The organism is Ruegeria sp. CE9, assembly GCF_056537425.1.
The window spans coordinates 225129-280801 of record NZ_JBQFRO010000003.1 but is presented as its reverse complement, the minus strand read 5'-3'; the positions used below and the strand labels follow the sequence as shown (position 1 = coordinate 280801).

Here is a 55673-nt window from a genome sequence, read left to right as displayed (position 1 = left end):
GGCGCCTTGTTCTTTGTTAGTGCGAGGTTGGAAGTGTACCCAGAAAAAGGGGAGAGAATGCTCACACGTTCACATGATGCGAACCATAATTATGCCCTTGGCCGAGTAAGACGGGTTTATTTACATTTCGCTGCCGTCTGAGGCCGCCTAGTGCTCGCCTGCACCATCCGAAAAGAACACCACTGAAATGCGCTGTCCGATTGCGGGTTCGTGGTCGCGTGAAACATGTTCTGCTTCCTCGATGACCCGGACCATCTTTTCATGGATCTTAGCGGGCGCCTGATGATCGCTTTCGAGCTTTTCCAGGATAACCTGAAGCGCGATGTACCCCTTGGGAAGATCCTCATAGGCGAAGCTGTCACGCACTTCGTGTTTTGCTTGTTCCCAGAAGGGATCAAGCTCACGGCTCCACGCCTCGCACACCATTTCCACGGCCGGTAGTGAAAGATGGCCAAACCACTCTTGGTCACTGAGTTCGATACCGTCTTTGCGTCCCATGGCCTCAAGTTCCAGTCAGTGTTGGTGAACCTCGAAGAAGTCGCGAAAAAACTTGGCGTGAAGGCCGGCCAACCGGGACTAACAATCTCGGAGGCGTCACATGAGATTCTTGTCCCTACAAAAACCGTTCAGTTTCTGTTGCGGGCAAGTGATCCAGATGGTCACTCAGCACTCAAGTCGTGCGGCCAAGTACGTCACATGGGGAAATTGCACGATCTGGTCGATCAAGAAAGCTTGCGCGTTTTCAAAGCCCGATATCGCAAACTGTCTCAGATCGATGGTTTCTGGGTTCGTAATCCAAACCGTCTACGCAATGAGTTGGCCTCCAGAGGTCTTAGACCGATGTGGGATCCTGAGGTTGCTGGTGCCGAGCTCTACCGGGTCTCCGACCTCTAACGACAAATCCTACAGGTTTTCGACCTAGATCGCTCTATTGAGCGGTCTTTTTTTGTTGCAAGTGATCTTTTCTGTGGGCGGGAATGACCTTGTGGTATGGGCCATCTGGCAGCCGATTACAAAGTTTCCATTGTTTTTTCACTAATATCGAACGGTCACTCGTCTATGTGTGGTTCTAATGGGTTGGTGCTTCAGGTGCGAGACCAACGCAAATGTACTGGTAATGTCAGGCACAACAAAGAAAAGGCTTCGCAATAAAGTCAGACAGATATCGGGGTTGCGATTGCACGGGTTCGTCAAAACGATGTTGAATTCAAAAAAATTGCCGCCAAGGATGCTGCTTTTCTGGCCCAGCATTTCTGAAGGTTATGATTGTTTCCGTATGCGCCTATTGTTGATCTCGGCAGCAAGATAACGGCATTCCGCAATAACAAAGGCATTTTTTGATGGTTCGCATCACCATCTATTTTAAAAAAAGGCCAATTGGCTTTGCAAGCTCTAAAGCGATGAAATTACAGTTCGGATCCCAAGTTTGTGAACCGGGGTTCAGCAAGGCACATGAATAAAGTATCAATTTGGGGCTGTTCTTTAGCAACATTTACGTGATTGCTGCATTTCAGTCTCTTTTCCGCCCATTTTTTCGTTGATACACAATCAAAGTTACTTGTTAGATGAGTAAAAGTGCGGGCGGATAAATGAGAACCGGTAATAACGGTCACGTAGCAGTATTTTGGTCTCAGACTGAAGTCGACGGGCTTGAGGCAGCGCCTCTGGCCCATTTGGTTGTTGGAAGCTCTTGGTCCTGGCGGGGGCGCGCGATTCAGTTGGCTGCGAATGCTGAGTGTTTATCTCAGCGTGCTGATGGCGGCGGGCTTGTGTCTATGCTAGCGGCTAGAGCATGTGTCGTGGCCCTGAACTCAATCAACGAATGTGCGAGGATAGAGCTGTCAAACGGTGCCCAGACCTTTGGTGCGGAACTGGTGCGCGCAGATGGTGAAGCGTCGCTGGTGCTGGTGTTCGACGATGGGTGCCCCGAGCCGGGACAGGAGTTCTGGGTCAGCGCAGCCGCCTCACAGATTGAACCGGTCGAGATTGACAGCGGTTACGACAGCAACGTTGTCGCCTTCCCTGCGGCAAGTGCGGGTGTAAATACTGTGCCGGTAAGCATGACAAGTGCCGCCGGTTGGGCTGCTGAATAAAGGCACTTATCAGAATTCTTCCAAGCCAGGACAGAAATGTCATAGCTCAGCACTGTGACGTGTTGACTCTGGGCAATGCACAGATATAAGCGCGGCTTCATTGGTGTTGGTGGCCCCCGCAAGGGGATGCCTGTCATGAGGGAAACCTCAAGAGGACAACGCCCTTCATAGTGGCCCGTAGGGCCTCGATCAAACGAAGGAGATCAGCCGTGACCAAACGCACGTCTGCCAAGTACAAAATCGACCGCCGGATGGGCGAAAACATCTGGGGTCGTCCGAAATCCCCGGTCAACCGTCGCGAATACGGCCCCGGCCAGCACGGCCAGCGCCGCAAGGGCAAACTGTCTGACTTCGGTCTGCAGCTGCGTGCCAAGCAGAAGCTGAAAGGTTACTACGGCGACCTGACCGAGAAGCAGTTCCGCCGCATTTATGCCGAAGCCGAGCGTGTCAAAGGCGACACCGGTGAAAACCTGATCGGTCTGCTTGAGCGCCGTCTGGACGCCGTTGTCTACCGCGCCAAGTTCGTTCCGACCGTGTTTGCCGCACGTCAGTTCGTGAACCACGGCCACGTCAAAGTGAACGGCAAGCGGGTCAACATCCCCAGCTACCGCGTCAAAGAAGGCGATGTGATCGAAGTGCGCGACAAGTCCAAGCAACTGGCCATTGTTCTGGAAGCCGCTGCATTGGCTGAACGTGACGTGCCTGATTACATCGACGCCGATCATTCGAAAATGACCGCAACCTTCGTCCGCGCACCGGGCCTGAGCGATGTGCCTTATCCGGTCATGATGGAACCGAACCTGGTTGTTGAATTCTACGCGAAGAACTAATCTTCGCCGATGTACCGAATTCGAAAGGCCGCGCGTTCAGCGCGGTCTTTTTTTGTTTAAGGGGGCTCTGCCCCCGGCGCTGCGCGCCGCCCCCCGAGATATTTTTGGCCAGATGAAGGCGCGGATCAGAGGGGTAAAGGGCGGCCTTCGGCGATGGCCTCCATCGCGAAGTAAGATGTGACGCTGTCCAACTCAACTTTCTCGATGAGGCGCTGGTACACCTTGTCATAAGATGTCATATCTTGGGTGACGACTTTCAACTGATAGTCGTAGTCACCACCAATTCTGTGAAAGTCGACCACTTCGGGTATGGTCAGGACATGTCTGCGGAACGCCTGCAGCCATTCGGTCGAATGGTGGCGCGTACGCAGCATGACGAAGACCACCATATTCAATCCCAGTTTTTCCCTCGCGATCCGCGCAGTTGAACCTTGCAGGACACCTTCGTCGTTCAGGGCTTTCAATCGGCGCCAGCAGGCGTTTTGGGACAGGCCGGCTCGGTCCGCCAATTCCCGCTGTGATAGTGTGGCGTCCTTTTGCAGCTCTTTCAGCAGACGAGTGTCGATCTGATCTAATTTTTTCTCCATATTGAAGCATATGACACAAAATTTGGTTTCAGAAGGAAAAAATAGGGGAAGTTTCTCCGTCGCTGAGCAATCACATTGAGTTTAGCAATATGGAGCTTGTGTTATGATCTTGTCCAACTTTCGCGCAGAAATACAAACTGCCGCTCACGGAAATACTCTGCGTGATGGGCTGATCGGTGAGGGAGTACTCATCCCGGGTCTGCACAAGGACGTACCGCTTGTTTATGCGGATTACGTCGCCTCGGGCCGCGCGTTGCGGCAGGTCGAGGATTTTGTGGCTGCGCATGTGTTGCCGTTTTATGCCAACAGCCATACCGAAGCCTCCTATTGCGGATCCTACATGACCCGTCTGCGCCGCGAGGCGCGGGCCGAGATCGCTCGGATCGTTGGCGCCGGGGAAGGGGACGCGGTGATATTTGCCGGGTCTGGCGCCACTGCGGGTCTTAACCGGCTGGTCAGTCTGCTGGGAGTGCAAGAGGCTGATCAGCCGGTCGTTTTGATCGGGCCATATGAGCATCATTCGAACATTCTGCCGTGGCGGGAGAGCAAGGCAAAGGTGATTGAAATTCCCGAAGCTGCTGAGGGTGGGCCCGACATGCGGATGCTTGAGGCTGCGTTGGTCGAGCATGTGAGCTCAGACCTGTTGATTGGATCATTTTCAGCGGCGTCAAACGTCACTGGTATTATCACCGATCCAGATCCGGTCACTCGGTTGCTGAAAGAGCATGGTGCTTTGGCGGTTTGGGATTACGCAGGCGCCGGTCCTTATCTGCCGATGGATATGGGGCCGGAGGATGCCCGCAAGGATGCAATTGTCGTTTCTCCGCACAAATTTCCGGGAGGGCCGGGGGCATCCGGCGTTCTGGTGGTGAATCAGGACGCCGTTCAGCGGACCTGCCCCAGTTGGCCGGGTGGTGGAACGGTCAGCTTTGTTTCACCCTGGCGGCACGACTACAGTGCTGATCTGGCAACGCGGGAGGAGGCGGGAACCCCGAATGTTATCGGAGACATTCGCGCAGCCCTTGCCTTCATCGTGAAAGACGCCGTTGGTACAGATGAGATCGCAAAGCGCGAGGCGCTTTACAACAAGATGGCTTTGGACGGTTGGTCAGGCAATCCTCATCTGACATTGCTGGGCACCGAGAACACTCACCGCCTGCCGATCTATTCGTTCCTTGTGCGTGATCGGCAGGGGAAGCCGGTGCATCAACAGCTGTTTACGCGAATGCTCAGCGACATCTATGGCATTCAGGCGCGTGGAGGCTGTGCCTGCGCCGGACCGTATGCGCATCGCCTGCTTGGGATCGGCCGCGCAACTTCGGAAGAGCTGCACGCATCCTTGTCAGCAGGCGAAGAGATGAAGAAACCCGGTTGGGTACGGCTGAATTTCTCGTACCTGATGAGCGAGGAGACCGTTCGCTTCATCATCGACAGCGTCAACGAACTGTCCGATCGCACCGAGGAATTCGCGCCATTCTACAACGCTGACCCGGCGACGGCGCGCTTCAAGGCGGCGTGACGGAATTGCTGCTTTTCTCAACGCTATGAGACGGGTATGAGGGGCTCCAGAATACGGAGCCTCTTATGAACAAGATCACCCCACAACCCGGCATTATGGACATCGCGCTGTATCAGGGCGGTCAGTCGCATGTGGCAGGGGTGTTGCGTGTGATCAAATTAAGTTCCAACGAAAATCCGTTTGGCCCTAGTCCCAAGGCGATTGAAGCTGTCCGCGACAGCGCTGCGACCCTGCATCGTTATCCCAGCACTGACCACGCCAGCCTGCGCGCGGCCATTGGCACGCGTCACCAGTTGGACCCTGCGCGGATTATCTGTGGAGTTGGCAGTGACGAGGTGTTGCAGTTCATCGCTCAGGCTTATGCAGGGCCGGGGGATGAAGTAATCTATACCGAGCACGGGTTTTCCATGTACCCGATCATTGCCCGGATGGCAGGTGCGACACCCGTCATGGTGCCGGAAAAGGACCGGTGCGTCGATGTGGACAACATTCTTGCAGCGGTCAACGACAAGACGCGGATTGTGTTCGTGACCAATCCGGGTAACCCAACTTCGACCATGATCGGCCAAGCGGAACTGACGCGTCTGGCCGAGGCGTTGCCGCAGACCTGCCTAATGGTGATTGACGGCGCTTACGCGGAATTTGTCGCAGATTTTGATGGTGGTGCATCTTTGGTGGACCGGTTTGAGAATGTGATCATGACGCGCACATTCTCGAAAATTTACGGGCTGGGCGGGATGCGTGTCGGCTGGGGATATGCGCCGCAGCCGATCATCGATGTGCTCAACCGTGTGCGCCAGCCGTTCAACCTGTCATTGACGGCATTGGCCGCTGCTGAGGCTGCAATCAACGATGAGGAATATCTGACATTCTGCCACTCTGAAAACGCGCGATTGCGCAGGTGGCTGGCGGATGAGCTGTCGAAAATCGGTGTGCCTTCTGATCCATCCTATACCAACTTCATCCTCGCGCGTTTTGGCGATCAGGCCGAAGCTGAGGCCTGCGACGACTATCTGAAATCCGAAGGACTGATCGTGCGTCGAGTTGCAGGTTACAACCTACCAAATGCGCTGCGGATCACTGTTGGAGACGAGGAGGCATGCCGCCTTGTCGTCAAAGCGATCACAGAATTCAAAGAGGGCGCAGCATGAGCCAGATTTATGACCGCGTCTCGCTGATCGGGCTTGGCCTGATCGCATCATCCATGTTCTGGGCGATCAAACGTGCGGGCCTAGCGGCTGAAGTGACCGGCTATGCGAGGTCTGAGGCAACACGGGACACCGCGCGCAAGATCGGTCTTTGCGACAAAGTCTGCGACAGCGCGCGCGAGGCAGTCGAAGGTGCCGATCTGGTTGTTCTCTGTGTGCCCGTTGGGGCGATGGGGGCTGTGGCCGCTGATATCGCGCCTGTGCTGAAACCCGGAGCTACGGTCAGCGATGTGGGTTCGGTCAAGCGCCATGTGATACAGGCGGTCTTGCCCCATATACCCGAAGGTGTGCATTTCATCCCGGCCCACCCTTTGGCAGGGACCGAACATTCGGGCCCGGAATCCGGGTTTGCCGAACTATTTGACAATCGCTGGAACCTGATCGTGCCTGTTGAAGGGTCAGACCCGGATGCGGTGGCCCGTCTGCGTGATTTCTGGGAGGGTATGGGTGCAAATGTTGATGAGATGGACGCCGATCACCACGATCTGGTGCTGGCGGTCACATCGCATGCGCCGCACTTGATTGCCTACACGATGGTTGGGGTCGCGGATGATCTTCGGCGGGTCACGGATACCGAGGTGATCAAATACTCTGCTGCGGGTTTTCGAGACTTTACAAGGATTGCAGCCTCGGACCCGACCATGTGGCGTGATGTGTTCTTGACCAACAAAGACGCCACTCTGGAGATTCTCGGACGATTCACAGAAGAACTCTTTGCACTTCAACGCGCTATCCGGACAGGTGACGGAGAGCAATTGTTCGACTATTTTACGCGCACACGGGCAATCCGCCGAGGCATTATCGATGCTGGGCAGGACACGGATGCGCCAGATTTTGGGCGGGGAAAGACATAGACATGAGAGGCTTGGGCAGCTGCATTTTGGTGGGTTTCGCCGTATTGGTGGCGACGACTGCAAACGCTGCTGCGCCCGAATCTTCGCTGGTGCCGTTGACACGCCCTGTAAATACCGAAGTGGTCGCAGCGGTTGTCACACCCAATATCCGTCCAGTCTTAAGGCCCGCGTCACCGCAAGTAACAGCGGCCGCAGCTCGCCCTGCTGCTCTTCCATTGCTAGGGCCTGAGAATTCAATCAGGCCGTTTGTGCGCCCGGAAGAGTTGGAGCAGCGTGTCTTTCTCAAGAAACGAAAGCTTCGCAAGGGCTCGGTCTGTGGTGACATTGACATTCAGGGCAAAGCCGTCGGGCGCGTAAAGGGCAATATCAAAGCCTGTGGGATCAAGGAAGCGGTTCAGATCACTTCGGTCTCGGGTGTCAAGCTAAGCCGCCCGTCAACGATGGATTGCGGCACGGCGCAGGCGTTGAACAAATGGGTCGATAAAACTGTCAAACCCGCGTTCAAACGACGCGGCCCGTTGGTTGAGCTGCAGGTCGCAGCACATTACGCCTGTCGGACACGGAACAATCGTAAAGGGGCGCGGATTTCCGAACATGGCAAGGGGCGTGCCATTGATATCTCAGGCTTCAAGATGGCCGATGGCGAGGTCGTGACCGTCTTGAATGGCTGGCGCAAGAATCCGTCCAAGAAGCAATTGACCAAAGTCTGGCGCGGTGCGTGTGGGCCGTTTGGTACGGTGCTCGGTCCAAATTCAGATCGCTATCATCGGGATCATTTCCACCTTGATACGGCGCGCTATCGCAGCGGTACCTATTGTCGTTAGCGCAGAACCAGACGGGGCGCAGGCCCTAGCGGCAGCGGCCCCAAGGCGACGAACCCGTCGCGGAAATTCAGTTGTAGATCCAACGCATTTGGGTTGCCGCCCAATCCCGCCATGAACCCCAAAGCGCGGGTCACCGGATCAACCGCCTGATCGGGCAGCGCACCTGCGGCGTTGGCCATTGCGATCATGTCGCGCCAGTTTTCGGCCTTCATGGCGATTTCACCGGTTGGAATGCCCTGTTCGTCAACATCCAGTTTTCCGGTGGCGAACAGGCGCAACTCGCCCCATTTCACCTCCGCCAACCGCAGATCGATCTCGACGGGCTGTGGGCGGCGCTGTTCAAGCGCGGTGCGATCCCAAGGTTTGTCGAAGGTGACAAACATATCCATTTCCAGCGTTTGGAAGGACTGCGGCAGAGTTGAGGCTGAGCGCATCAGGCGTCGCAGGTCATCTCCGGGTGTGAACCCGTCGATCTTGGCAGCGATCCCATAGCTTTCAGGGGCGCCAGATTGCTCCATCACGAGGCTTAGCGTTTGGCCGCCAGCTTGAGGGTCGCCTTCGGTGGTCAGCAGCCAACGTTCAGAGGTCAACGCCATTTTCTCAAGAACCAGGGCGACGCCGGGTTGCAAATGCAGTTCGGCTTGCAATTCTTCGGCCTGAACAGTCGTGGTCTGGTCGAAATAAGACAGCCGCTGCGGTGTGCTGGCAAATCGCAGCATCTGGCGACCGGGCCAGATTGCGGGGCTTTGGAACTCGATCCAGTCTGCGCTCCAAGCTGTTCCGTTAACGGGATCGGCCAAGGCCGGGTTGTTCAGGCGCGTAATGTGCTGAAGCGGATAACCGGCGGTCGTGACATCCGAGAATTCGGCCTGCCAGCCCAATTCCTGCTGCCGATCAAACCAACCGGTTAGGGCGTTACGCAGCCCGTAACCGGCGACAAACCAATAGGCGCTCCAAGCAAGGGCGACAAATACAAGTACGCGTGTCAGACGGCGCATGATGAATGGCCCTTTTTCCTGCCTCAGATTTGATGTTTATAGGGCCAAACAGGCAAGGACCAGTGCAATGACGATGTGGGTATTCGGATATGGATCGCTTCTGTGGAACCCCGGCTTTCCGGTGGCTCGCAGCGAACGTGCCACGCTGCATGGATATGCGCGGTCCTTTTGCATGCGCTCGATTCACCATCGCGGAACCGAAGAGGCGCCTGGTCTGGTTCTGGCACTGGACGAACAGCCCGACGCGCGCTGCACCGGATTGGCTTTGGCCGTCGAAGCGGGGCACGAAGACCGCACGCTGGCCGAGCTGCGTGAGCGCGAACTAATCTCATCCGCCTATCTTGAACGGATGCTGGATGTACATCTGGATTGCGGGACGACTGTGAACGCAGTGACATACGTGATTGATGCGCACCACGTTCAGTACTGTGGTGGGTTACCATTGGAAGAGCAGGCTCAGATCATCGCAAACGCAGTTGGCGGGCGCGGGCCAAACACCGAATATCTCTATAACACGGCGTCGCATTTGACCGAGATTGGGTTGCACGACCCAGACCTTGAGTGGTTGTCGCAACGGGTGCGCACAATCAGCGCATAAACTCTTGGCGTCTAGGGTGGAACTTCGATAGGTTCAGCCCAGAGCAGACAATACCAGGAGCCACGCGCATGGCGCAGGCACAACAGGTCGTGAGACCACATTTCTCACAACCGATCCGTCAAATCTTGATGATGCTGATCGCAATAGGGCTTTCAGGGCTTGGCGTGTTTATGGCGTTGCCATACGTGCTGCCGGTTATTCAGGCTAACCTGTACCTGAACGGGTTTATCCTGCTGGTCTTTGTCATCGGCGTTGCGGCCTGTTTCCTGCAGGTCACGCAGTTGATTGGTTCAGTACGCTGGATCGAAGCTTTCATCGGCGGGGTCGAGCGGGACGATGCGCGCCCTCCGCAACTGCTGGCACCGCTCGCCTCATTGTTACGGGAACGTGGCGCGCGATCGCAGATAAGCTCCAGCTCCACACGGTCCATTCTGGATTCAGTCGCCGAACGGGTTGAAGAAGAACGTGAAATCACGCGCTACATCACCAATGTTCTGATTTACCTTGGTCTTTTGGGAACGTTCTTTGGCTTGGCCACCACCGTTCCTGCCATTGTCGACACAATTCGCAGCCTGAACCCGCAAGAGGGGGAGGAAGGCCTCGCGGTCTTTAACCGCTTGATGACAGGGCTGGAATCTCAGCTGCAGGGCATGGGCGTTGCGTTTGGGTCGTCTTTGCTGGGGCTGGCCGGTTCGCTGATCGTCGGCTTGCTGGAACTGTTCGCGGGCCATGGCCAGAACCGGTTCTACCGTGAGCTAGAGGAATGGCTGTCCTCGATCACACGAGTCGGCTTTGCTGCAGGCGATGAAGGCGGTGCGGAACTGGCCGTGCTGACGCCGGTTCTGGACGCGATGTCTGAACAAATGGATGCGCTTCAAGATATGTTCGCGGCGCAAGAGGTTGATCGGATCAACGTCTCAACCAAGCTGGGTCAACTGGTCGATGTGATAGGGGAAATGAATCAACGGCAGGCCCAAACCGAAGGTGTGACTGCTGCGTTGGAGCGCGTCGCGCTGGGGCAGGATGCTTTGTTGGATCACATGCGCGAACATGGTGCGGGCGAAGGGATCGATGCGGAAAGCCGAATGCGCCTGCGATCTATGGACGTTCAGTTGCTGCGTATCCTTGAAGAGATTTCGGCAGGCCGTCAGGACAGCATGAATGAGCTGCGCAAAGATTTTGAACTGCTGGTCAAAGCGCTGACCCTTCCGCGGGGCGCAGTGCGAACGCCTCCGGAAGGAGAGTAAAAGATGGCTCTCTCTCGTCGCACTGGTCAACGGTTCTCGGGCTCGGTCTGGCCCGGTTTCGTGGATGCGATGACGGGTTTGCTGATGGTGCTGACCTTTGTGCTGACCATCTTCATGATCGTCCAGTTTGTGCTGCGCGAGACCATCTCGGGCCAGGAAGATGAACTGACCGCGCTGTCCGATGAAATCGCAGCCCTGGCAGGGGCTTTGGGGCTGGAAGAACGAGAGAACAGCCGACTCCAAGCGCGTCTGGGAAACCTGAATGCGACCCTGAACGAGGTCGAGGGTGATCTTGCGCAGGCGCAGACCCGCATCACCGATTTTGAAGCACAAGTTGCAGCACTGTTGGCGGATCAGGAACGCGCGCAAGGGGATATTGCTGCGCTTGAGACGCAGCGCGATGAGTTGCTGAACGAACAAGATGCATTAAATCTGGCCCTTGCCCAAAGCCGACAGGAAATCGACGCCCAGGCCGAGGCCGCGCGTCTCGCCGCTGCGCGGCGTGAGGCGCTTGAGGCTTTGGTTGCTGACCTTGAGGCGACCGAAGGTGCTCAGGCTGCTCAAATCTCCGAATTAGAGCAGCAACTGACCGACGAAGAAGCCGCCCGCTTGGCTGAAGCAGCGGCCGCTGAAGCGTTGCGAAATCGTTTGCAGGACGCGGATGCTGAACTGACCGCGATGACCTTGGCGTTAGAAGCGCAGCGGCAAGAGGCAGAAGAAACTCTGACCTTGCTGGCCGCAGCGCAGGCTGCAAAGGCCGAGCTTGAGCGACAGTTTGGTGAGATCAACGCAGACGAGTTGCGGGCTCAATTGCAGGCCGCTCTCGAGGCGCAAACACAAGCGCAAGCAAATGCTGACGAACAAAGATCGCTTGCCGAAGAGCGCGCGGCGCTGCTGGCTATTGCCGAGAATGCGCTTGCGTCCGAACAGGAGGTCTCGACCGAAGCGCAACGCCAGACTGCGCTGCTCAATCAGCAGATGGCCGCCCTGCGAAACCAGCTTGGATCGCTTCAGGCGCTTTTGGATGATTATGAAGAACGGAATGCGTCTGCCGAGATTCAGATTCAGACATTGGGTCAGGATCTGAACGCAGCACTGGCCCGGGCCGCCTCGGAAGAGCGCCGCCGCCGACTGCTGGAAGAGGCTGAGCGTATTCGGCTGGAAGCCGAGGCCGAGGCATTGGCGGGCCAAAATCAGGAGCTGGCTGCACAGGCTGAAGATTTACAGCGCTATCGCTCGGAATTCTTCGGACGGCTTCGGGATGTTCTGGGCGATCAGGATGGTGTGCGTATTGAAGGCGATCGTTTCGTGTTCTCATCGGAGGTATTGTTTGCAACGGGGTCCGCGAACCTCTCAGCCGAGGGTCGTCAGGAAGTTGCGAAAGTGGCAAATATCCTGCGCAGCGTTGCCGCCGAAATTCCCGAAGGCTTGAACTGGGTTATCCGTGTGGATGGGCATACCGACAACGTGCCCCTTGGCGGTGCTGGACGCTATCGCGACAATTGGGAGCTAAGCCAAGGCCGCGCCCTTTCAGTGGTGCGCTACATGGTCGATGCGCTAGGCATTCCGCCAGATCGGCTGGCCGCCAACGGGTTTGGTGAGTTCCAGCCCGTCAATCCGGAAGACACGCCTGAGGCGCGCGCCCAAAACCGTCGGATCGAGTTGAAATTGACAGAGCGATAAAGCTCAACGAACGTTAACTGACACTGTCTTTTGGCTTATCTCGTTTCCGTCGCGGATCAACGTTACCGCGCCTCGATATTCACCGGGAGTCCAACGTGCGCCCGATAATCGCCGCCCGGTCGCACGAAAGAGTTGCGCCTGCGTTTTCTCCAACTCCACATCTTGAGAAAGGAACTCTCCCTCTGGCCCGAAAACTTCAAGCCGCATGACATCCCCAGCGCGGCCACCGTAGGCGTGGCCGAATAACACAATCGCGCCGGCGGATTTAGGCAGATTGGTCACCGCAGCGGTTCCAGCCAGCACCGCCTCATATGATGGAATGTCTTGCGAGAACCCAACCGAGAGAAGGCCAGATGAAACATACTCAAGCGGATTCGCCCAAAGAGTAGGGCCTGACGTTTCGCAACCATCACTGCCGTTTGGAACAAATGGATCGACAGTACGGCCATCTTTACGGACCGACAGATGCAGATGCGGAAACTGAGTTTTCCCGCTTAACCCGATCTTGCCCAGAACCGTGCCTGAGCTTACAAAGTCATCAGGTGCAACCTCGACAGTACCGCGCATCAAGTGGCAGTACTGTGTTTCCCAGCCATCGTCATGCGCTATTACGACCCCATTGCCACATTCGCGGTTCTCAATATTGTTTGGGGCATTCGGGTCGAATTTCTTATCGAGAACCCCATCTCGAACCGCGCGGACGACGCCTGGCGCCGCGGCAAGAACATCAACCCTGTTCTCCATTTCCGCAAGCGTAGGCAGACCGAAATCCGTACCCTTGTGACCGTCATAAGTTAGCGGACCGCAGCTAAAATCACGGTACTCGCCGGCCGGAGTGTGATCGACGTAGTTTTGGATGTGGCAGATTTCACCCAGTTTGCAGTCTACGGGCAATTCAAGAAGAAATTCGCTCGCTGCCGGAGAGGCAGCGAGCAATAGCATTCCGAAATATACCGACCGCATCAATCCGCAGTTAGCAACGGTGGTTTGTCGCCCGGTATGCGCGGCTGATCGGGCCCCAGGATTTCCAGGTTCAACTCGCCCTTTTTGACCGAGACGCGGACCACGCCGCCTTTGGCCAGTTTTCCGAACAGAAGTTCCTCGGCCAACGGCTTTTTGATGTGCTCCTGAATGACACGGCCCAGTGGGCGCGCACCCATTTTGTCGTCATACCCTTTGTCAGCCAGCCATTCGGCAGCGCGGGGTGTCAGATCGATGGTCACGCCACGATCCAGCAACTGCGCTTCCAACTGCAGAACGAACTTTTCGACGACCTGTAGAATGACCTCTTTCGGCAGCGGCGCAAATGAGATCACGGCGTCCAGACGATTGCGGAATTCCGGCGTGAACATGCGTTCGATGGCAGCGGTGTCTTCACCCTCGCGGCGGTCGCGGGCAAAGCCGATCGCGGCTTTGGCTTGTTCCTGAGCCCCAGCGTTCGAGGTCATTATCAGCACCACGTTGCGGAAGTTCACAGTGCGCCCGTTATGGTCGGTCAACTCACCATGGTCCATCACTTGCAATAGGATGTTGAACACATCCGGGTGCGCCTTTTCGATCTCATCAAGCAGCAGCACACAATGCGGATGCTGGTCGACGCCATCGGTCAGCAGACCGCCCTGATCAAACCCGACATAGCCTGGGGGGGCACCAATCAGGCGGCTGACCGCGTGTTTCTCCATGTATTCCGACATGTCAAAGCGCAGCAGTTCCACACCCAGCGTATCCGCCAGCTGTTTCGCCACCTCGGTTTTACCCACACCGGTCGGGCCAGCGAACAGATAGTTGCCGATGGGTTTTTCGGGCTCTCGCAGACCTGCGCGGGCGAGTTTGATCGCACTGGACAGCGCCTCGATGGCTTCGTCCTGACCAAACACCACCCGTTTCAGAGATGTTTCGAGATCTTTCAGAACCTCGGCATCATCCTTGGTGACGTTTTTGGGCGGGATGCGTGCGATCTTGGCGACCACGGCTTCGATCTCTTTCACGCCGATAGTTTTGCGGCGTTTGCTTTCGGCCAACAAATGCTGCGCCGCGCCAGCTTCATCGATCACGTCGATGGCCTTGTCGGGCAGTTTGCGGTCGTTGATATAGCGCGCCGACAACTCGACCGCGGTCTTGATGGCGTCTGCGGTGTATTTGATCGAGTGATGCTCTTCGAAATAAGGTTTCAGCCCGCGCAGGATTTTGACGCTGTCCTCGACCGAAGGCTCGTTCACGTCGATTTTCTGGAACCGGCGGCTCAGCGCGCGGTCTTTCTCGAAATGCTGACGGAATTCTTTATATGTGGTCGAACCCATGGTCCGCAGCTTGCCGCCCTGCAACGCAGGCTTCAGCAGGTTAGACGCATCCATTGCACCGCCTGACGTCGCCCCCGCACCGATCACCGTGTGAATTTCGTCGATGAAGAGAACCGCATCGGGATGCTCTTCCAACTCGGTGACGACGGCTTTCAGACGCTCTTCGAAATCGCCGCGATAGCGGGTTCCTGCAAGGAGCGCACCCATATCCAGCGAGTAGATGGTGGTTTCCGACAACACATCCGGGGCCTCACCGGCCACAATCTTATGAGCAAGGCCTTCAGCGATGGCGGTTTTGCCAACACCGGGGTCACCCACCAGCAATGGATTGTTTTTGCGCCTGCGGCACAGCACCTGAATGCAGCGTTCAACCTCGTCCGAGCGTCCGATCAAGGGATCAACATCCCCGGCCCGCGATTTGGCGTTCAGGTCTACGCAATATTTACCAAGTGCGCTTTCTTTCTGCTCTGCATCACCGGATGTGGTCTGCGCCTCTTCTTCGGCTTCATCTGCACCTGTCACAGGCCGGTTTTCACCATAGGCTGGGTCTTTTGCGACACCATGTGCGATGAAGTTCACCGCGTCATAGCGCGTCATATCTTGTTCCTGCAGGAAGTAGGCTGCGTTACTTTCGCGTTCTGCAAAGATCGCGACCAGAACATTGGCCCCGGTCACTTCGGTGCGGCCGGAACTTTGAACATGGATCGCGGCGCGCTGAATGACACGTTGGAAGGCGGCTGTGGGCACAGCTTCGGACCCATCGATATCGGTGACCAGATTAGAAAGGTCTTCGTCGATGAATTCGACCAGCGTGCTGCGCAGCTCATCAAGATCTACGCTGCACGCTTTCATGACGCGCACCGCATCGGGTTCTTCCAGCAGCGCCAGAAGCAGATGCTCTAGCGTTGCAAATTCATGTCGCCGTTCATTCGCCGCCGCAAGGGCCGCGTGGATGGCTTGTTCCAGTGTGCTCGAGAATGAAGGCACGCGGGTGCTCCTCTGTATTGGGCCGGAAGGGGGCAGGCTGCAGGCCGGATCCCCATCCCAACCATGTCCTCATACTATTAGAGTTTGGTTGATCGTGGCCCGGCTTCAAGGGTTTTCTTTCACTTGACAGTCACATTTGTTGTGACCGTGGCCGTGAAATGGGGTCGAAACCGGTCAAAAGCTGTCTTTTCGGGCACGGATTTCGGCAAAAACTGACGCTGGGTCAGAATTTTCCATACCCAATCTGGCCTGAATCGCCGGATCAGTGGCCCGCAGAAATGGGTTTGTCGCCTTTTCCAGCCCCAAAAGTGAAGGCACAGTGGGTTCGCCGGCAGCGCGGGCGCGGTTGATATCGGCCACGCGATCCTGCAAGTCAGGGTTGTCGGGGTCGATTGTCAGCGCGAATTTGGCGTTAGATTGTGTATATTCGTGACCTGAGCATACAATTGTTTCGTCTGGCAAGGCAGCCAATTTGCTGAGAGAGGCCCACATTTGGGCCGGTTCGCCCTCGAAAAGCCGCCCACATCCAAGCGCCATCAGGCTGTCTGCCGTGAAGACAGCGTTTGATTGCGGCATATAAAATGCGATGTGACCGATGGTATGGCCTGGGACATCCAGCACCTCGACCGGCTCGCTGCCTATATAAAAGGTGTCCCCCTCGACCACTGCTTGATCGAGCTTTGGCAGGCGGTGTTCATCCGCTTTTGCACCGATAACCCGCGCGGGATGCGCCTCCAAAATGTCCGCCAAGCCATCAACATGGTCCCAATGATGGTGGGTCAGCAGAACGTGGCTTAGATTCCAGCCGTGTGCTTTTAGCGCGGCCAGAATCGGAGCTGCCTCTGGTGCATCGACCAATGCGGTTTCACCACTGGACGGATCATGGGCGAGAAAGGCGTAATTATCACTGAGGCAGGGGATGGTTACGATCTCAAGAGGCATGGCCTTTTGCCCTTTCATTGCTAGACTGCGCCCAGCTAAGCCGATTGACCGGGTGTCCGCAATGCATCTTGATGTGCAGGATCTGAGGAATTTTTATTATCGCAGCACTTTGGGCCGTGCGGCCCAGGCGGCGATCCGTGGACGGTTGGTGGAACTCTGGCCAGAAGCCAAGGGGCAGACCGTGGTCGGTTTTGGTTTCGCCGTACCGTTGTTGCGCCCTTATCTTAAGGACGCCCGCCGTGTGATCGGCTTGATGCCGGGCCCCCAAGGGGTCATGCCTTGGCCCGCGGGAATGCCCAATGTCTCGGTTTTGACCGAAGAGACAAAATGGCCAATCGAAACCGGCCATGTAGACAAGCTGGTGGTCATGCATGGTTTGGAAACCTCAAGCCGCCCCAGTCAACTACTGGAAGAATGCTGGCGTGTGTTGGGACCGGGGGGGCGCGCGCTCTTTATCGTCCCGAACCGGGCGGGGCTTTGGTCACGATCGGATCGCACGCCATTTGGGTTTGGTCAGCCATATTCTACGACACAGTTAGAGAAGCAGTTGCGCGCCCATCACTTCGTTCCGGAAAACCACTGTTCAGCGCTTTACCTGCCACCCTCATTCCGACGGTTCTGGCTGAAATCGGGCAGCCTGATCGAAAAAACTGGACAGCGTATTCCGACTGTCATGGCAGGGGGCGTGCTGATGGTGGAGGCCAGCAAACTCATTCGCCCGCCCAGCGGAAGCGTGACCAAGGACGCTGCGAAACGCCCGATTAAGGCATTGGATGGCTTGTTGAAGCCTGCGTGACAATCCAGTGCATTTCGAACGGAAAAAATGCGCGAAAAAAGTCACAGGAATCGCTAAAACCTGCATATTCGTAACATTTTTCAACTGCCCCGACCGGTCCAAACAGTCGCACTTGGGTTAAGTGTATGAAAAATAAAGATTTGTGGATAAATCTAATACCGCTATAGCGTATTGCTTGGTTGGAACACCTCTGCTACATCCCCGGTGATTTTGATCCCCGCCCTTCAAGGACGGGGTTTCTTCACGCCCCCGGGGTGCTGCCGCACGCGAAATTCGGGGCCTCAAATATCGGAAGGGTGGACGTGTCCGAACCAGCTTCGATTTCCACAGGCATTGCCGAGCGCTATGCCACAGCGATCTTCGAGATCGCGAAAGAGAATAATGACCTCGTAGGTCTGGAAACCGGAATCAACGATTTGGCAGCAGCATTGGGCGAAAGCGCCGAACTGCGCGACCTGATCGCTTCGCCTCTGGTTTCGCGCGCCGAACAAGAGGGTGCAATCACCGCGGTTGCCGACAAGATGGGCCTGCACGCCATCCTGCGCAACACGCTGGGTCTGATGGCGCAGAAGCGGCGCCTGTTTGTTGTACCTCAATTGGTACAGGTCTTGCGCGACATGCTGGCTGACGAACGTGGCGAAGTGACCGCCGATGTCGCTTCGGCCAAAGCGCTGACCAAGACCCAAATGGATAAACTGTCCAAGACGCTGTCCGAGCGTGTGGGCAAGACCGTGACAATCAATGCGACCGTTGATGAAAGCCTCATCGGCGGTCTTGTCGTTAAAGTGGGCTCGAAAATGATCGATAGCTCGATCCGTTCGAAGCTGAACTCCCTACAGAATGCAATGAAAGAGGTCGGATAAATGGGAATCCAAGCTGCAGAGATTTCTGCAATCCTGAAGGACCAGATCAAGAATTTTGGTCAGGAAGCCGAAGTGGCCGAGATCGGCCGCGTGCTGAGCGTCGGTGACGGGATTGCCCGTGTATACGGCCTGGACAACGTGCAAGCGGGTGAAATGGTCGAATTCCCCGGTGGCATCATGGGCATGGCCCTGAACTTGGAAAGCGACAACGTTGGTGTCGTTATCTTCGGTTCTGACCGTGACATCAAAGAAGGTGACACTGTTAAGCGCACCAACTCGATCGTGGACGTTCCGATCGGTGACGAACTGCTGGGCCGTGTTGTTGACGGTCTGGGCAACCCGCTGGACGGCAAAGGCCCGATCAACGCGTCAAAGCGCGGCGTTGCAGACGTTAAGGCACCGGGCATCATCCCACGTAAATCGGTGCACGAGCCGATGGCAACCGGCCTGAAATCGGTTGACGCGATGATCCCGATTGGCCGTGGCCAGCGGGAACTGATCATTGGTGACCGTCAGACCGGCAAAACCGCCGTTGCTCTGGACACCATCCTGAACCAGAAAGTTTACAACGACGCAGCTGGCGACGACGAGTCGAAGAAACTGTACTGCGTGTACGTTGCGGTTGGTCAGAAGCGCTCGACCGTTGCGCAGCTGGTGAAGAAACTGGAAGAGTCCGGCGCGATTGAATACTCGATCGTTGTGGCTGCGACCGCATCCGACCCGGCGCCGATGCAGTTCCTGGCGCCTTACGCCGCGACCGCGATGGCTGAATACTTCCGTGACAACGGCCGCCACGCGCTGATCATCTATGATGACCTGTCGAAGCAGGCTGTGTCCTATCGCCAGATGTCGCTGCTGCTGCGTCGTCCGCCCGGACGTGAAGCCTATCCTGGCGACGTTTTCTACCTCCACTCCCGTCTGCTGGAGCGTTCGGCGAAGCTGAACGAAGACTTCGGTGCAGGCTCGCTGACGGCTCTGCCGGTTATCGAAACTCAGGGTGGTGACGTTTCGGCGTTTATTCCGACCAACGTGATTTCGATCACCGACGGTCAGATCTTCCTGGAAACCGAACTGTTTTACCAAGGTATCCGTCCTGCTGTGAACACCGGTCTGTCGGTTTCGCGAGTGGGCTCCTCGGCTCAGACCGATGCGATGAAATCGGTTGCTGGTCCGGTTAAACTGGAACTGGCGCAGTACCGCGAAATGGCGGCCTTTGCGCAGTTTGGTTCGGACCTCGACGCCGCAACTCAGCAGCTGCTGAACCGTGGTGCGCGTCTGACCGAGCTGATGAAACAGCCGCAGTACTCGCCGCTGACCAACGCGGAAATCGTCTGCGTCATCTTCGCAGGCACCAACGGTTACCTCGACAAAATCGAAGTTTCTGACGTTGGCCGCTATGAGGCCGGTCTGCTGTCACACCTGCGCGGTAAGCACGCTGACCTGCTGAAGTGGATCACCGACGAAGATCCGAAGATCAAAGGTGAAGCCGCAGACAAACTTAAGGCAGCGATCGACGAATACGCCGCGACCTTCGCTTGATAGGGGGTTCCGATGCCTAGTCTGAAGGACCTTAAAAACAGGATCGAGTCGGTCAAATCGACCCGCAAGATCACCAAGGCCATGCAGATGGTCGCGGCTGCAAAACTGCGCCGCGCCCAGGAATCTGCCGAAGCCTCGCGCCCCTATGCTGAACGGTTCAATGCCGTGATGGCGGGGCTGGCGGCGTCGGTCGGGGGCAGCGATAGCGCCCCCAAGCTGCTCCGTGGTACGGGCAGTGATGATGTCCATCTGCTGGTTGTCATGACAGCTGAACGCGGCCTGTGTGGTGGCTTCAACGCGAACATCGCCAAGCTGGCCCGCGCCAAAGCGGACGAGCTGCGCGGCAAAGGCAAGACGGTCAAGGTTTTGACCGTTGGTAAAAAGGGTCGCGACGCACTCAAGCGCGACTTTGCCGATCTGTTCGTTGGACATATCGACCTGAGCGAGGTCAAGCGTCTGGGCTATTCCAACGCGCAAGACATCGCCAAGGACGTCCTGTCTCGTTTCGACGGGGGTGAGTTCGATGTTGCCACGATCTTCTACTCGAAGTTCGTCAACGTTGTGACCCAGATCCCGACGGCACAGCAGGTCATCCCCGCATCGTTCGAAGACGAAGCGACGGGTGACGATAGCGGTGCGGTATTCGACTACGAGCCCAGCGAAGAGGCCATCCTGGCCGACCTGCTGCCCAAGGGGGTTGCGACTGCGATCTTCTCGGCTCTGCTCGAAAACGGAGCGTCTGAACAGGGTGCACGGATGTCCGCAATGGACAACGCGACACGCAATGCGGGTGAGATGATCGACAAGCTGACGATCCAGTTCAACCGCTCGCGTCAGGCCGTGATCACCAACGAGCTGATTGAAATTATTTCCGGCGCCGAAGCGCTGTAGAGACATACCGGAGACGAAACATGGCGAATGCAAAAGGCAAAGTCACACAGATCATCGGGGCCGTCGTCGACGTGCACTTCGAAGATCAACTGCCTGAAATTCTGAACGCGCTGGAAACCACCAACAACGGCAAGCGCCTGGTGTTGGAAGTTGCTCAGCACCTGGGTGAAAACACCGTCCGTACCATCGCGATGGACGCGACCGAAGGTCTGGTCCGCGGCGAAGCCGTGACCGACACCGGCGCACCGATCTCGGTTCCGGTTGGTAACGCCACCCTGGGTCGCATCCTGAACGTGGTTGGTGAGCCGATCGACGAAAAAGGCCCGGTTGAAGCATCTGAGGCCCGCGCGATCCACCAGCCTGCACCGACCTTCGACGAACAGTCGACCGAGTCGGAAGTTCTGGTGACCGGCATCAAGGTTGTTGACCTGCTGGCCCCCTACGCCAAAGGCGGTAAAATTGGTCTCTTCGGCGGTGCCGGCGTTGGTAAAACCGTTCTGATCATGGAACTGATCAACAACATCGCAAAAGTGCACTCGGGTTTCTCGGTGTTCGCGGGTGTTGGTGAACGGACCCGTGAGGGGAACGACCTGTACCACGAGATGATCGAATCGAACGTTATTAAGCCGGACAACCTGTCGGAATCGCAGGTGGCCCTGGTTTACGGTCAGATGAACGAACCTCCCGGAGCGCGTGCACGCGTTGCCCTGACCGGCCTGACTCTGGCCGAGCAGTTCCGCGACCAGTCCGGTACTGACGTTCTGTTCTTCGTCGACAACATCTTCCGCTTTACGCAGGCGGGTTCCGAGGTTTCGGCTCTGCTGGGTCGTATTCCTTCGGCGGTGGGCTACCAGCCGACCCTGGCCACCGACATGGGTGCCCTGCAGGAACGCATCACCTCGACCAAGTCGGGCTCGATCACCTCGGTTCAGGCGATCTACGTGCCTGCGGACGACCTTACCGACCCTGCGCCGGCAACCTCGTTTGCGCACTTGGACGCGACCACCGTTCTTAACCGTGCGATCTCGGAAAAGGGTATCTACCCTGCGGTTGACCCGCTCGACTCGACCTCGCGTCTGCTCGACCCGGCCATCGTGGGTGAAGAGCACTACAAAGTTGCGACCGACGTTCAGCAGATCCTTCAGCGCTACAAGTCGCTGCAGGACATCATCGCCATCCTCGGCATGGACGAACTGTCGGAAGAGGACAAACTGACCGTGGCCCGTGCCCGTAAGATCGAACGCTTCCTGTCGCAGCCGTTCGACGTGGCCGAAGTCTTCACCGGCTCGCCGGGCGTTCAGGTTCCTCTGGAAGTCACCATCTCGTCGTTCAAGGCCGTAGTGGCTGGCGAATACGATCACCTGCCCGAAGCGGCCTTCCTGATGGTTGGCGGCATCGAAGAAGTGATCGCCAAAGCCGAGAAGATGGCAGCAGAAGCCGCCTAAGGAGTATCCCTGATGGCTAACACGATGCAATTCGACCTCGTCAGCCCCGAGCGGAGCCTTGCTTCGCTCGCGGCGACGGCGGTCCAGATTCCCGGTGCGGACGGGGACATGACGGCAATGCCCGATCATGCCCCCACTATCACCACGCTGCGCCCGGGCATCCTCAAGGTCGAGTCACCCGAAGGGGCCAGTGAATACCTGGTCACCGGCGGGTTTGCTCAGATCAATGGCGATGGCCTGTCGGTTCTGGCCGAAAAGGCAATTCCGGTTGCCGAGGTAACACGGTCGCATCTGGACGATATGATCGCTGACGCCCGCGCCTCACACGAGGCAGCCAAGGCAGGTGATGATCAGACTGTCGTTGATGATGCCGCCAAGCTGCTGGCTGATATGGAAGCCCTTGGAACACACATGAGCCTATAAGGGTTCATGTCTGTCTATTTGAAACGGCCCTGCATTGCGGGGCCGTTTTTTTGTCGTGATTTCGTCAAAGGCGCGAGGTAAGCTGCCGGAATTGAAAGAAAAGACGACAAGATGAAGAAATTTCTGACCCATCCCATTGGTATCGATCAGGGTGAAACCGTTCTATTCTCGGATTTCGCTGATGGCGGAGATATGTGGACCGGAGAAGGCGCACGAGAACGGCGGACCGCCATTCGGTTCAAGGAAGCATTTCGCTCGGCGCCAATCGTGCAGATCGGTGTGGTGTTGTGGGATGTGGATACATCCTCTGCACTGCGCGCCGAGGTTAAGGCCGAGGATATATCGCACGAAGGGTTCAGTGCTGTTTTTCGAACGTGGTCAGACACACGCATCGCCCGGATTAGGGTGAGTTGGACCGCTATCGGAGAGGTCACGCACCAAGATGATTGGGACATTTCCTGAGGCGCATAGCCTAAGAGAGGTGATTGTAACCACCGGTAAGCCGTATCATAAAGAATTCTGGCGTTTGTCACATGCGATGAATTCGGAGGACCTTGGCGGTGTTTGCACGTGAGCACATTGAATACGAAGCATTGAGTTTGCCGGATCGTATGGATCTGACTGATCAAGAGATGCTGGCCGAAGCCTTGGCATTTTATAACAAGATGAAGCGTCGCCATACCGTCCGCGATTATTCAGTCCGGCCCGTGTCACGTGCTGTTATTGAAGAGTGCATCCGCGCAGCCGGAACGGCCCCGTCAGGCGCAAATCATCAACCCTGGCACTTTGTGGCGATCTCGAACCCAGTAATGAAACGCCGCATTCGCGAAGAAGCGGAAGAAGAAGAGCGCAAGTTCTATGATGGCGGCGCAGGCGATGAATGGTTGAAGGCGCTTGAACCGATTGGAACGAATGAACAGAAGCCACATCTGGAAGATGCGCCGTGGCTGATCGTGATTTTCGCTCAGCGTTGGGGGCATTTTGATGATGGGGTGCGGTTCAAAAATTATTATGTGCCAGAAAGCACAGGAATAGCGACAGGCTTCCTGCTAACGGCCTTGCATCACGCCGGGTTGGTTTCGCTGACCCACACGCCCAATCCTATGAAATTCTTGAACAAACTTTTGGATCGGCCAGATCACGAGAAGCCTATCATGATCGTGGCCGTCGGCCATCCGAGTGAAGATGCGAAAGTGCCGAAAGTGGCCAAGATGAAAAAGCCGCTGGACGAAATCATGACGGTCGCCGAATAGTCGGGCCGCCATGATCTTGTTCAGTAGATGGATTGATCAACAACTTCGTTGATCAATCCATGTGGTAGAGCGACTCGTAGATTGGCGTCAGAGTTTTGTCCTCGAACAGAGATGAAACACTGGTGCCATTCCAGATATTCAGGATCGCCTGGGTGAAGATCGGAGCTGTGGGCACAATACGGATGTTTGCGGCCTTGTTGATCTCGGCTGTCGGCTGGATTGTGTCCGACAGGACCAGCGATTTCATCACCGAATTGGTCACACGTTCAACCGCGGGGCCGCTCATGACGCCGTGGGTGATATACGAGTGCACTTCCTTCGCGCCGTTATCCATCAGCACCTGAGCCGCTTTGCACAGCGTGCCGGCGGTATCGCAAATGTCGTCAACGATCAGGCAGATTTTGTCTTTCACGTCACCAATAACGGTCATCTCGGCCACTTCGCCCGCTTTTTCGCGACGTTTGTCGACGATCGAGAGCGGCGCGTTGATGCGCTTGGCCAGCTCGCGGGCCCGCGCCACACCGCCGACATCAGGCGAGACCACCATCAGATCGTCCATCTGGTCCTTGAATTGCTTTTTTACATCCAGGGCAAAGATCGGCGATGCATAAAGGTTGTCCACCGGCATATCGAAGAAGCCCTGAATCTGTGCCGCGTGCAAATCCATCGTCAGAATCCGCTCAATCCCGGCGCCGGTCAGCATATTGGCCACCAGCTTGGCACTGATGGGGGTACGGGCTTTGGTGCGACGGTCCTGACGCGCATAGCCGAAATAGGGGATGACAGCGGTGATACGGGCGGCTGATGACCGACGCAGAGCATCGGCAATGATCAGCAGTTCCATCAGATTGTCGTTTGCGGGGTTCGAGGTCGGCTGGACAATGAACATGTCCTCGCCGCGCACATTCTCGAACACTTCGACGAATATTTCGCCATCATTAAACCGTTCGACCCGCGCATCGACCAGCCCCTGGTCTACGCCGCGATGCAGGCTCATGCGGCGGGCAATGGTTTCGGCAAGCGGAAGATTGGCGTTCCCAGCGATAAGCTTGGGTTCGTGAAGTGTCGGCATCGGCTGATTTTCCCCGGGCAGCAGTGGCAATGTGACAGATTCGTGATGTTGACACCGCTTAGCATGGGTCTACCGTCCGGCAAAGATAACCCGGCGGAGAAAGTGAACATGACCCAGATTGACTACTTTTTTGCGACACTCTCACCCTATTCCTATCTGGCAGGGACACGACTGGAAGAGATAGCGGAAAAACATGGTGCAACGATCAATTACAAGCCGTTGGACATTATGGCCCTGTTCGGACGTACCGGAGGCACGCCACCCAAAGACCGCCATATTTCTCGTACGGAATATCGTGCGCAAGAACTTGTGCGCCAAGCGCGCAATCTGGAGATGCCGCTTAATCTGCAACCCGCGCATTGGCCAACCAATATGGCGCCTTCTTCATATGCCGTAATCGCAGCGATTCAGGATGGATCAGGTGATATTGGCAAACTGTGCCATTCCTTCTTGCGGGCCTGCTGGGCTGAGGAAAAAGACATCGCCGACGATAGTGTCATCCGAGAGAGCCTAGAACAGGCCGGGTTCAGCCCAAATCTCGCTGATAGTGGCCTGTTGGTGGGCGCAGAGACCTATGCGGCCAATCTTGAAGAGGCCGTGGATCGAGGTGTATTCGGAGCGCCGTTTTATATCACCCCAGATGATCAAAGGTTCTGGGGACAGGACCGACTTGACGATCTGGACAGACATCTGGGGGAAATGAAATAGCCGGGCAGGCGGACCTGATCAAAGCAGGCTCAGGAACTGATCGATCTGATGGCTTTCGATCGACCAGTCACAAACCAGGCGACAGGCCAACATCGCGCTGTCGTCTTCACCTTCCAGCGTGTCGCCCCACAGATGATACACTGCGCCTGCCTCGTGCAGGCGTTTGTGTTGGCTGCGGGGGAAGCTGGCGAAAATCATGTTGGCTTGCGGTTCATGCAGAAACTCGGCTCCGACCGCTCGCAACCCATCCGCCAATCGCGCACAGCTGGCATTCGCCTTACGCGCCGACTTTAGCCACAGGTCATCTTGCAGATAGGCAGCCATCTGTGCCGATAGATACCGATGTTTCGAGAATAAGTGCGCGCCGCGCTTGCGCCGTAGCTCAAACTCCCACGCTTTGCTCTCGTCAAAGAAAACAACGGCCTCAACACCCATAAGGCCGTTTTTGGTGCCGCCAAAGCTGACCGCATCAACACCGGATTGCCACGTCATTTCTGCGGGTGAGCAATTCAGAGCGACCAGCGCGTTGGTGAATCGCGCGCCGTCCATATGCACGGGCAGGTCATACGCCTTTGCGACACCGCATAGGGCCTGCAGTTCTGCCAAGGAATAGACCGATCCCCGCTCGGTGACCTGAGTGATTGAGACAGGACCGCGCTGAGGGCCATGCACACCGCGCGTTTCCTCACCTTCGATGGAGGCTTTCAACGCCTCGGGCGTCATCTTGTCGCCACCTGCGACCAGTGTCAGCTTTGCCCCACTGTAGAATTCAGGCGCGTTGCACTCATCTTCGTGGATATGCGCGACGGGTGAGCAGAACACAGTTTCCCAAGGTTTGCTCAGCGTCGCCAGCGCTAGAGAATTTGCCGCAGTTCCCGTGGCCACCAGATAGACGGCTGCGCCGGGCGCCTCAAAGATCCCGCGGATTTGATCACGGACCTCGTTCATCAAAGTGTCAGCGCCATAAGCCATCTGGTAGCCCTGATTGGCCTCGGTCAGTGCGGCCAGAACCTCGGGGTGGACGGGTCCGGAATTGTCAGAAGCAAAATGCATCAGCTCGGCTCCTCAATGATGTAGTCTTCCCATTCTTCCATGGGTGTTTCGAACTCAGATACGGTGCGGCCCTGCACTGATACGCCTGCGGCATTGACGCTGTCCGGCGTACCAGACAGCAAAGGATGCCAGTCGTAAAGCGGTTTGCCTTCCCACAGCAACCGATAGGCGCAGGTCTGGGGCAACCAGTAGGCGTGGCTGTCGATGTTGTCTGGTGTCATCACAATGCATTCGGGCACGAATTGATGCCGGATATCGTATTGCGTGCACCGACAGGTTTCATCGTCCAGCAAACGGCAGGCAACGCATGTCAGGGCGACTTCGCCCGTATCTTCGTCTTCCAGCTTGTTCAGGCAGCATTTTCCACAACCATCGCACAAGGCTTCCCATTCGCGCTGGTTCATCTTGCGCAATGGCTTTCGTTCCCAGAATCTGGGCGCGAGGCCCGCGCGATCAATGGGGTCCATTGTCATGTTTTGGCCAGGATCTTTCGGGCCCGCGCGCAATCGGCCTCCATCTGCGAGATCAGTCCTTCGAGGCCACCGAATGTCATTTCCGGGCGCAGGTAATCGACCAGACCAACGGACAAAGTCGCGCCATACAGATCACCTGAGAAATCGAACAGAAAGGTCTCGATATTGGGAACCTCACCTTGGAACATAGGCCGCGTACCAACCGATGCTGCGCCGTGATAGCTGCCTTGGTGCGGACCATCCAGAACATCGACCAATACGGCGTAGACACCGAATTTCGGAGGATGCAGCCCCTCTATCGACATGTTTGCCGTAGGGAACCCCAGATCACGTCCACGCTGTTCGCCACCAACGACTTCACCCTCGATTCGGTGCCAATGCCCCAGCATTGTCGCTGCATCGCGTGGGCGACCTTCGGATAATGCGGTACGGATCGCGGTTGATGAAACCACATTCTCAGACCGTTCCATCAGGGGTGCGATCGTCACACCAAATCCCATTTCTTCGCCAAAGCGGCACAAATCCTGAGGGTTGCCACTGCGCCCTTTGCCAAAGCAAAAATCTGCTCCAACCACGACGTGAGACAGGCCAAGACCTTCAAATATGACGTTTTTGGCAAATGCCTCTGGCGTCATGCCTGCCAGTGACGCGTTGAACGGCAACTCGTACAGTTTTTGGACACCAAGTTTTTCCAACCGATGCGCGCGTGCATTCCCCCGCATCAGGCGAAACGGCGGGGCCTCAGGTGCAAAATACTCTCGTGGGTGCGGCTCAAATGTCAGAATTCCCAGCGGAGCATTCGCTTCCGCATTGCGCGCCAGTTCTATGACCGTCTGATGCCCGATGTGGACACCGTCAAAATTCCCGATGGCGACACTCGCGCCACGGTCTTCTGGCTCAACAAACTGAAAGTCCCGGATGATCTGCATGAGGCTTGCCTAGCGAGACAAAGGAGGAGGTTCAAGCGTCTGATTGCGGGTGGCCACAATATCACGGTGTAGTCGGCGCTGCTTCGCTACGCAGGTACGAATGCGCCAATTGGATGCCGTCGTCGCTTTTGCAGCGCCCAAACCACCAATATAACTCCAATCGAAACATATCCATCGATTGCATAATGGAACCCGATATAGACCGAACAAAACAAGACGGCGAACAAAAACGCCAGTCCAGGTAGAAGCAGGAACGCGCTGCGTTCTGCCATATACAATGCGATAACGGTTGCCATCCCAACATGCAGTGAAGGAAAGGCTGAAATCCCAGTCGCAAAGTTCTGTGCGTTGTTGATGTAGTCGTTCCAAAGCAAAGCTTGGAGATGCCCAAGAATGCTGTCGGATATCCCTGAATCGTTAAGCGCGATGTTAAGACCACTAAAGCGATTGCTTTCAAGCAGTTGATCATAGTATACGGGGCCGACCGAGCTGAAGCCAAGCGCCAGCACGTTGCCGAGTAAAATCCAGCATGTGCAATACAGTACAAGATACCGATTGCCGCGATCCCTGTCGCCGTCTGTGAGCGCGATAAACACTGGCAAGAAGAAGGCGGGCAGGGCCCACAATTTCAGATAGACGACCTCGACCATCGCTGTTGTAATATATGCCGACACGCGATGTGTGACTTTCCAAGGATCAATCCCAAAATGGAGGAATTTATCGATGTCAGCCAAAAGCGGGTCGGCGTAAAAAGGAACCATATAGGGGATGGTTGTTTTGGTTATGGAAAACGCAGCACAAAACATCAGGCAACCGAAGAACGCATAGGCTGTATTGGTAGCTTTGGCCTTCCAGTTTTGGTGCCGGTATATATACAACAACACCAAAAGCGGAATCCCGGCAAATTTAAGGTGAAGCATAAACTTAATGATGCTGGCGAGCAGCTTGGTGGTTTCGTAATTCAGTGCCACGCTGGCATTGTCACGTACCACAAGTGCCAAGACAACTGAAAAGACAGCGTAACAAAATGAAAACAAAAAGAAAATTTTCATGTTGTATATGCTCTGGAGCTAAGGATAGCTCCAGCCATAGGGGCGTAATTCGGCGACAATATGGCCAAAATTTGGGCTTCTGTCGAAAAATCGCAACTATGGCAGCCAGAGGATAACGGCCAAAAAGGTCAGTCGAATTTACGGCTCGGCGCCAGCACCATAGCCTCGCCTACAAGCACCTTTTTGCCGTCAACTGCGCAGTGGCAATCCAGCTTCACCCGTCGCTTGGCGAAATCGATATCGATCACCTTAACCTCGGCGTAAACCGTGTCGCCCGGACGTACAGGGGCAAGGAATTTGAGAGACTGGCCCATGTAAACCGTACCGTGACCGGGCAGTTGCTCGCCTATCACGGCAGAGATCAGGCCAGCGGTCAGCATACCATGCGCGATACGCCCTTCGAATATCGTATCGCGGGCATAGTCATCATCCAGATGAACCGGATTCCGGTCGGTCGAGACTTGGGCGAACATCTCGATGTCTTCGTCCGTCACCACTTTGCGAAGGTGCCGTGACATGCCCATTTCGATGTCTTCGATGCAAATCGTTCCGCGCGGAAGGTTGTCCAACATGTTGTCCTCGTCAGAGATCGCATGAGCAACAAAAGACCATCAGTTGCCGCTCTTCGGCAACTTTATTACTTCGCAGTCGCAGAAAATCAAGCCCTTTTTTGTTATCTCAATCGACCAATCGAATAGGTTGGATTGATCTGTTCCTTGTCGTTATGGGCCCGCAATGCATCTTCATCCGGATGATGTGCGGTTTTGGTCTCGGCAGCGGCCAGACCACCTGTGATGAACAAGGTGTCAATGCCTTCCCCCATGCCGCCTGCGATGTCTGTCTGCGGTCCGTCACCAATCGCCAGTATCTCGGCATCCGAGGTATCGACTCCAATGGCCTGTAGCCTTCTCCGCGCCAGATCATAGATCGGTGGGTGCGGCTTGCCGAAATACAGGCTTTCGCCTCCCATCTCAGTGTAAAGCCGCGCCAAAGCTCCGGCGCACCACTCTCGCGTTTCACCTCGGTCCACAACGATGTCCGGATTGGCGCAGAGCAATTTCAGTCCTTTTTGCTTGGCATAAAGAAAATCTGGCCGGTTTACGTCCGGATCGACCATAGCGTCGAATGGGCCGCAGCAAACAATGCCTTCGGCCTCGTCCAGCGGGACACGTTCGATTTGGATTGGATGAACCAGCAGCTTCAGAGGCTCAAAAAAACCCTCGTCTCGTTGCCAATCACCCATGAAATAGACCTTCTCGCCCACCGCCCCGCGATACATGGCTGAACGCGCCGAGTCGCCGCTGGTTGCGATCGTGTCATACGCGTCCGAAGGCACATCGAATTGTGCAAGCTGTTCTGCAACACCGGCTCGTGGTTTGGGTGAGTTGGTCACCAGAACCACGGTGCCCCCTTTTTGTCGATAAGCTTGCAGAGCGGCCACGGCTTCGGGGTAGGCGGTGATTCCATTGTGGACGCATCCCCACAAATCAACAAACAGCGCTTTGTACCTGTCAGAGATTTCGGCGAGTGAAGAAACGATTTGGGTCATGGCGCGCCTCGTGCAGCATAGAATGCGAGATGCCAAGCCTATGGCAGAGCGCGGCAAGATTGGCCAGAGTTGTGGCCCAAAGCGCAACAGATGAAATCAGAAACCCTTGTTCATCTGGCTAAAAATATCCCGGAGCGCGAGGCAGAGCCTCGCAAAAAGGAAAGGCGCCCAATTGGGCGCCTTCTGTGTCCGGAGATCAGACCTTGAGGTTTGGAATAATCTGCTTCTTACGGCTCATGATCCCGGGCAATACCACTGCATCACCGTTCACGGTTGCGCCAAAGCTTTTTTCGGCAACACCTTTGACCAGATCATTGGGAACCAGCAGGGTCGCCTCTTCGTTCAGAATATCGACGACGAATAGCAGCACTTGATCGACGCTATCTTCTTTGGCGACATCCACCATCGAAGTTGCAATGCTGTCCTTGCGGTCCAGCACAACGCCGGGGGCTGTGGTTTCCAGAACCGACACGCGGAACTTGGTGCCATCGACTTCGTATTCCTTGCTGTCCATACGGATCAGTTCGGCGTCTGAGAAAGATGACACATCCGATTTCGCTGCAAACATGTCGGCGGCATAGGCCGAAACATCCAGCCCAAGCTCTGCCGCCAGTTTCTCAGCGACCGCACGGTCATGCGCGGTGGTGGTGGGCGAGCGGAACTCCAGCGTGTCTGACAAGATACAGGTAAGGGCCGCGCCTTTAATGGCGTCGGGCATTTTAGCGGCATCATCGCCCATTAGATCGACCATGATAGTGGCTGTGCAAGCCAGCGGCCGCACAGTGATATCGATGGGACCTTTGGTTTCAAGCCCGCCGACCAGCTTGTGGTGGTCGATGATGGCGCGGATGTCGGCGCTGTTGATGCCGGCTGGCAGTTCCGCCGGATTGTTGGTGTCGACAATGACAACCGGTGCATCTTCGGCGACGTCTTCGATGATCTGCGGTTTAGGCAGGTCCCAGCGTTCCAGCATGAACGCCGCTTCGGTGTTGGGCTCGCCCAGCAAAACGGGCTGGGCATGTTCACCCTTCACTTCGTTCAGATACCATGACCACAGGATCGGAGAGCCGGTGGAATCGGTGTCGGGAGATTTGTGGCCAAATACTAGCGTTGTCATGTCGCGTGTCCTGAGGAATGTGGATTTGCGCGCCTTATAGGGCGGTCAATCTCGGTTGTCACCCGCAAGGAAACCCGCTGCGACCCTTGGTCTGACCCACCAGAATTCAGAGCGTTCCAAGTGATATCCCGCCTCCTGTAATTGGTTTAGCAAGCCATAGTCATTGCTTAGATGCCCGGCACCGACGGCAATGACCGCCGTCTGATCCTTTAGCTCAAGAATCTTTGCCATCCAATTTGCATTCCGCTGCACCAGAAGCTGGTCCTCGAAGCTTCGCCACTCGGCGTCAAATTCCTCGGGTGTCAAGCCAGAGGCCTCAAGTCCCTGTATCTTGGCTAGCTCCAAAATCGCGGCGTGTTGTTCTTCGATGTAGGCATTCGCCATCGTCACAATCTGATCACTGCCCGCCTGTAAGGCGCCGGACATACGGGTCAGCGAGGCGACTTGGTCCTCTAGCGAGTGGCTGTCGAACATCGCGATAAGGTCTTCAATCCGTTCGAGCGAGTGCTGTGGGATACCGTGTGCCTCGGCCAACTCGGTCAGGCGCGTGTCCATGCCCCGATCAAAATCTGGGGTATCCATCAGACAGGGCGGAATACCCAGCATCATGCTTAGGAACCATGGGCGCATCTTCGCGGCCATCCAGCTGGGGATACCGCGCTCGGCCAGTGTCGCCGACAGCGTAGCCCAGTCCTGTTCCGACATCAGATCAATCAAAGTGGGGCCTGAAGTAATCAACACCGGGCTCAGGTCATCTGACAGGTCTTTTTCAAATGCTTCCATCTCGGTCTTCGTTACTTCGAAATAGAAGGCATCGGCTTTGCTTAGCACGGGTGTCAATCTGTCGACCACCGGCCCCATGCGGTGATCGTTGGTGTGCAGCGTGCCGATCAGATGCAGGACCGTATCGCCCTTCGTTGCGATCCAGTGGTTGCCCTCTGGAAACGGAGTGTCCCGCAGTGTGTTGTCCAACGCAGCCTGTGCCTCAGCGGACAAATCAAGCCTTAGGTCGCGCCCCTCACATGCTGCATAAGCGGTGAGTGGGAGCAGCAGACAAATACAAATGCTTAGCAGGCGCATGGGATTCCTTCCGCAATTTATGTCGACGCCCAATTCATACCCCTGCCTTCTTTTGGCCTGCAACTTGGTTTGTTTTGACACTGCGTCTGGCAATCCGCGTGAAACTGCATAGCATGGCCGCATGAAGCTTGAACAAGACCTCTATCCGCCGATCAAAGCGTTATTGGAACGACAAGGCTATACCGTAAAAGGAGAGGTTGGGGCCGCGGATGTCGTGGCCATCCGCGATGGCGAAGAGCCCGTGATCGTTGAACTCAAACTGCGTTTCAGTCTTGCTCTGTTCCATCAGGCGATCACACGCCTGAAGGTGACCGATCAAGTCTATATCGGAGTTTACAAACCCAAAGGTCGTACCGCGCGTAGGGCGCTGAAGGATAACCTGTCGCTGTGCCGACGTCTGGGACTGGGCCTTATTACAGTGAGGAAAGATGGGACAGTTGAGGTTCAATGCGACCCCGGACCCTATTCGCCGCGAAAGGACAGGGATAAAGCCAGGCGATTACTGCGTGAGTTTGAACGATTGGAGGGGGACCCAAACGCAGGGGGTGCCACGCGCCACGGAATCGTGACGGCCTATCGACAGGACGCGCTCAAATGTGCGGCCCATCTGGCAGAGCATGGCGCGGTCAAAGGGTCAATTGTTGCGCAGGAAACAGGCGTCAGTACGGCGACACGCTTGATGTATGACAACCATTATGGCTGGTTTGAGAAGGTTGAAAAGGGTGTCTACGCTCTGTCCGTATCCGGAATCGAGGGCTTAAAGCACTGGGCATATAGTTGGGAAGATGCCGACTAGAGATAGGCATTGATTGTTGTCACTGATCACTCTGTTCGCGCACTGATCTTATCAATCATCGCTCTTCCGATGTCCGAAAGCACCGCGTTGCGTTCTGGAAATGGAGCTTCATTCTCGGTCATGTAGATAGCCGCCAGATAGGTGCGCGGCTCGGGTGATTGCAGAAAGGCGACAATCGCGCGACTGCCGTGACCTCCTGCACCGGTCTTGTCACCGATCTCCCAACCGTACGGGACGTGCGCACGGATAAGTTCGTCGGCTACCTGATCCTCGATCATCCATCGCCTCAATTGAGCTGAAGATGCGGGCGAGAGGACCTCGCCGAACAATAGGTGATCCAGAGTCGCCAATATTGCCCGTGGGGTCGTTGTATCGCGTGGATCTCCTGGTGTGGCTTCGTTCAATTCCGTCTCCCGGCGATCCAGCCGAGTGATGCCGTCGCCTGTTGCGCGAATGAATTCGGTCAGCCCGGCGGGCCCGCCCAAACGTTGCAACAAAAGATTGGCCGCTGTGTTATCGCTGATCGTCATCGTCGCCTTGCACAGTTCGCCAACCGTCATTCCCGCATCAACATGTTTGCTGGTAACAGGCGAGTATTCGACCAAATCTGCTGCTTTATATGCCACATGATCTGAAATGCTTTGGGTGCCGTCATCTACGCTGGCTAAGATCGCACCGCACAAAAGCGGCTTGAATGTGCTGGACATCGGAAACAGCTCATCTGCCTTGTACGAGACCTCCCAATCGCCATCGATGCCAACCAAAAGTATCCCAATCCGCGCTTCTAGCTGACGTTCCCATGATGCAACGGTCTGAGTCAGAGTTTGCGCCTGCACCGGAGCGCCGAATCCAACTAACAGTATGGACAAAAACAGGTATTTGGCTGCGTTGAACCTGCACCGGCGCATCGATTTCACCTCTATCAAATGATTTTCGGCCAGATTAGCCAGCAAAGGCAAAGTGTAAACGGGACAATCTGAAGTTAATGCGCTGAAAAATATTCTGGCAGCTTGTTGACTCGTTTCTTGTGACCCCCTAGCTATGCGTCGTTATCACTCGGCAAGCATGAGTGCTAACGCCTCGTCAGTCGGCGAGGGGAGGATAAACAAACTTTGAGCCTAAGGAGCTGCAAAGATGGCATTGAAACCGCTTCATGACCGTGTGTTGGTCCGTCGCGTTGAAAGCGAAGAAAAAACCGCAGGCGGCCTGATCATCCCTGATAGCGCAAAAGAAAAGCCCAGCGAAGGCGAAGTCGTCGCAACCGGCGAAGGCGCGCGCAAGGACAGCGGCGAACTGATCGCGATGGCTGTAAAAGCTGGTGACAAGATCCTGTTCGGCAAATGGTCGGGCACCGAGGTTCAGGTCAACGGCGAAGAGCTGCTGATGATGAAAGAAAGCGACATCATGGGGATCATCGAGTAAGCCCTAGCGCTTTCTCTGATCTTCATCTCAATAGATTTTCTCAAGGAGAGACAACATGTCTGCAAAGGACGTCAAATTTGACACCGATGCCCGTAACCGCATGCTGGCCGGTGTAAATGTTCTGGCTGATGCTGTTAAAGTGACCCTGGGCCCCAAAGGCCGTAACGTGGTTCTGGATAAATCCTTCGGCGCACCGCGCATCACCAAAGACGGTGTTTCGGTTGCCAAGGAAATCGAACTGGAAGACAAGTTCGAAAACATGGGCGCGCAGATGGTGAAAGAAGTTGCCAGCCGCACCAATGACGAAGCCGGCGACGGCACCACCACCGCTACCGTTCTGGCACAAGCCATCGTTCGCGAAGGTCTGAAGCAGGTTGCAGCTGGCCTGAACCCGATGGACCTGAAGCGCGGCATCGACCTGGCGACCGCCAAGGTTGTCGAAGGCATCAAGTCGGCTTCGCGTGAAGTCAAAGACTCGGCCGAAGTTGCTCAGGTTGGCACCATCTCGGCCAACGGCGAAGCCGAGATTGGCCAGCAGATCGCAGACGCGATGCAGAAGGTCGGCAACGAAGGCGTTATCACTGTCGAAGAAAACAAAGGTCTGGAAACCGAGACCGATGTTGTCGAAGGTATGCAGTTCGACCGTGGCTACCTGTCGCCTTACTTCGTCACCAACGCAGACAAGATGATCGCAGAACTCGACGACTGCATGATCCTGCTGCACGAAAAGAAACTGTCTTCGCTGCAGCCTATGGTTCCGCTGCTCGAGCAGGTGATCCAATCGCAGAAGCCTCTGCTGATCATCGCGGAAGACGTTGAAGGCGAAGCGCTGGCAACTCTGGTTGTTAACAAGCTGCGCGGCGGCCTGAAAATTGCTGCTGTCAAGGCACCGGGCTTCGGCGATCGCCGCAAAGCCATGCTGCAGGACATCGCAATCCTGACCGGCGGTCAGGTCATCAGCGAAGATCTGGGCATGAAGCTCGAGTCCGTCACCATGGACATGCTGGGCACCGCCAAGAAGATCGAAATCACCAAAGACGAAACCACCATCGTCGACGGTGCTGGCGAGAAAGCCGAGATCGAAGCACGTGTTGCCCAGATCCGCACTCAGATCGAAGAAACCTCGTCGGACTACGACCGTGAGAAACTGCAAGAGCGCGTTGCCAAACTGGCAGGCGGTGTTGCCGTTATCCGCGTCGGCGGCATGACCGAAGTGGAAGTGAAAGAGCGTAAAGACCGTGTGGACGATGCTTTGAACGCGACACGCGCTGCCGTTCAGGAAGGCGTTGTTGTGGGCGGTGGTGTTGCTCTGGTTCAGGCTGGTAAAGCACTGGACGCTCTGGAAGGTGCAAACCCCGACCAGAACGCAGGCATCAACATCGTGCGCAAGGCCATCGAATCGCCGCTGCGCCAGATCGCTGAGAACGCAGGCGTTGACGGCGCGGTTGTTGCAGGCAAGGTTCGTGAATCTTCCGACGCCGCATTCGGCTTCAACGCACAGACCGAAGAATATGGCGACATGTTCTCGTTCGGTGTGATCGACCCGGCCAAAGTTGTCCGTACTGCTCTGGAAGATGCGGCATCGGTTGCTGGCCTGCTGGTCACCACCGAAGCAATGGTTGCCGACAAGCCCGCCAAAGAAGGCGCAGCCCCCGGTGGCGGCATGCCCGACATGGGCGGCATGGGCGGCATGATGTAAGCTGCTTAAGCCTTAGAGCTTAAATGCGGGGTCGCCTATGGGCGGCCCCGTTTTGTTTGAGTGGAAGCAGAGATATTCATTGACCACCCATGCCATGCGCACAAAAGTGAGTGTGCAAACCACGCTGAAACCTCTATGCGGGTGATATGCGCCTGTTTCTATTGACCTCTCTGACCATGTGCGCCTTTGCGGCAAATTCGATCCTAAATCGGCTAGCAATCGATAGCGGTGCCAGTGATCCAGCAGGATTTGCCGTCATTCGAGTTTTGTCCGGTGCCTTGATGCTGGCGGCACTGGTTGTGTTTCGGGGCAGCTCGATCCCAGTGTTTAATCGTCGGCGTGTTGTTGGGGCAGGGTCGCTGTCGCTCTATATGATCGGGTTTTCTGTCGCTTATCTGACTCTCGACGCGGGCATAGGCGCATTAATCCTGTTTGGAGTGGTGCAGATCACCATGTTTGCGATTGGTGCCTTGACCGGTGCGGCACCCACAACACGACAAATATTGGGAGCAGCTATCGCGTTGGGTGGTCTGGCCTTTGTCCTTTGGCCCGCCGGAGCGGTTCAGGTTGATCCGGTTGGAGCCAGCCTGATGATCGCAGCGGGCGTTGGGTGGGCAGTTTATTCCATCGCAGGGCGATCGGAACCTGATGCGCTGTCGGGAACGGCTGCAAACTTTATTGTAGCGTTGCCTATCACAGGGTTGGCCCTGCTGCTTTTGGGCAGCAACTGGCAAATGACTGCGCTGGGCTACGGGTTAGCTACCTTATCCGGGGCCGTCACGTCCGGTCTGGGCTATGCTCTATGGTACCGAGTTCTGCCACAGCTCACTCCCGCAATCGCTGCGATTGTGCAACTCAGCGTGCCGGTCATTGCAATCGCCGCCGGAGTTGCCCTGTTGGCTGAGGTCGCCAACCTGCGATTGATACTTGGGGCTGGCTTTGTATTGGGCGGTATTGCGCTGGCAGTCGCGCGCCGCAGTCGCGGCTAGGGGTTCCCTCACCACCGGTAACGTCTTATTTGGCGTGTATGAAGTTTGTAGCAGCCTTTTTGTTGTGCCTCGTGCCTGCAATAGCTCACGCCAAGTGCGTCGTGCTGCTGCACGGGCTCGCGCGCACCGAGGCTTCGTTTACGGTTATGGAACAGCTGTTTCATGCCCATGGCTATACCGTGGTGAGGCCTGGCTATCCCTCGACCGATTTGCCGATACCAGAATTGGCCAACCAGACCATACCAAGCGCATTCGAAGCCTGCGGGGATGATACGGTGAATGTTGTGGCCCATTCGATGGGTGGCATCCTGTTGCGCTACTGGCTGCAGGACCACGATCCCGATAACTTGGGGCGCGTCGTGATGCTTGGGCCCCCGAACCAGGGCAGCCAACTTGTGGATGAGCTTGGCGCTTGGGAGGTGTTTGGTTTTCTGAACGGCCCCGCAGGGCTGGCATTGGGTACAGGTCCCGAGGGTATTCCGCGCCGTTTGCCGCATGTTGATTTCGATCTGGGGGTCATCGCGGGCGAGAATTCGTTGAATCCACTTTTCTCGTCACTGATCGATGGGCCTGATGATGGAAAGGTCTCGATAGAGACCACCAAGGTTCAAGGTATGGCGGATCACATTATCTTGCCCGTGACGCATACTTTTATGATGAACAACCCACGTGTTATGGCCCAGACACTGCATTTCATCGAATTTGGACAGTTCGATCCCCAGATTACGTGGCTGGATGGAGTGATGGATATCATCGACCAAATCTGCCTCGGTGAAGACTGCTCGGAACCGGACTCGGAGCGCACTCAATGAACTCATTGGAACTTACGCTAACCGGCGCAGATGTTCTGCTGCCTGGTCAAGGGATGGTACGCGCCGATCTGAGCATCGCCGAAGGTCGCATTCAGCCCGATAGGGCAGGGCGGCAAATCGATCTGTCGGGTTACCTCGTCTTGCCGGGCATCATCGATTTGCACGGCGACGGGTTCGAGCGCCACATCGCGCCCCGTCGCGGGGCCATGAAACAGATGGCAGAGGGCATACGGTCGGTCGAGGCAGAGCTGGCGGCGAACGGCATAACGACCGCCGTTCTGGCTCAGTTTTTCAGCTGGGAAGGTGGTGTGCGCGGGCCCGAGTTTGCGGGGCAAGTCTTCGAGGCCATCGCTTCGGTTCGGAATGATGTCGTGACAGATCTGATCCCTCAGCTGCGTTTTGAAACCCACATGCTGAACGATTACGAAACTCTGCCCGGGCGCATCGAAGAATGGCAGGTGTCTTACGTGGTCCTGAATGATCACCTGCCGCATGACCGGCTGTCGCAAGGGCGCAAGCCTCCGCGCTTGACTGGGCAAGCATTGAAGGCCGGGCGTAACCCCGAGGCGCATTTTGAGATGTTGCTATCCATGCACGCACGCGCCAGTGAAGTACCGGCTGCATTGGATGCCCTATGCTCCAAGCTAAGCGATCAAGGCGTTCGTCTGGGTAGTCATGATGACACCACAGCGCAGGATCGTACGGAGTGGCGTGATCGTGGTGTCATGATCTCGGAATTTCCGGAAAGCGTTGATGCGGCCGAGGCCGCCCGCGCGGGTGGGGACCACATTATCCTTGGTTCACCCAATGTCGTCAGGGGCGGCTCGCACAAAGGGAATGCTAGCGCTTTGGACTTGATCGCCATGGGTCTGTGTGACGCGCTGGCGTCAGATTATCACTATCCAAGCCCGCGTCGCGCGGCCTTGATGTTGGTCAAATCCGGCCTGCTGGACATGGCTTGCGCATGGGCATTGGTCTCATCTGGCCCGGCATCGGTGCTCGGCTTCGAAGATCGCGGAGACCTGTGTTCGGGCAAACGCGCAGACATTGTCATACTTGACGCCGCAACACACCGTGTCGCTGCCACCTTTTCGGGCGGGCGCGTCAGCTATATGTCAGGAGATATCGCAACGCGGTTTCTAAGCTGATCCCAGCTTCATCTGGCCAAAAAATATCCCCGCCGGGGGCATCGCGCGTCAGCGCAATCACCCCTTGCGTACGATCCGGTTGAAATGCGCCATCTTACGACCCGCCTTGACCTCGGCCTTACCGTAGAGATGCAGCGCAACATCCCTTTCGCGCGCCAGTTCGGGCACGCGGTCCATGTCGTGGCCTATCAGATTTTCCATCACAACATCCGAGTGTCGCTGGCCATCGCCCAAGGGCCAACCGGCCACGGCGCGAATATGTTGCTCAAACTGATCCACGGCGCAGCCATTTTGCGTCCAATGGCCCGAATTATGAACGCGCGGCGCGATTTCATTCACAATCAGCCCCTCAGGCGTCACGAACAGCTCAACCCCCATAACGCCGACATAGTCCAGCGCGTTCAGAATGTTGGCTGCCAGCAAAATGGCATCCGTTCTCTGAGCCGGAGACAACCGAGCTGGAATGGTAGTCGTATGAAGGATGCCATCACGATGTACGTTTTCGCCGGGATCGAAACAGGCGACCTGACCGTCCAGACCGCGCGCAGCGATGACTGAAACCTCGTGGCTGAAGTCCACGAATCCCTCCAGAATCGACGGCGCACCTGCCATATCGGCCAGAGCTGCCTCGGCATCTTCGGGTGTACGCAAACGGGCTTGCCCTTTGCCGTCATAGCCGAAGCGTCGGGTTTTCAGGATCGCAGGGGTGCCGATTTCATCAATCGCGGCCTGCAGGCTTTCCAGATCGGTGATATCAGCGAAGGGGGCGGTTTTCAGGCCCAGACTTTGCAGAAAGGTCTTTTCGGTCAGCCGGTCCTGGCTTACGCGCAGCGCCTCTCGCCCGGGGCGGATGGGGCGGTGGCTTTCCAGCAGGTCAAGTGCGTGGGTCGGAATGTTCTCGAATTCGTAAGTGATCACATCGACTGAAGCGGCGAAGGCTGCCAGCGCGTCGGCATCATCATAGGCTGCCGTGGTGACCCGATCCGCTACCTGACCGGCGGGTGGGTTCGCTCCGGGCTCAAAAAAATGTGTGGTAAAGCCCAGCCGTGCCGCTGCCACGGACAGCATCCGGCCCAGCTGACCGCCACCCAATATTCCAATGGTTGCACCGGGGGCGAGCATCTCACTCATCACTTCTTCTCCAAACGTTGTCCAATGGCCGATAGTGCGTCGCGCAATGTATCATGCGCTTTGCCCGATTGCAGGGTTTGCGTCATCTGCAGGCTCAGCGTGCCATCCGTTGCAAGCGCGTCGCGCTCTTCGGCAAGCCGTCCGGCTGAGCCTTTCTGCATTGTCGCCAGAAAGCCGGATATGAGCTGCGTGGTATAGAATTCCGCCCCATCATCGTCGCCGGTTTGCGTCGCCAGCCACTCAGCTCCGGTCGCCATCAGATCCAGCAGGCCCGGAACCATTGCGCAGACGGCGAAATGAGCGTTCAACGCGGTCTCATCTGCAACTTTCACCACAGGGTTTTCAGGCTCAAATAGATCAGCCAACAGGTTGTCATTGCCGTAAGCGGCCAAGGGGCAACCTCCGCTCTGCAGGAACCCCAGCGGGATGGTCTGCACGAAATCAGATGCTGGCGCGCAGTGTGCGGCAAGCTGTGCCTGAGACACGGCGGCCATTACCGAAACGATCTGCTGATCGGCACGAAAGCTCAACGGAGAAAGAACGTCCTCAGCGATCTGCGGGCGCAGGCAAAGGAACACAATGTCTGACCCATCAATCACCTCTTGCGGGGTGCCGACGCTGACTCCAAGCTCGGCTTTGAGGGCCGAGGATACCTGCACATTGCGTTCCGAAACGTAGATGTCGTGGCCTTTCGAGGCCATAAGCCGTGCAATCGGCGCAGCGATGTGGCCAGTACCGATGAACCCGATGCGGCTCATCCCTGAGGTTCCTCAGGGATTGAGGCAGACAATGCCTCCCGCCAGGCATCCAGTCGCTCTGCCAATGCTGCATCCTGCAACGCCAGAATGCCAGCGGCCATCAGCCCTGCATTGGCCCCGCCAGCCGATCCAATTGCCATGGTCGCAACGGGAAAGCCTTTGGGCATCTGCACGATGGAATAAAGCGAATCCACACCCGACAATGCGCGGGTCTGCACTGGCACGCCGATCACCGGAACGCGAGTTTTTGACGCCATCATACCGGGCAAGTGTGCCGCGCCGCCTGCGCCCGCGATGATCACGTGTAAGCCGCGCGAAACAGCGGATTTACCATAGTCCCAAAGGCGGTCCGGCGTGCGATGGGCCGAGACGATGCGCGCCTCATAGGCGACGCCCAGTTCGTCCAGAATATCGGCGGCCTCTTTCATCGTGGGCCAATCCGACTGGCTGCCCATGATGATCCCTACTTTCACATCGCTCATAGCTGTTGCGCCCCTGCCTTCGGAAAGAGCGCGCACTATAGCCAAATCCGCCTATGTGGCAATGCGGTTCAGGCGCCTTAGGCGATGATATCGGGGGTCAGGCGGTCTTCGATCAGGCGGATGATGTCTTTCAGCCGCAGTTTCTGCTTTTTCAACCGCTTGATCGTCAGTTGGTCCGAAGTTCCTTTGGCTTGAAGCGCCTCAATTGCCTCGTCCAAATCGCGGTGTTGGCGGCGAAAGACCTCCAATTCCACCCGCAGGACTTCATCGGTTTTCATCGAAAGATCGGTGGGCGCGTTCATTGGCGACTCAGTAGCTCATGTGGTGCTTTGCACACAAGATAGTGTGTCAGGCTTTATCCGGCCAGACCTTGTGGACATCCCCGTATCTTCCCATATTCTATATCACGCGGTTGCCAGAACGGGGCCGCAGACGACGTCGCTTTGACAATGAAGGACGAAAATACGTGTCGAAACTTACCTTAGGCTCATACCCGCATCTTTTGGGGTTCGAGCAGTTGGAACGCCTTCTGGAACGGTCCGCAAAGGCCGGAAATGAAGGGTACCCGCCCTATAATATCGAACAGACCTCGGATTTTTCCTATCGCATCACCCTGGCGGTGGCCGGGTTCGCGGAAGAGGACCTGTCGATTACCATCGAGGATCGCCAACTGGTGATCCGGGGCCGTCAACGCGACGACAGCGAGGGGCGCATATTCCTGCACCGCGGTATCGCGGCACGCCAGTTCCAGCGGATGTTCGTGCTGGCAGATGGTGTCGAGGTGGGCGAGGCGATCATGGAAAACGGTCTGCTGCATGTGGATCTGACCCGCGCCGTACCTGAAACCGTGGTTCAGACAATCAACATAAGGAAGGGGTAAGAGCAATGAATACACCGATTGAAATCAACACCGAAGGTAATCGGATCGTTTATGTAAAGGCCGTCGATGTGGCTGATTTGCCAAGCGATGTGCGCGAGCAAGTTGGTGATCTGGATCAACTCTATGCCGTCCACGATTCCGATGGCCAGCAACTGGCGTTGGTCGCCGACCGTAAGCTGGCCTTTGTGTTGGCGCGCGAGCATGATTTATCGCCGGTTGCCGTACACTGATACTGCACAACACTCTGCTGAAATGACGTGACATTTGCCTCGACTGCGGTGATCGTGCCGCAGTCGGTTAAGCAGGAGTGCGCGCGATGGGATGGTATGATTTCGACTGGGTAGATGCCTTCAGTGACCGGGCCTTTGGGGGCAATGGCTGTGCGGTCGTGCATGGAGGGGCAGAACTATCAGATGAAGTCTGCATGTCCTACGTGCGCGAAACCTCTCTGGTTGAATGCACGTTCACGGGACCGTCAGATGTTGCCGATATTCGCGTGCGGTACTTTCTGGCAAGTCGGGAAATCCCTTTTGCGGGGCACCCAACCATCGCCACTGTCGCTGCAATGCGATCGCGCGGGCTGTTTCAGGGCGATGCGCTGACTCTCGAAACCGGCGCGGGCATCGTGCCGATCCGGCTGAGTGGTGATGAGATTGAAATGACGCAGGTCGCCCCGCAATTTGGCGAACATGTACCTGCTGGTTTGGTTGCTGATGCCATCGGTTTGCCGGAAGACGCGATAATCTCTCCACCGCAGTTTGTGTCCACTGGATTGCCATTCTGCATAACGGTCTTGCGCGATCATGCGGCGTTGCGCACGGCCAAGCTGAATGTGACTTCTTTGAACCGGATTTCAGAGCGGGCAGGGTTCTCTGGCTCGGACATGGCTGAGCCGTTTCTAGTTACGCTCGACGGCGCAACGGAGTCTGGCGATACGTTCTCGCGCCTGTTGATGGCTCCACCCAGCCCGCCGGAGGATCCGTTCACAGGGTCGGCGACTGGTGCAATGGCGGCGTATCTTTGGAAGCACAGCTTCATGGATTCCGATACATTTATTGCCGAGCAAGGTCATGACATGGGCCGACCCGGACAGGCGCGTGTCACACGTGTCGGGCCATCAGACGCCATGACCGGTATAAAGGTTGCAGGGTGTGGATATGTATTGATGCGTGGCCAGGTTGCGCTGCCGAATTGAGGTACACCGCGCAGTGAAACGAAAAAAGGCCCCTGGTGCGCCGAGGGCCTTTAGCTTTTCTGGCGATTGGCCTCGATCACGACGCGGCAATCAATCCCATACTTTCCAGTTTCAGCAGAACTTGATGGGCGCAGTGATCGACCTCGACATTCTCGGTCTCAACACTCAGCTCGGGGTCTGCTGGCACGTCATAAGGGTCAGAAATCCCTGTGAACTCCTTGATCTTTCCTTCGCGCGCCAGTTTGTACAGCCCCTTGCGATCACGACGTTCGCATTCCTCGATGCTGGTCGCCACGTGGACTTCGCAGAACGCACCGAATTGTTCGATCTCTTCCCTCACGGCGCGCCGAGTCGTGGCGTAAGGCGCAATGGGGGCGCAGATGGCGATACCACCATTCTTGGTGATCTCGGACGCCACATAGCCGATACGGCGGATGTTCAAATCGCGATGCTCTTTCGAAAAGCCCAGTTCCGACGACAGGTTCTTACGCACGATATCACCATCCAGCAGGGTTACCGGACGACCGCCCATCTCCATCAGCTTGACCATAAGCGCGTTGGCGATGGTGGATTTACCCGAACCCGAGAAGCCGGTGAAAAACACGGTAAAGCCCTGCTGACTGCGTGGCGGCTTGGTTTTGCGCAGCTCAGCCACAACTTCGGGAAAGCTGAACCATTCGGGGATTTCCAGGCCTTCGGCCAGACGGCGACGCAATTCGGTGCCTGAGATGTTCAGGATGGTGACGTTCTCTTTGTCCAGAATCTCGTCATTGGGCTCGTACTGGGCGCGCTCCTGTACATAGACCATATGTTTGAAATCGACCATCTCGATGCCGATCTCATCCTGGAATTTACGGAATAGGTCCTGCGCATCATAAGGGCCATAGAAGTCTTCGCCGGCCGAGTTTTTGCCTGGGCCCGCGTGGTCACGGCCAACGATGAAATGGGTGCAGCCATGGTTGGCTCGGATCAAACCATGCCAAACCGCTTCGCGCGGGCCAGCCATACGCATCGCCAGATTCAACAGCGACATGGATGTGGTTGAGGCTGGGTACTTATCCAATACAGCCTCATAGCAGCGTACACGTGTGAAATGATCCACATCGCCGGGTTTGGTCATGCCGACAACCGGATGGATCAGCAGGTTGGCTTGTGACTCTTTGGCGGCGCGGAAGGTCAGTTCCTGGTGCGCACGGTGCAGCGGATTGCGAGTTTGGAAAGCAACAATGCGACGCCAGCCCAGTTTACGGAAGAAGGCACGCAACTCGTTCGGCGTATCACGACGGGCTTTGAAATCGTAATGTACCGGCTGTTGGATGCCGGTGATCGGACCGCCCAAATAGACCTTGCCCGCAACATTGTGGAGATAGTTCACAGCCGGATGCGCGTCATCATCGGCACCAAACACTTTTTCGGCCTCACGCGATTTGTCTGGTGTCCAGCGGTCGGTTACGGTCATTGTGCCAAGGATGACACCTTCCTGATCGCGCAGGGCAATGTCCTGGCCCAATTCGATCTGCTCGGCGAACTCTTCGCTGACGTCGAGCGTAATCGGCATCGGCCATAATGTACCATCGGCCAGGCGCATATTTTCGATAACATTGTCGTAGTCTGCCTCGCTCAGGAACCCTTTGAGCGGATTGAACCCGCCGTTCATAAGCAGTTCCAGGTCGCAAATCTGTCTGGGGCTCAGATCCCAGCTGGTCAAGTCTGCGGCCTCGACCTTCAGCTTTTGCGCAGATTCATAAGAGACATACAATTCGGGGATCGGGGCCAGATTACTTAACATCATCAAAGAGCTCGTATCGCAGGGTTGTTGGCTATTGCTTCATAGGTGTTGGCGAGGCGTTTGCCCCGACTTGTATGTGATGTCCATAGAAGGACGGAAACAAAGGAGGATATGCGCGGTTTTTTCCTGTTATGGAACAGTTTTCTGAATTATGTCCTTGGCTGTAGACAATATCCTGCCGTTTACAGTTATACCCGGCCCATTCAGGCAATCTGTTCCAGTGGCGATGTATGTGACTCGAGGTCGGCGGCATGCTCGACTGGCAGTGCAGGAATGGGCTCAGACACACCCCGCAAGTTGAAATTTCGCAAAGCGCGGGGATCGCATTGCATACCGGCAGCGTGCAGTACCTTGTCCGAAACCAACAGCTCGACGCCAAGAGCTTTGGTTTCAGCCTCCAAACGACTGGCTACATTAACGGCGTCCCCAATGATTGTGCGCGGTGCATCTTTTGCTGCGCCGATTTCGCCCAGAACCAGATCGCCAAGGTGAAGGCCCATGCCTATACGCACGGGCTGGCTGTCCTCTGTTGCGAGGCGATCATTGAAACGCTGCAGCGCACGCCCAATTTCAGCCGCGGCCCTCAATCCTGCGCTTGCCGAGCTTGCAGCATTGGACGTTTCGAACATCGCAAGCAACCCATCGCCCATGTATTTGTCGACCGTTCCGCCTTGCGCATTTATTGAAGGCACGATGGCATCGAAGAAACGGTTCAGAAGAAACACAATGTCATATGGCAATTGGCCCGTCGTGCGCGCCGTAAAACCACGCATGTCCAGAAACAAAACAGCCAGTTGTCGTTCCTCCCCCTGGCTTGCATGTGCGCGATCCCGCGCGCCGTCTGGACGAAAAACGCGAAACACGGTGACTGGATCGGTTGGTCGCATCTGACAGGCCAGACGGGTGCCATTCGGGGCGTTGACGGCTTTCAGACTGCGCGCTTCAATCTCGGTCGGTGGAGGAAGTTGATCGGCGCCATCCTCAACAACAACCCGGCAAGTCGTGCAGCGCCCTTTGCCACCACACAGCGCAGTGTGCGGGATGCCGTTTGCACGCGACATCTCAAGCAATGTCATGCCTTTTTCAGAAACGACCTCGGGGCCGTTCACATAGTTGATCCGAACCGAATGCCGCCGCCGCCAAAGTTTGCGCCCAAGATAGATCAGCCCGGTCAGGCCAAGCGCGGCCCAGAACACCAGCCGAGTGTAGTCTGTGACGGAGAATAGAGCCTGAAACTCTTCCTGTGATGGCCAGTTATAGTATTCGATATACTGTTGTCGCAGATCCGGGTCGGCAAAATCGGCCCAGATGCGCCGCCCTTCGGTCAGAAGACCCGCGAAGGCAAAAGCCGGGACGAACACTGCGACACCAATCAGATAGGGGACCAGTGCGCGCCACCAGGTGGTCAACTTCAACCACATATGCAGCCCGATACATCCGTGCACCCAAACGAGCAAAAGGAGCAGGCTTTGGAACCAGATCGCGTTGCTTGGCCACATCAGGATGATGATGTAACCCATCTCATCGTTCACTCCGAAAATCTCGTGCGCGTATCGGGTATGGACCAAGTGTGAGATCAACTGCAGCGGAATCAATAGGCCAAGAACCACTTGCAGCGCAACGCTGAATGGCATCCTGAGTGTACGGCGCTGTGCGATCGAGATCAGGGCCAATCCCATGTGCAGTAGAAATGCGCCGTATATCACCATGCTGCCGATGCCGTGGCGGCTGACTGCTTTGCGCCCTCCTTGCATTCCATGCAACAGGTCAGTGTGGAACAGCCCAAGGCCGATATTGATGAAATGAAAGAACGCAAAGACAAACAGCACGAGGCCACTTGCGATCCTCAGCCGGCTCATCCATCCGCCGCGCCATAGAGCGTTGTCCAAAGGCTCACCTGTTCTTCGCGTTGCTTGGAGTGATCCTGATACGGCGGTTTGTATCGGTCAAGACAGAGGTGCTGAGTTTTCAGGAAACCAGTCGCAAGGAGCACCCTTTGGCTGAATTAATGCAGGGCGCGCGTCGAACAGTACAAGATGGCTGAGTTCGGGTCGTGAACGAGAACTATATAGCAGCCCATCGGCGCCGCTTGTGCGTGCTTCATCTGAAAACTGCCAAGTTGGGGAAGGGGAGCCAGTGTTTACAAGGCCCTGCCAAATGATCGAAGCAGCCTGCTGACCACGCAAATCCAACATCTGCGCCTTGGAAACCCGAAGCCGTTGTATCACACGCGGCGGGTCACCTGTTGAGATATAGCGCTGTATGGCGATCCCAGCGCCTTCTGCGCTTAGGGAGGCATAAAGCGCGAATTGGCCGGAATGATGGAACCGGCCTTCCGGTGCACGTGCGGGCGACAATGGATCGCCCGATTGACGGCGGAACAGAATTCTCCAGACCGGGCCAGAGAATTCTGTGATCATCTTAGTCGTTCTCCGCCAGGAAACGTTCCGCATCCAATGCGGCCATGCAGCCCATTCCAGCGCTGGTTACGGCTTGGCGGTAAACGTGGTCGGTCAGGTCACCGGCCGCGAATACGCCAGGAACCGAAGTTTCGGTCGTACCCGGTTTGGTCACGACATAACCGCCCATGTGAGTCTCCAAGGTGTCTTTGACCAGTTCATTTGCGGGGGCGTGGCCGATGGCGACAAAAACGCCCTTACAAGGAATCTCGGAAATTTCGCCCGTTTTGACATTCTTGACCTTAACACCTTCGACACCCAGCGGAGCGTCGGTGCCAATGACTTCATCCAGTTCGTGGAACCAAAGCGGCTCGATCTTTTCGTGCTTGAGCAATCGGTCCTGCAAGATCTTCTCGGCGCGCAGCTCATCACGGCGGTGGATCAGCGTGACCTTGCTGGCAAAGTTGGTCAGGAACAGCGCCTCTTCGACGGCAGTGTTGCCGCCGCCAATGACCACGATTTCCTGACCGCGATAGAAGAACCCATCACAGGTCGCGCAGGCTGATACGCCGAAGCCTTTGAATTTCTCTTCCGAGGGCAGACCCAGCCATTTGGCGCGCGCGCCTGTGGCGAGAATGACGGCATCTGCGGTGTAGACCGTGCCGCTGTCGCCTTTGGCCGTGAATGGGCGCTTGGAAACGTCCAGATCGCTGATGATGTCGCCAATCACTTCGCAGCCCATCGCCTTGGCGTGGTCTTGCATCCGTACCATTAGATCGGGGCCCTGAACTTCGGTATCTCCTGGCCAGTTCTCGACCTCGGTGGTGGTGGTCAACTGACCGCCCGGTTCGATCCCCTGTACCAGAATTGGTTCCAGCATGGCGCGGCTGGCATAAACTCCCGCAGTGTATCCGGCGGGTCCTGATCCGATGATCAGGACCTTGGTGTGTCTTGTTTCAGCCATGGTATCCCCACTCAATTTGCCTCGGCGGACCTGTTGTCCGGTGCGGATCGATATAGCGACCACCGGGCGTGGCTTAAAGCCCCTACCTATTGCAAGCCCGTGATGCACTGGTGGATGGCCTTAGCGAGCAAATGTGTATGTCAGATGACAAAAATTGCGCGTTTGTGAAATATTATTGCGCCCATCGGGGCTGCTGATATAACAACTGAAAAACTCAGGAGCATTCGATGGTCACGACCCGGTTGGATGAAATCGATCGCAAGATTCTTGCAGAGCTGCAGGCCGATGGCCGAATGACCAATGTCGAACTGGCCAAACGCGTAGGAATTTCAGCGCCGCCTTGCTTGCGCCGCGTGCGAACGCTTGAGGATTCGGGCTATATCCATGGCTATCATGCCGATGTAAATGCCCGTGAACTTGGTTTCGAGGTGCAGGTCTTTGCTATGGTGGGCCTCGAAAGCCAGGCCGAATCCGAACTCAGCGCATTTGAGGACCGTTGCCGCGAATGGCCTTTGGTTCGGGAATGCCACATGCTGAACGGCGAGGTGGATTTTATCCTGAAATGCGTCGCACCGGATCTCAGCAGTTTTCAGCAATTTCTGACAGGCGAGTTGCTGACCACGCCAAACGTGGCCAGCGTCAAAACTTCGCTTGTTATCCGAGGCGCAAAAGACGAGCCAGGCGTACCATTTGACGTGTTGGAAGACCGGATGAACCGGACGGCCTGAACCTTACTCTTGCTTGATCCACAGGACAGGGTGGTAGCATTGCTGCCACGGCTAGGGATACGACCCAACTCAGTAAAATCTGCATAATGCCCCCACAGCTGCAGTAATTGTTAACCAGATCACGCTGTCAGCGCGTCAATCTCACCGTCTCCGGCTCTTGGCAAAAGCAATGGGCCGAAGTCATTTAGCGATTCGATATGTGAGAATAGATTCAAATAGATCGAACGCAAAGAGTGACTGATCATTCTAACGGCGTTGATGCCCGGATGATAGGTCTCAAACTGCAGCCCATCGACCCGAATCACAGAATGGCGTGCAACGCAGATGTGAAACAGCTCAACCGGTGTCGGGGGCAGCGTTTCGATTACGCTCATCCCATCCTGAAACTCGCTTACCGGGGTCAGTATAGGCTGGCCGCCATTCAGGTGGCGCATATGCGCGGGTGTCCCCAGCAGGCGCGCAGCAGGCCCGGTGATGACGCCGGACATCGGTTTTTGCATCCCAAATGTATCGGCCATGATCCGCGTCAGTGGACGGGTTCGACCGCGCGTATCCTCGCGCCCGGGGATCAAGGTAACGGACCCTTTCCACAGAACGGTTTCGGATTCTCCGTCCTGATTGAGAACGTCGTCACCGGGCAGCAGATCTTCGATCGCCATCGGACCTTGCGGTGTTTCTACCAGAGAGCCGCGAGTAAAGGCGCAGAACGCATCTTCGAACATCGGCAAGGCAGGCGCGATGTGGCGTGTCTGTGAAACATCCCCGTTTTTCAACAGACTGCTTACTTCATAACGTCTTAATTGCGCTTTTTGTTTCGTCCCAGGACAAGGCGCATCGCGCAAAAGCGCTGATGTCTCGACCGCGTTTCTGGCAGCGCGGGCCAGAGAATTTGGAATAGTCATAATATTCCGTCCCCTCTAATGATCGTCTGGGCGATTGAACCCCCGTGCAAATGCGCCAGACGATCTTGTTCTTTGTCTGTAATGAGATGGGCAAACACGGGCTGGTCACCGCGAATGAACGGCGCCGAAGCAGAGTACACCAGTGTTTTGGTCAAGTTATTGACCCCCCAGACAAACTCGTAAACCGCAGACTGAAATTGCCTGCACACACGCCCCGAAACATGGTCGCATTCCTGAGTGCGACCCCACACACCGAACCGGAGCATCATTCGGTATGTGGCATGCCCGTCGAGACCGGCAGATGGCCTCATGGGGTAAATTAGTCAGCGTTTTGCTGCCAATCGGCGTGCAACTCTGACAGAGTGACTTGAAACCCGCTTCCAGGGCATCTCCGGTTCCTGATCTTTAAGAGCCGCAAGAACGGCGCTGAGAAAGCGTGATTTCGGTTTCATATCTTTGTCCTGCATCGATTGGGCGATACGCCCGGTTCCCGTTTATGAAGCCAATGTGACGCTGATTTGAGGCGCCTATAAGGCTGATCCGGGATGAATTGAGGACAAATTAAAGGTTTCACGTACCTCTTTGTTGGTTTCTTCAATGCTCCGGGCCTTTGATTTGGGTTAACCGTCTGAGCATTGATGAAAAATTGAGTCGATTCTGACTCTGATAAACACAAGAAATGTGGCGGAAACTGGGCAAATTCGCCTTATTTAAGGCCAGATTTACAGTCTGATCGCTGAAATCAACCGGCCATAGTCGGCTTCATTGGCGTGGGTTGAGCGTCGGTAGGAGTAGAACCTGTCCGGGTCAGAATATGTGCAATGCCGGATCCATTCAGCCTCACCGATACCTGCCTCGCGCAGGCGGTGCAGGCCAAAGGCGGGCAGGTCGAATTGCATCCTGTCGCCTTCGCCGTTGGCAAAGAAACGTGCGTTTTCGGGTCCGTCAGACAGGAACTCGTCAAGAAATTCAGAACCAACCTCGTATGCACTTTGCGAAATGGTTGGACCGATGACGGCAATCGTATTCTGCCGTTTCGCTCCCAGGGCCTCCATTGCCTCCAATGTAGCCTCAAGGACACCGCTCAAAGCACCGCGCCAGCCAGCATGCGCGGCGCCGATCACATGTGCGTCAGGATCAGCGAACAGAACCGGCTGGCAATCGGCGGTCAATATCGTAAGTGCCAGACCGGGGGTCGATGTCACCACAGCATCCGCCTTGGGTTTGTCGCCGATCATTGGCCCATCGACCGTAATCACGGCCGGAGAATGCACCTGGTGAACGCCAATCATGGCCTCGGGCGCGACGTCCATTGCGTCAGCAACGCGGCGGCGATTCAGCGCAACAGCCTCGGCAAGATCAGTCGAACCTGTTCCGCAGTTGAGCCCTTCGAAGATACCCGATGACGCGCCCCCGCGGCGGCTGAAGAACCCGTGGCGCACAGGGGACAGCATGTCTGACGTGAGGATTTCCAAGGTCATGGTTCCAATCCCGGTGGAGGCGCGGCGAGTTGCGGATAAAGGCCCAGTACTTTGAACAGGTTTCCCATTTCATCGGGATGCGTCAACCGTCGATGTGCGGCGACCAATGTCTCAAGCTGTGTCCCGCTGAGCGTGGCGGCGAGCGACTGTGCACGCGCAGTAATGCCGAGCCGCTCGAGAAACACACCTTGTGGCGTCAATCGGGTATGAGCGCAGCCGGAAACCTTTGCCGCATTTGCGAGCGCCTCAAAGTCCACATGGGTGGTCAGGTCTGCTTGGCCGGGCTGAGCCAGCGGATCAACGGATACATGCGCTTGCAAGGCTTGCAGCGTGTCGCCTAATGATCGCCAATCTCCGTAGTCGATGATTAGTGCAGCGCCGCCATTGCGAGATATTTGCCTAGCGATGTTGCTGAGAATAGGGGCCGCGACCGCACACAGCTCAACCAGATCGTCATCTTGCGTATCCTGCAATCTGTTTTCCAATGCTGCCTGAGGGACTTGTGCTCCAAGACCGAAAGCAAGGCTTGCGCCATCGACTCCTATCAATCGCTCGCGCCAACCTTCACCATCGCGCAGGAACTGACGGATGGGTAGGGCATCAAAGAACTCATTTGCGACGAGAAACAGAGGCAGGTCAGCAAGGTCAGTGATCGAGTCGATCCACTGAGGTTCATGGTCCCGCAGGGTGTCGGATTGCATTCTGCGCAGAACCGGAGAGGCTTCGAGCAGCGCAATCCGGGTGGCGTCGTGAAATCCGGGGACAGCTTTTGTCGCGCGCAAGATATCCGCCATAAGGGTACCCCGGCCCGGACCAAGTTCGGCCAGAACGATCCGATCAGGCTGACCCTGATCAAGCCAGATTTGGGCCAAACATAGCCCGACAAGCTCTCCGAACATCTGGCTGATCTCGGGGGCAGTGATGAAATCGCCTTCTGCTCCTAGCGGATCGCGCGTCGTGTAGTATCCGTGCTCCGGATGCATCAGACACTCGGTCATATAGTCAGCGACAGTCATAGGGCCATCGTGATGAATACGTCGGAGCAGATGATCCTTCAGCGTCATGTTCTGCGACGCGCCCGCAACGCAAACCATAGGCCGAGCGCAATCATTGGCAGCGACAAGAGTTGCCCCATCGTCAGACCATATCCTCCGATATGCCACGCCAACCCAAGCGGATTCCCGGGTGACACAAACTGTGCATCTGGTTGTCGGAAGAACTCGACCAAGAAACGCGAGGCGCCATAGCCTGCAAGGAAGACACCCATTATCAGACCGGGTTTCCGAAACGCACCGCGCCGGTAAACCAGCCAGATCAGTAGCGCACCAAGAACCAGTCCCTCAAGCGCTGCTTCATACAATTGCGACGGGTGGCGGGCACACATCCCGGCCACAACGTCGGGGCAATCCTGTGCAGCCGCGCCAGGAAAAATCACAGCCCACGGCAGTTCGCTGGGCCGCCCCCACAGCTCGGCATTGGTGAAGTTTGCTAATCGTCCCAATAGCAACCCGGGTGGCACGGTGTGGGCAACAAGATCAGCCAGCGAGAGAATCTCGATATTGTGGCGTCTGCCATAGAGATAGGTGGCAATAATTACGCCCAGCAATCCGCCGTGAAATGCCATGCCGCCTTGCCAGACCATCAGGATTTCAAGCGGATGGGTTAGGTAATAGGCGGGTTGATAGAACAGGACGAATCCCAGTCGACCACCCAATATGACGCCAAGAATGATCCAGGTGACCAGATCTTCAAGCTGGTCGGGGCGCATGGGGGGTGTTTCGTCCAGCCAAAGCGCAGGCCGCCGCAGCGCAATCAACGCCATGCGCCAAGCGATCAAAATGCCAGCGATATAGGCCAGCGCATACCAGCGCAGCGCAAACTCCATCCCGAACAAAGATATCGAGAATAGTTCGGGCGACAGATCGGGGAAATTCAATACAGCCTGCATGTGCGTCTCATTGCCCGGGGTTTGCGGGGCAAGTCAACCTTGAGCCCGGACCATTCTTTACCCATATAGAAGGCAATCGCGAATTCGGAGAAAGCCCATGCAAACCCGTAACAAGATTCTGGACGATATGTCTCAACTAATGACCAACGCCATGGGCGTGGCCCAGGGGGCTCGGGAAGAAGCTGAAAATGCAATGAAGTCGATGATGGACCGTTGGCTGGCCGATCGCGACTTTGTCACCCGTGAAGAGTTTGATGCTGTTCGGGCGATGGCGCAGAAGGCACGCGAAGAAAATGCTGCGCTGGAACAGCGTATCGCCGCGCTTGAGGCGAAGCTGGACAAGTAAGTCCGGCTGATTTCCAACATTTAGGGCAAACAAAATTCGCCGCGCAATCCTGATGGGGATTGTGCGGTGTTGTGCATCATGCCGCCTTGCAGAAATTAATCAAGACAAAGCTGCGCGAGACGCCAATATTTTGATCGCCGTTGCCAACTGTCCACAACTTATTGCTGTTATCCCCAATAATTAGGGTTGCCAGAACCCTGCATGCGTCGCACCATATTTAGTACAGACAGACTGGGGAAGCCCGGCTTGTAGAGCAGGCAACTAGCGCTGGGGCGCTGCCAGCCCCGAATTGCTAGAGATTAGTGAGGTGGCATTATGGCCCTTTCCGAGCAGTATCTCGAAGAAGACCTTCATCCGATCGACATTGTTGAACATCTTGCAGAACATCACGACTGGGATTTTGACCGGATCGGGGATGATCAGATCGCCATGGCCGTTGAAGGCCAGTGGCGCACGTATTCGATCACATTGGCTTGGTCGAACTACGACGAAACGCTGCGTATGGTGTGTTCGTTCGAGATGGAGCCTCCGGCCGAGCGGGAAACCGTGCTTTACGAGCTGCTGAACAAGATGAACGACCAGTGTTGGGCTGGGGCGTTTACATACTGGGCCAATCAGAAACTGATGGTTTATCGCTACGGCCTTGTGCTGGCCGGCGGTCAGACCGCCAGTCCGGAACAGATCGATACCATGATCACCGCTGCTGTGCTGAGCGCTGAGCGCTACTATCCTGCAATCCAACTGGTGACCTGGGGGAATCGTGACCCGGAAGAGGCGATGCAAGTCGCCATTGCAGAGGCCTACGGCCGCGCGTAAAGCTTTGCCCCGAACCAAAGGGGAGGGGCAAACATGGATATCTCGCGTGTCGCTGAACAGGGGTTGGTGCTTCTG

General features: G+C 56.3%; 59 protein-coding genes (1 of these 59 only partly in view). 31 read left to right on the top strand and 28 right to left on the bottom strand.

Translation table 11 applies throughout. The annotated features are described in order from the left end of the window. Nucleotides 1-147: 147 nt before the first annotated feature. Nucleotides 148-498 (bottom strand): hypothetical protein, encoded by a 351-nt coding sequence (locus tag ACR0B3_RS08515; RefSeq protein ID WP_480808677.1) that lies wholly within the window; start codon nt 496-498, stop codon nt 148-150. Nucleotides 499-1589: 1091 nt separating this feature from the next. On the opposite strand from ACR0B3_RS08515, the gene ACR0B3_RS08510 reads away from it, so the two are divergent. Then, nucleotides 1590-2093: a hypothetical protein gene (locus tag ACR0B3_RS08510; RefSeq protein ID WP_480808676.1), complete on the top strand. Its 504-nt coding sequence runs from the start codon at nt 1590-1592 to the stop codon at nt 2091-2093. A gap of 209 nt (nt 2094-2302) precedes the next feature. Then, nucleotides 2303-2923, top strand: a complete 621-nt coding sequence (gene rpsD / locus ACR0B3_RS08505; protein WP_170683418.1) for a 30S ribosomal protein S4 — start codon at nt 2303-2305, stop codon at nt 2921-2923. A 125-nt stretch (nt 2924-3048) separates the two neighbouring features. Here rpsD and ACR0B3_RS08500 read toward each other — a convergent pair whose 3' ends face one another. Further along, entirely contained in the window at nt 3049-3510 is a 462-nt protein-coding gene (locus tag ACR0B3_RS08500) for an Lrp/AsnC family transcriptional regulator (RefSeq protein ID WP_480808675.1), read from the bottom strand. A 103-nt stretch (nt 3511-3613) separates the two neighbouring features. On the opposite strand from ACR0B3_RS08500, the gene ACR0B3_RS08495 reads away from it, so the two are divergent. The 4 genes from ACR0B3_RS08495 to ACR0B3_RS08480 all read left to right on the top strand — a co-directional run bounded on the left by ACR0B3_RS08495 (nt 3614) and on the right by ACR0B3_RS08480 (nt 7915). Next, entirely contained in the window at nt 3614-5029 is a 1416-nt protein-coding gene (locus ACR0B3_RS08495) for an aminotransferase class V-fold PLP-dependent enzyme (RefSeq protein WP_480808674.1), read from the top strand. A 65-nt stretch (nt 5030-5094) separates the two neighbouring features. Beyond that, on the top strand, nt 5095-6180 hold the full coding sequence (hisC, locus tag ACR0B3_RS08490) for a histidinol-phosphate transaminase (RefSeq protein ID WP_480808673.1): 1086 nt from the start codon (nt 5095-5097) through the stop codon (nt 6178-6180). Continuing rightward, nucleotides 6177-7091, top strand: a complete 915-nt coding sequence (locus ACR0B3_RS08485; RefSeq protein ID WP_480808672.1) for a prephenate/arogenate dehydrogenase family protein — start codon at nt 6177-6179, stop codon at nt 7089-7091. Before hisC ends, ACR0B3_RS08485 begins: the two co-directional genes overlap by 4 nt. A gap of 2 nt (nt 7092-7093) precedes the next feature. Beyond that, nucleotides 7094-7915, top strand: a complete 822-nt coding sequence (locus ACR0B3_RS08480) for an extensin-like domain-containing protein (protein ID WP_480808671.1) — start codon at nt 7094-7096, stop codon at nt 7913-7915. Here ACR0B3_RS08480 and ACR0B3_RS08475 read toward each other — a convergent pair. Then, the gene (locus ACR0B3_RS08475; RefSeq protein WP_480808670.1) at nt 7912-8913 is read right to left on the bottom strand and encodes a DUF2125 domain-containing protein; all 1002 of its coding nucleotides are present in this window, start codon (nt 8911-8913) and stop codon (nt 7912-7914) included. The two genes, ACR0B3_RS08480 and ACR0B3_RS08475, sit on opposite strands and share 4 nt — an antisense overlap. A gap of 67 nt (nt 8914-8980) precedes the next feature. On the opposite strand from ACR0B3_RS08475, the gene ACR0B3_RS08470 reads away from it, so the two are divergent. The 3 genes from ACR0B3_RS08470 to ACR0B3_RS08460 all read left to right on the top strand — a co-directional run bounded on the left by ACR0B3_RS08470 (nt 8981) and on the right by ACR0B3_RS08460 (nt 12441). Beyond that, a complete protein-coding gene (locus tag ACR0B3_RS08470; protein ID WP_480808669.1) occupies nt 8981-9511 on the top strand; it encodes a gamma-glutamylcyclotransferase in 531 nt (176 codons plus the stop codon). A 68-nt stretch (nt 9512-9579) separates the two neighbouring features. After that, entirely contained in the window at nt 9580-10758 is a 1179-nt protein-coding gene (locus ACR0B3_RS08465; protein ID WP_170683410.1) for a biopolymer transporter ExbB, read from the top strand. Between the two features lie 3 nt (nt 10759-10761). After that, nucleotides 10762-12441 carry a peptidoglycan -binding protein gene (locus tag ACR0B3_RS08460; RefSeq protein WP_480808668.1) on the top strand — a complete coding sequence of 560 codons (1680 nt, stop codon included), beginning with the start codon at nt 10762-10764 and terminating at the stop codon, nt 12439-12441. A gap of 3 nt (nt 12442-12444) precedes the next feature. Here the strand turns inward: ACR0B3_RS08460 and ACR0B3_RS08455 are convergent, their stop codons facing one another. The 3 genes from ACR0B3_RS08455 to gloB all read right to left on the bottom strand — a co-directional run bounded on the left by ACR0B3_RS08455 (nt 12445) and on the right by gloB (nt 16670). Then, nucleotides 12445-13383 carry a M23 family metallopeptidase gene (locus tag ACR0B3_RS08455; RefSeq protein ID WP_480808667.1) on the bottom strand — a complete coding sequence of 313 codons (939 nt, stop codon included), beginning with the start codon at nt 13381-13383 and terminating at the stop codon, nt 12445-12447. 20 nt (nt 13384-13403) lie between these two features. After that, nucleotides 13404-15728, bottom strand: coding sequence for an ATP-dependent Clp protease ATP-binding subunit ClpA (gene clpA, locus ACR0B3_RS08450; RefSeq protein ID WP_480808666.1), 2325 nt, complete (start codon nt 15726-15728; stop codon nt 13404-13406). Nucleotides 15729-15902: 174 nt separating this feature from the next. Beyond that, on the bottom strand, nt 15903-16670 hold the full coding sequence (gene gloB / locus ACR0B3_RS08445; RefSeq protein ID WP_480808665.1) for a hydroxyacylglutathione hydrolase: 768 nt from the start codon (nt 16668-16670) through the stop codon (nt 15903-15905). A gap of 61 nt (nt 16671-16731) precedes the next feature. Here gloB and ACR0B3_RS08440 point away from each other — a divergent pair, with 61 nt between their 5' ends. The 8 genes from ACR0B3_RS08440 (at nt 16732) to ACR0B3_RS08405 (ending at nt 23880) form a co-directional block, all read left to right on the top strand. Continuing rightward, complete coding sequence (locus ACR0B3_RS08440; RefSeq protein ID WP_170683405.1) at nt 16732-17466, top strand: methyltransferase domain-containing protein; 735 nt, start codon at nt 16732-16734, stop codon at nt 17464-17466. Nucleotides 17467-17768: 302 nt separating this feature from the next. Further along, nucleotides 17769-18329: a F0F1 ATP synthase subunit delta gene (locus tag ACR0B3_RS08435; RefSeq protein WP_480808664.1), complete on the top strand. Its 561-nt coding sequence runs from the start codon at nt 17769-17771 to the stop codon at nt 18327-18329. Next, nucleotides 18330-19868: a F0F1 ATP synthase subunit alpha gene (atpA, locus tag ACR0B3_RS08430; protein WP_170683404.1), complete on the top strand. Its 1539-nt coding sequence runs from the start codon at nt 18330-18332 to the stop codon at nt 19866-19868. 12 nt (nt 19869-19880) lie between these two features. After that, nucleotides 19881-20759 carry a F0F1 ATP synthase subunit gamma gene (locus ACR0B3_RS08425; RefSeq protein ID WP_039537694.1) on the top strand — a complete coding sequence of 293 codons (879 nt, stop codon included), beginning with the start codon at nt 19881-19883 and terminating at the stop codon, nt 20757-20759. A 20-nt stretch (nt 20760-20779) separates the two neighbouring features. Further along, nucleotides 20780-22204: a F0F1 ATP synthase subunit beta gene (gene atpD / locus ACR0B3_RS08420; protein ID WP_170588732.1), complete on the top strand. Its 1425-nt coding sequence runs from the start codon at nt 20780-20782 to the stop codon at nt 22202-22204. Between the two features lie 12 nt (nt 22205-22216). Beyond that, the gene (locus ACR0B3_RS08415) at nt 22217-22627 is read left to right on the top strand and encodes a F0F1 ATP synthase subunit epsilon (RefSeq protein ID WP_480808663.1); all 411 of its coding nucleotides are present in this window, start codon (nt 22217-22219) and stop codon (nt 22625-22627) included. A 111-nt stretch (nt 22628-22738) separates the two neighbouring features. Continuing rightward, nucleotides 22739-23089 (top strand): H-type lectin domain-containing protein, encoded by a 351-nt coding sequence (locus ACR0B3_RS08410; protein ID WP_480808662.1) that lies wholly within the window; start codon nt 22739-22741, stop codon nt 23087-23089. Between the two features lie 98 nt (nt 23090-23187). Next, nucleotides 23188-23880, top strand: a complete 693-nt coding sequence (locus ACR0B3_RS08405; RefSeq protein WP_480808661.1) for a nitroreductase family protein — start codon at nt 23188-23190, stop codon at nt 23878-23880. 52 nt (nt 23881-23932) lie between these two features. Here ACR0B3_RS08405 and ACR0B3_RS08400 read toward each other — a convergent pair whose 3' ends face one another. Then, on the bottom strand, nt 23933-24952 hold the full coding sequence (locus tag ACR0B3_RS08400) for a ribose-phosphate pyrophosphokinase (protein WP_170392433.1): 1020 nt from the start codon (nt 24950-24952) through the stop codon (nt 23933-23935). Nucleotides 24953-25060: 108 nt separating this feature from the next. Here ACR0B3_RS08400 and ACR0B3_RS08395 point away from each other — a divergent pair, with 108 nt between their 5' ends. Further along, nucleotides 25061-25660 (top strand): DsbA family protein, encoded by a 600-nt coding sequence (locus tag ACR0B3_RS08395; protein WP_480808660.1) that lies wholly within the window; start codon nt 25061-25063, stop codon nt 25658-25660. Nucleotides 25661-25678: 18 nt separating this feature from the next. Here the strand turns inward: ACR0B3_RS08395 and ACR0B3_RS08390 are convergent, their stop codons facing one another. The 8 genes from ACR0B3_RS08390 to ACR0B3_RS08355 form a co-directional block, all read right to left on the bottom strand. Further along, nucleotides 25679-26713 carry a threonine aldolase family protein gene (locus ACR0B3_RS08390; RefSeq protein ID WP_480808659.1) on the bottom strand — a complete coding sequence of 345 codons (1035 nt, stop codon included), beginning with the start codon at nt 26711-26713 and terminating at the stop codon, nt 25679-25681. Continuing rightward, on the bottom strand, nt 26713-27186 hold the full coding sequence (locus ACR0B3_RS08385; protein ID WP_480808658.1) for a YcgN family cysteine cluster protein: 474 nt from the start codon (nt 27184-27186) through the stop codon (nt 26713-26715). The genes ACR0B3_RS08390 and ACR0B3_RS08385 overlap by 1 nt, the downstream gene beginning before the upstream one ends. Next, nucleotides 27183-28115, bottom strand: coding sequence for a bifunctional riboflavin kinase/FAD synthetase (locus ACR0B3_RS08380; protein ID WP_480808657.1), 933 nt, complete (start codon nt 28113-28115; stop codon nt 27183-27185). The genes ACR0B3_RS08385 and ACR0B3_RS08380 overlap by 4 nt, the downstream gene beginning before the upstream one ends. Before the next feature lie 86 nt (nt 28116-28201). Continuing rightward, complete coding sequence (locus tag ACR0B3_RS08375) at nt 28202-29167, bottom strand: phosphatase PAP2 family protein (protein WP_480808656.1); 966 nt, start codon at nt 29165-29167, stop codon at nt 28202-28204. Between the two features lie 128 nt (nt 29168-29295). Continuing rightward, nucleotides 29296-29739, bottom strand: coding sequence for a MaoC family dehydratase (locus tag ACR0B3_RS08370; protein ID WP_480808655.1), 444 nt, complete (start codon nt 29737-29739; stop codon nt 29296-29298). A gap of 101 nt (nt 29740-29840) precedes the next feature. After that, on the bottom strand, nt 29841-30716 hold the full coding sequence (locus tag ACR0B3_RS08365; protein ID WP_480808654.1) for a TIGR01459 family HAD-type hydrolase: 876 nt from the start codon (nt 30714-30716) through the stop codon (nt 29841-29843). Between the two features lie 196 nt (nt 30717-30912). Then, nucleotides 30913-31833: a manganese-dependent inorganic pyrophosphatase gene (locus ACR0B3_RS08360; protein WP_480808653.1), complete on the bottom strand. Its 921-nt coding sequence runs from the start codon at nt 31831-31833 to the stop codon at nt 30913-30915. Between the two features lie 45 nt (nt 31834-31878). Then, complete coding sequence (locus ACR0B3_RS08355; protein ID WP_480808652.1) at nt 31879-32913, bottom strand: TraB/GumN family protein; 1035 nt, start codon at nt 32911-32913, stop codon at nt 31879-31881. A gap of 121 nt (nt 32914-33034) precedes the next feature. Between ACR0B3_RS08355 and ACR0B3_RS08350 the strand changes: the two genes are divergently transcribed. After that, nucleotides 33035-33709, top strand: a complete 675-nt coding sequence (locus ACR0B3_RS08350) for a DUF2161 domain-containing phosphodiesterase (protein WP_480808651.1) — start codon at nt 33035-33037, stop codon at nt 33707-33709. 26 nt (nt 33710-33735) lie between these two features. Here the strand turns inward: ACR0B3_RS08350 and bla are convergent, their stop codons facing one another. Next, a complete protein-coding gene (gene bla, locus ACR0B3_RS08345; protein ID WP_480808650.1) occupies nt 33736-34617 on the bottom strand; it encodes a class A beta-lactamase in 882 nt (293 codons plus the stop codon). 226 nt (nt 34618-34843) lie between these two features. Between bla and groES the strand changes: the two genes are divergently transcribed. The 5 genes from groES (at nt 34844) to ACR0B3_RS08320 (ending at nt 39779) form a co-directional block, all read left to right on the top strand. Beyond that, complete coding sequence (groES, locus tag ACR0B3_RS08340; protein ID WP_010441779.1) at nt 34844-35131, top strand: co-chaperone GroES; 288 nt, start codon at nt 34844-34846, stop codon at nt 35129-35131. Between the two features lie 55 nt (nt 35132-35186). Beyond that, on the top strand, nt 35187-36830 hold the full coding sequence (gene groL / locus ACR0B3_RS08335; protein WP_480808649.1) for a chaperonin GroEL: 1644 nt from the start codon (nt 35187-35189) through the stop codon (nt 36828-36830). Nucleotides 36831-36976: 146 nt separating this feature from the next. Further along, nucleotides 36977-37819: a DMT family transporter gene (locus ACR0B3_RS08330; protein ID WP_480808648.1), complete on the top strand. Its 843-nt coding sequence runs from the start codon at nt 36977-36979 to the stop codon at nt 37817-37819. Between the two features lie 38 nt (nt 37820-37857). After that, a complete protein-coding gene (locus ACR0B3_RS08325; RefSeq protein WP_480808647.1) occupies nt 37858-38631 on the top strand; it encodes an esterase/lipase family protein in 774 nt (257 codons plus the stop codon). Then, nucleotides 38628-39779 carry an alpha-D-ribose 1-methylphosphonate 5-triphosphate diphosphatase gene (locus ACR0B3_RS08320; RefSeq protein ID WP_480808646.1) on the top strand — a complete coding sequence of 384 codons (1152 nt, stop codon included), beginning with the start codon at nt 38628-38630 and terminating at the stop codon, nt 39777-39779. Before ACR0B3_RS08325 ends, ACR0B3_RS08320 begins: the two co-directional genes overlap by 4 nt. 57 nt (nt 39780-39836) lie before the next feature. On the opposite strand, the gene ACR0B3_RS08315 is transcribed toward ACR0B3_RS08320, so the two are convergent. From ACR0B3_RS08315 to ACR0B3_RS08300, 4 genes are all read right to left on the bottom strand, one after another. Then, on the bottom strand, nt 39837-40910 hold the full coding sequence (locus ACR0B3_RS08315) for a 5-(carboxyamino)imidazole ribonucleotide synthase (RefSeq protein WP_480808645.1): 1074 nt from the start codon (nt 40908-40910) through the stop codon (nt 39837-39839). Then, nucleotides 40910-41668 carry an NAD(P)-binding domain-containing protein gene (locus ACR0B3_RS08310; protein WP_480808644.1) on the bottom strand — a complete coding sequence of 253 codons (759 nt, stop codon included), beginning with the start codon at nt 41666-41668 and terminating at the stop codon, nt 40910-40912. The genes ACR0B3_RS08315 and ACR0B3_RS08310 overlap by 1 nt, the downstream gene beginning before the upstream one ends. Beyond that, on the bottom strand, nt 41665-42150 hold the full coding sequence (gene purE, locus ACR0B3_RS08305) for a 5-(carboxyamino)imidazole ribonucleotide mutase (protein WP_170723639.1): 486 nt from the start codon (nt 42148-42150) through the stop codon (nt 41665-41667). Before purE ends, ACR0B3_RS08310 begins: the two co-directional genes overlap by 4 nt. A 77-nt stretch (nt 42151-42227) precedes the next feature. Continuing rightward, nucleotides 42228-42452: a YdcH family protein gene (locus tag ACR0B3_RS08300; RefSeq protein ID WP_010441787.1), complete on the bottom strand. Its 225-nt coding sequence runs from the start codon at nt 42450-42452 to the stop codon at nt 42228-42230. 164 nt (nt 42453-42616) lie between these two features. Here ACR0B3_RS08300 and ACR0B3_RS08295 point away from each other — a divergent pair, with 164 nt between their 5' ends. The 3 genes from ACR0B3_RS08295 (at nt 42617) to ACR0B3_RS08285 (ending at nt 44225) form a co-directional block, all read left to right on the top strand. Continuing rightward, on the top strand, nt 42617-43030 hold the full coding sequence (locus ACR0B3_RS08295) for an Hsp20 family protein (protein ID WP_058275530.1): 414 nt from the start codon (nt 42617-42619) through the stop codon (nt 43028-43030). Nucleotides 43031-43035: 5 nt separating this feature from the next. Beyond that, nucleotides 43036-43260: a DUF1150 family protein gene (locus ACR0B3_RS08290; protein WP_170683384.1), complete on the top strand. Its 225-nt coding sequence runs from the start codon at nt 43036-43038 to the stop codon at nt 43258-43260. An 86-nt stretch (nt 43261-43346) separates the two neighbouring features. Then, nucleotides 43347-44225 carry a PhzF family phenazine biosynthesis protein gene (locus tag ACR0B3_RS08285; RefSeq protein ID WP_480808643.1) on the top strand — a complete coding sequence of 293 codons (879 nt, stop codon included), beginning with the start codon at nt 43347-43349 and terminating at the stop codon, nt 44223-44225. 76 nt (nt 44226-44301) lie between these two features. Here the strand turns inward: ACR0B3_RS08285 and ACR0B3_RS08280 are convergent, their stop codons facing one another. The 4 genes from ACR0B3_RS08280 to trxB form a co-directional block, all read right to left on the bottom strand. Continuing rightward, the gene (locus ACR0B3_RS08280) at nt 44302-46020 is read right to left on the bottom strand and encodes a bifunctional sulfate adenylyltransferase/adenylylsulfate kinase (RefSeq protein WP_480808642.1); all 1719 of its coding nucleotides are present in this window, start codon (nt 46018-46020) and stop codon (nt 44302-44304) included. A gap of 197 nt (nt 46021-46217) precedes the next feature. After that, nucleotides 46218-47873, bottom strand: a complete 1656-nt coding sequence (locus ACR0B3_RS08275) for an adenylate/guanylate cyclase domain-containing protein (protein ID WP_480808641.1) — start codon at nt 47871-47873, stop codon at nt 46218-46220. 87 nt (nt 47874-47960) lie between these two features. After that, nucleotides 47961-48434, bottom strand: a complete 474-nt coding sequence (locus tag ACR0B3_RS08270; RefSeq protein WP_480808640.1) for an RES family NAD+ phosphorylase — start codon at nt 48432-48434, stop codon at nt 47961-47963. Between the two features lies 1 nt (nt 48435). Continuing rightward, nucleotides 48436-49377, bottom strand: coding sequence for a thioredoxin-disulfide reductase (trxB, locus tag ACR0B3_RS08265; RefSeq protein WP_480808639.1), 942 nt, complete (start codon nt 49375-49377; stop codon nt 48436-48438). Nucleotides 49378-49604: 227 nt separating this feature from the next. Between trxB and ACR0B3_RS08260 the strand changes: the two genes are divergently transcribed. After that, nucleotides 49605-50105 (top strand): Lrp/AsnC family transcriptional regulator, encoded by a 501-nt coding sequence (locus ACR0B3_RS08260; protein WP_170588683.1) that lies wholly within the window; start codon nt 49605-49607, stop codon nt 50103-50105. Nucleotides 50106-50224: 119 nt separating this feature from the next. On the opposite strand, the gene ACR0B3_RS08255 is transcribed toward ACR0B3_RS08260, so the two are convergent. The 4 genes from ACR0B3_RS08255 to lgt all read right to left on the bottom strand — a co-directional run bounded on the left by ACR0B3_RS08255 (nt 50225) and on the right by lgt (nt 54436). Next, nucleotides 50225-51007 carry a Hint domain-containing protein gene (locus tag ACR0B3_RS08255; protein WP_480808638.1) on the bottom strand — a complete coding sequence of 261 codons (783 nt, stop codon included), beginning with the start codon at nt 51005-51007 and terminating at the stop codon, nt 50225-50227. Nucleotides 51008-51729: 722 nt separating this feature from the next. After that, nucleotides 51730-52488, bottom strand: a complete 759-nt coding sequence (pgeF, locus tag ACR0B3_RS08250) for a peptidoglycan editing factor PgeF (RefSeq protein ID WP_480808637.1) — start codon at nt 52486-52488, stop codon at nt 51730-51732. After that, nucleotides 52485-53552, bottom strand: coding sequence for a class I SAM-dependent methyltransferase (locus tag ACR0B3_RS08245; RefSeq protein ID WP_480808636.1), 1068 nt, complete (start codon nt 53550-53552; stop codon nt 52485-52487). Before ACR0B3_RS08245 ends, pgeF begins: the two co-directional genes overlap by 4 nt. Beyond that, entirely contained in the window at nt 53549-54436 is an 888-nt protein-coding gene (gene lgt / locus ACR0B3_RS08240; protein WP_480808635.1) for a prolipoprotein diacylglyceryl transferase, read from the bottom strand. Before lgt ends, ACR0B3_RS08245 begins: the two co-directional genes overlap by 4 nt. A gap of 97 nt (nt 54437-54533) precedes the next feature. Here lgt and ACR0B3_RS08235 point away from each other — a divergent pair, with 97 nt between their 5' ends. The 3 genes from ACR0B3_RS08235 to proC all read left to right on the top strand — a co-directional run. Further along, a complete protein-coding gene (locus tag ACR0B3_RS08235; protein WP_010441801.1) occupies nt 54534-54782 on the top strand; it encodes an accessory factor UbiK family protein in 249 nt (82 codons plus the stop codon). 315 nt (nt 54783-55097) lie between these two features. Beyond that, nucleotides 55098-55598: a type III secretion system chaperone family protein gene (locus ACR0B3_RS08230; protein WP_480808634.1), complete on the top strand. Its 501-nt coding sequence runs from the start codon at nt 55098-55100 to the stop codon at nt 55596-55598. Nucleotides 55599-55631: 33 nt separating this feature from the next. Next, nucleotides 55632-55673: the beginning of a pyrroline-5-carboxylate reductase gene (proC, locus tag ACR0B3_RS08225; RefSeq protein ID WP_480808633.1), read on the top strand. 774 nt of this gene lie beyond the right edge of the window; only the first 42 of its 816 coding nucleotides appear in the window; its start codon is at nt 55632-55634; the stop codon falls past the right edge of the window.

What these genes read in the sequence shown, in the direction of transcription:
- ACR0B3_RS08500 (WP_480808675.1), bottom strand. Translation starts at nt 3,510, where the DNA reads ATGGAGAAAAAATTAGATCAGATCGACACTCGTCTGCTGAAAGAGCTG.
- atpD (WP_170588732.1), top strand. Translation starts at nt 20,780, where the DNA reads ATGGCGAATGCAAAAGGCAAAGTCACACAGATCATCGGGGCCGTCGTC.
- atpA (WP_170683404.1), top strand. Translation starts at nt 18,330, where the DNA reads ATGGGAATCCAAGCTGCAGAGATTTCTGCAATCCTGAAGGACCAGATC.
- ACR0B3_RS08330 (WP_480808648.1), top strand. Translation starts at nt 36,977, where the DNA reads ATGCGCCTGTTTCTATTGACCTCTCTGACCATGTGCGCCTTTGCGGCA.
- ACR0B3_RS08260 (WP_170588683.1), top strand. Translation starts at nt 49,605, where the DNA reads ATGGTCACGACCCGGTTGGATGAAATCGATCGCAAGATTCTTGCAGAG.
- ACR0B3_RS08515 (WP_480808677.1), bottom strand. Translation starts at nt 498, where the DNA reads ATGGGACGCAAAGACGGTATCGAACTCAGTGACCAAGAGTGGTTTGGC.
- ACR0B3_RS08310 (WP_480808644.1), bottom strand. Translation starts at nt 41,668, where the DNA reads ATGAGCCGCATCGGGTTCATCGGTACTGGCCACATCGCTGCGCCGATT.
- ACR0B3_RS08270 (WP_480808640.1), bottom strand. Translation starts at nt 48,434, where the DNA reads ATGATCACAGAATTCTCTGGCCCGGTCTGGAGAATTCTGTTCCGCCGT.
- ACR0B3_RS08325 (WP_480808647.1), top strand. Translation starts at nt 37,858, where the DNA reads ATGAAGTTTGTAGCAGCCTTTTTGTTGTGCCTCGTGCCTGCAATAGCT.
- ACR0B3_RS08375 (WP_480808656.1), bottom strand. Translation starts at nt 29,167, where the DNA reads ATGAAAATTTTCTTTTTGTTTTCATTTTGTTACGCTGTCTTTTCAGTT.
- ACR0B3_RS08510 (WP_480808676.1), top strand. Translation starts at nt 1,590, where the DNA reads ATGAGAACCGGTAATAACGGTCACGTAGCAGTATTTTGGTCTCAGACT.
- ACR0B3_RS08230 (WP_480808634.1), top strand. Translation starts at nt 55,098, where the DNA reads ATGGCCCTTTCCGAGCAGTATCTCGAAGAAGACCTTCATCCGATCGAC.
- ACR0B3_RS08320 (WP_480808646.1), top strand. Translation starts at nt 38,628, where the DNA reads ATGAACTCATTGGAACTTACGCTAACCGGCGCAGATGTTCTGCTGCCT.
- ACR0B3_RS08275 (WP_480808641.1), bottom strand. Translation starts at nt 47,873, where the DNA reads ATGAGCCGGCTGAGGATCGCAAGTGGCCTCGTGCTGTTTGTCTTTGCG.
- ACR0B3_RS08460 (WP_480808668.1), top strand. Translation starts at nt 10,762, where the DNA reads ATGGCTCTCTCTCGTCGCACTGGTCAACGGTTCTCGGGCTCGGTCTGG.
- ACR0B3_RS08475 (WP_480808670.1), bottom strand. Translation starts at nt 8,913, where the DNA reads ATGCGCCGTCTGACACGCGTACTTGTATTTGTCGCCCTTGCTTGGAGC.
- trxB (WP_480808639.1), bottom strand. Translation starts at nt 49,377, where the DNA reads ATGGCTGAAACAAGACACACCAAGGTCCTGATCATCGGATCAGGACCC.
- ACR0B3_RS08470 (WP_480808669.1), top strand. Translation starts at nt 8,981, where the DNA reads ATGACGATGTGGGTATTCGGATATGGATCGCTTCTGTGGAACCCCGGC.
- ACR0B3_RS08350 (WP_480808651.1), top strand. Translation starts at nt 33,035, where the DNA reads ATGAAGCTTGAACAAGACCTCTATCCGCCGATCAAAGCGTTATTGGAA.
- ACR0B3_RS08370 (WP_480808655.1), bottom strand. Translation starts at nt 29,739, where the DNA reads ATGTTGGACAACCTTCCGCGCGGAACGATTTGCATCGAAGACATCGAA.
- ACR0B3_RS08440 (WP_170683405.1), top strand. Translation starts at nt 16,732, where the DNA reads ATGCATCTTGATGTGCAGGATCTGAGGAATTTTTATTATCGCAGCACT.
- bla (WP_480808650.1), bottom strand. Translation starts at nt 34,617, where the DNA reads ATGCGCCGGTGCAGGTTCAACGCAGCCAAATACCTGTTTTTGTCCATA.
- ACR0B3_RS08235 (WP_010441801.1), top strand. Translation starts at nt 54,534, where the DNA reads ATGCAAACCCGTAACAAGATTCTGGACGATATGTCTCAACTAATGACC.
- hisC (WP_480808673.1), top strand. Translation starts at nt 5,095, where the DNA reads ATGAACAAGATCACCCCACAACCCGGCATTATGGACATCGCGCTGTAT.
- ACR0B3_RS08425 (WP_039537694.1), top strand. Translation starts at nt 19,881, where the DNA reads ATGCCTAGTCTGAAGGACCTTAAAAACAGGATCGAGTCGGTCAAATCG.
- ACR0B3_RS08380 (WP_480808657.1), bottom strand. Translation starts at nt 28,115, where the DNA reads ATGCAGATCATCCGGGACTTTCAGTTTGTTGAGCCAGAAGACCGTGGC.
- ACR0B3_RS08480 (WP_480808671.1), top strand. Translation starts at nt 7,094, where the DNA reads ATGAGAGGCTTGGGCAGCTGCATTTTGGTGGGTTTCGCCGTATTGGTG.
- ACR0B3_RS08455 (WP_480808667.1), bottom strand. Translation starts at nt 13,383, where the DNA reads ATGCTATTGCTCGCTGCCTCTCCGGCAGCGAGCGAATTTCTTCTTGAA.
- groES (WP_010441779.1), top strand. Translation starts at nt 34,844, where the DNA reads ATGGCATTGAAACCGCTTCATGACCGTGTGTTGGTCCGTCGCGTTGAA.
- purE (WP_170723639.1), bottom strand. Translation starts at nt 42,150, where the DNA reads ATGAGCGATGTGAAAGTAGGGATCATCATGGGCAGCCAGTCGGATTGG.
- ACR0B3_RS08300 (WP_010441787.1), bottom strand. Translation starts at nt 42,452, where the DNA reads ATGAACGCGCCCACCGATCTTTCGATGAAAACCGATGAAGTCCTGCGG.
- ACR0B3_RS08485 (WP_480808672.1), top strand. Translation starts at nt 6,177, where the DNA reads ATGAGCCAGATTTATGACCGCGTCTCGCTGATCGGGCTTGGCCTGATC.
- ACR0B3_RS08400 (WP_170392433.1), bottom strand. Translation starts at nt 24,952, where the DNA reads ATGCCGACACTTCACGAACCCAAGCTTATCGCTGGGAACGCCAATCTT.
- ACR0B3_RS08385 (WP_480808658.1), bottom strand. Translation starts at nt 27,186, where the DNA reads ATGACAATGGACCCCATTGATCGCGCGGGCCTCGCGCCCAGATTCTGG.
- lgt (WP_480808635.1), bottom strand. Translation starts at nt 54,436, where the DNA reads ATGCAGGCTGTATTGAATTTCCCCGATCTGTCGCCCGAACTATTCTCG.
- ACR0B3_RS08495 (WP_480808674.1), top strand. Translation starts at nt 3,614, where the DNA reads ATGATCTTGTCCAACTTTCGCGCAGAAATACAAACTGCCGCTCACGGA.
- groL (WP_480808649.1), top strand. Translation starts at nt 35,187, where the DNA reads ATGTCTGCAAAGGACGTCAAATTTGACACCGATGCCCGTAACCGCATG.
- ACR0B3_RS08245 (WP_480808636.1), bottom strand. Translation starts at nt 53,552, where the DNA reads ATGACGCTGAAGGATCATCTGCTCCGACGTATTCATCACGATGGCCCT.
- ACR0B3_RS08290 (WP_170683384.1), top strand. Translation starts at nt 43,036, where the DNA reads ATGAATACACCGATTGAAATCAACACCGAAGGTAATCGGATCGTTTAT.
- ACR0B3_RS08395 (WP_480808660.1), top strand. Translation starts at nt 25,061, where the DNA reads ATGACCCAGATTGACTACTTTTTTGCGACACTCTCACCCTATTCCTAT.
- ACR0B3_RS08285 (WP_480808643.1), top strand. Translation starts at nt 43,347, where the DNA reads ATGGGATGGTATGATTTCGACTGGGTAGATGCCTTCAGTGACCGGGCC.
- ACR0B3_RS08415 (WP_480808663.1), top strand. Translation starts at nt 22,217, where the DNA reads ATGGCTAACACGATGCAATTCGACCTCGTCAGCCCCGAGCGGAGCCTT.
- ACR0B3_RS08410 (WP_480808662.1), top strand. Translation starts at nt 22,739, where the DNA reads ATGAAGAAATTTCTGACCCATCCCATTGGTATCGATCAGGGTGAAACC.
- ACR0B3_RS08465 (WP_170683410.1), top strand. Translation starts at nt 9,580, where the DNA reads ATGGCGCAGGCACAACAGGTCGTGAGACCACATTTCTCACAACCGATC.
- pgeF (WP_480808637.1), bottom strand. Translation starts at nt 52,488, where the DNA reads ATGACCTTGGAAATCCTCACGTCAGACATGCTGTCCCCTGTGCGCCAC.
- ACR0B3_RS08360 (WP_480808653.1), bottom strand. Translation starts at nt 31,833, where the DNA reads ATGACAACGCTAGTATTTGGCCACAAATCTCCCGACACCGATTCCACC.
- ACR0B3_RS08365 (WP_480808654.1), bottom strand. Translation starts at nt 30,716, where the DNA reads ATGACCCAAATCGTTTCTTCACTCGCCGAAATCTCTGACAGGTACAAA.
- gloB (WP_480808665.1), bottom strand. Translation starts at nt 16,670, where the DNA reads ATGCCTCTTGAGATCGTAACCATCCCCTGCCTCAGTGATAATTACGCC.
- ACR0B3_RS08255 (WP_480808638.1), bottom strand. Translation starts at nt 51,007, where the DNA reads ATGACTATTCCAAATTCTCTGGCCCGCGCTGCCAGAAACGCGGTCGAG.
- ACR0B3_RS08355 (WP_480808652.1), bottom strand. Translation starts at nt 32,913, where the DNA reads ATGCGCCTGCTAAGCATTTGTATTTGTCTGCTGCTCCCACTCACCGCT.
- ACR0B3_RS08315 (WP_480808645.1), bottom strand. Translation starts at nt 40,910, where the DNA reads ATGAGTGAGATGCTCGCCCCCGGTGCAACCATTGGAATATTGGGTGGC.
- ACR0B3_RS08390 (WP_480808659.1), bottom strand. Translation starts at nt 26,713, where the DNA reads ATGCATTTTGCTTCTGACAATTCCGGACCCGTCCACCCCGAGGTTCTG.